The organism is Arthrobacter sp. NPDC057259 (assembly GCF_042668995.1).
Classification (GTDB): domain Bacteria; phylum Actinomycetota; class Actinomycetes; order Actinomycetales; family Micrococcaceae; genus Arthrobacter.
The window spans coordinates 1-54,776 of sequence record NZ_JBHUYA010000008.1; the positions used below are offsets into that span (position 1 = coordinate 1).

General features: G+C 69.0%; 57 protein-coding genes, 1 tRNA gene and 1 rRNA gene (1 of these 59 running past the window's edge). 45 read left to right on the top strand and 14 right to left on the bottom strand.

Annotated elements, in window-relative coordinates:
• Nucleotides 1–89 (top strand): 5S ribosomal RNA (rrf, locus tag ACFUCU_RS13255); the annotation flags it as partial.
• Nucleotides 90–292: 203 nt separating this feature from the next.
• Complete coding sequence (locus ACFUCU_RS13260) at nt 293–781, top strand: SRPBCC domain-containing protein (RefSeq protein WP_377973042.1); 489 nt, start codon at nt 293–295, stop codon at nt 779–781.
• Nucleotides 782–945: 164 nt separating this feature from the next.
• Here ACFUCU_RS13260 and ACFUCU_RS13265 read toward each other — a convergent pair whose 3' ends face one another.
• Both ACFUCU_RS13265 and ACFUCU_RS13270 read right to left on the bottom strand, forming a co-directional pair.
• Nucleotides 946–1,980: a LacI family DNA-binding transcriptional regulator gene (locus ACFUCU_RS13265; RefSeq protein WP_377973043.1), complete on the bottom strand. Its 1,035-nt coding sequence runs from the start codon at nt 1,978–1,980 to the stop codon at nt 946–948.
• A gap of 2 nt (nt 1,981–1,982) precedes the next feature.
• Nucleotides 1,983–3,719 carry an alpha-amylase family glycosyl hydrolase gene (locus tag ACFUCU_RS13270; RefSeq protein ID WP_377973044.1) on the bottom strand — a complete coding sequence of 579 codons (1,737 nt, stop codon included), beginning with the start codon at nt 3,717–3,719 and terminating at the stop codon, nt 1,983–1,985.
• A 334-nt stretch (nt 3,720–4,053) separates the two neighbouring features.
• Between ACFUCU_RS13270 and ACFUCU_RS13275 the strand changes: the two genes are divergently transcribed.
• The 5 genes from ACFUCU_RS13275 to ACFUCU_RS13295 all read left to right on the top strand — a co-directional run bounded on the left by ACFUCU_RS13275 (nt 4,054) and on the right by ACFUCU_RS13295 (nt 11,465).
• Nucleotides 4,054–5,358, top strand: a complete 1,305-nt coding sequence (locus ACFUCU_RS13275) for a maltose ABC transporter substrate-binding protein (protein ID WP_290258788.1) — start codon at nt 4,054–4,056, stop codon at nt 5,356–5,358.
• A 127-nt stretch (nt 5,359–5,485) separates the two neighbouring features.
• A complete protein-coding gene (locus ACFUCU_RS13280) occupies nt 5,486–7,147 on the top strand; it encodes an ABC transporter permease subunit (RefSeq protein ID WP_377973045.1) in 1,662 nt (553 codons plus the stop codon).
• Entirely contained in the window at nt 7,144–8,142 is a 999-nt protein-coding gene (locus ACFUCU_RS13285) for a sugar ABC transporter permease (protein WP_377973046.1), read from the top strand. Before ACFUCU_RS13280 ends, ACFUCU_RS13285 begins: the two co-directional genes overlap by 4 nt.
• A gap of 1 nt (nt 8,143) precedes the next feature.
• Nucleotides 8,144–10,048: a glycoside hydrolase family 13 protein gene (locus ACFUCU_RS13290; protein WP_377973047.1), complete on the top strand. Its 1,905-nt coding sequence runs from the start codon at nt 8,144–8,146 to the stop codon at nt 10,046–10,048.
• Between the two features lie 46 nt (nt 10,049–10,094).
• Entirely contained in the window at nt 10,095–11,465 is a 1,371-nt protein-coding gene (locus tag ACFUCU_RS13295; RefSeq protein ID WP_377973048.1) for an FAD-binding oxidoreductase, read from the top strand.
• A gap of 21 nt (nt 11,466–11,486) precedes the next feature.
• Here ACFUCU_RS13295 and ACFUCU_RS13300 read toward each other — a convergent pair whose 3' ends face one another.
• Both ACFUCU_RS13300 and ACFUCU_RS13305 read right to left on the bottom strand, forming a co-directional pair.
• A complete protein-coding gene (locus ACFUCU_RS13300) occupies nt 11,487–12,902 on the bottom strand; it encodes a DUF4032 domain-containing protein (RefSeq protein ID WP_290258805.1) in 1,416 nt (471 codons plus the stop codon).
• 120 nt (nt 12,903–13,022) lie between these two features.
• Nucleotides 13,023–14,105, bottom strand: a complete 1,083-nt coding sequence (locus ACFUCU_RS13305) for an ABC transporter ATP-binding protein (protein WP_290258783.1) — start codon at nt 14,103–14,105, stop codon at nt 13,023–13,025.
• A 247-nt stretch (nt 14,106–14,352) separates the two neighbouring features.
• On the opposite strand from ACFUCU_RS13305, the gene ACFUCU_RS13310 reads away from it, so the two are divergent.
• Nucleotides 14,353–14,763, top strand: coding sequence for a VOC family protein (locus ACFUCU_RS13310; protein ID WP_364138831.1), 411 nt, complete (start codon nt 14,353–14,355; stop codon nt 14,761–14,763).
• A 70-nt stretch (nt 14,764–14,833) separates the two neighbouring features.
• Here the strand turns inward: ACFUCU_RS13310 and otsB are convergent, their stop codons facing one another.
• Both otsB and ACFUCU_RS13320 read right to left on the bottom strand, forming a co-directional pair.
• A complete protein-coding gene (gene otsB / locus ACFUCU_RS13315; protein WP_364138829.1) occupies nt 14,834–15,637 on the bottom strand; it encodes a trehalose-phosphatase in 804 nt (267 codons plus the stop codon).
• Entirely contained in the window at nt 15,627–17,036 is a 1,410-nt protein-coding gene (locus tag ACFUCU_RS13320) for a trehalose-6-phosphate synthase (RefSeq protein ID WP_377973176.1), read from the bottom strand. Before ACFUCU_RS13320 ends, otsB begins: the two co-directional genes overlap by 11 nt.
• Before the next feature lie 306 nt (nt 17,037–17,342).
• Between ACFUCU_RS13320 and ACFUCU_RS13325 the strand changes: the two genes are divergently transcribed.
• Nucleotides 17,343–18,233, top strand: a complete 891-nt coding sequence (locus tag ACFUCU_RS13325; protein WP_377973049.1) for a DsbA family protein — start codon at nt 17,343–17,345, stop codon at nt 18,231–18,233.
• A gap of 154 nt (nt 18,234–18,387) precedes the next feature.
• Nucleotides 18,388–18,461, top strand: a tRNA-Thr gene (locus ACFUCU_RS13330).
• A gap of 69 nt (nt 18,462–18,530) precedes the next feature.
• Here ACFUCU_RS13330 and ACFUCU_RS13335 read toward each other — a convergent pair.
• The 3 genes from ACFUCU_RS13335 to ACFUCU_RS13345 are packed head-to-tail and all read right to left on the bottom strand — an operon-like array spanning nt 18,531 to nt 20,680.
• The gene (locus tag ACFUCU_RS13335; RefSeq protein ID WP_377973050.1) at nt 18,531–19,091 is read right to left on the bottom strand and encodes a hypothetical protein; all 561 of its coding nucleotides are present in this window, start codon (nt 19,089–19,091) and stop codon (nt 18,531–18,533) included.
• 9 nt (nt 19,092–19,100) lie between these two features.
• On the bottom strand, nt 19,101–19,859 hold the full coding sequence (locus tag ACFUCU_RS13340; RefSeq protein ID WP_377973051.1) for a FadR/GntR family transcriptional regulator: 759 nt from the start codon (nt 19,857–19,859) through the stop codon (nt 19,101–19,103).
• Nucleotides 19,856–20,680 (bottom strand): IclR family transcriptional regulator, encoded by an 825-nt coding sequence (locus tag ACFUCU_RS13345; RefSeq protein ID WP_290258777.1) that lies wholly within the window; start codon nt 20,678–20,680, stop codon nt 19,856–19,858. Before ACFUCU_RS13345 ends, ACFUCU_RS13340 begins: the two co-directional genes overlap by 4 nt.
• A 258-nt stretch (nt 20,681–20,938) precedes the next feature.
• On the opposite strand from ACFUCU_RS13345, the gene ACFUCU_RS13350 reads away from it, so the two are divergent.
• From ACFUCU_RS13350 to ACFUCU_RS13375, 6 genes are all read left to right on the top strand, one after another.
• Complete coding sequence (locus ACFUCU_RS13350) at nt 20,939–22,258, top strand: MFS transporter (RefSeq protein ID WP_377973052.1); 1,320 nt, start codon at nt 20,939–20,941, stop codon at nt 22,256–22,258.
• Nucleotides 22,255–23,553 (top strand): CaiB/BaiF CoA transferase family protein, encoded by a 1,299-nt coding sequence (locus ACFUCU_RS13355; RefSeq protein ID WP_377973053.1) that lies wholly within the window; start codon nt 22,255–22,257, stop codon nt 23,551–23,553. The genes ACFUCU_RS13350 and ACFUCU_RS13355 overlap by 4 nt, the downstream gene beginning before the upstream one ends.
• Nucleotides 23,550–24,335 carry an enoyl-CoA hydratase/isomerase family protein gene (locus tag ACFUCU_RS13360; protein ID WP_377973054.1) on the top strand — a complete coding sequence of 262 codons (786 nt, stop codon included), beginning with the start codon at nt 23,550–23,552 and terminating at the stop codon, nt 24,333–24,335. Before ACFUCU_RS13355 ends, ACFUCU_RS13360 begins: the two co-directional genes overlap by 4 nt.
• A gap of 107 nt (nt 24,336–24,442) precedes the next feature.
• Entirely contained in the window at nt 24,443–24,931 is a 489-nt protein-coding gene (locus ACFUCU_RS13365) for a GyrI-like domain-containing protein (RefSeq protein ID WP_377973055.1), read from the top strand.
• 168 nt (nt 24,932–25,099) lie between these two features.
• Nucleotides 25,100–25,402, top strand: a complete 303-nt coding sequence (locus ACFUCU_RS13370; protein WP_056741192.1) for a DUF4193 domain-containing protein — start codon at nt 25,100–25,102, stop codon at nt 25,400–25,402.
• A gap of 293 nt (nt 25,403–25,695) precedes the next feature.
• Nucleotides 25,696–26,217: a hypothetical protein gene (locus tag ACFUCU_RS13375; RefSeq protein ID WP_377973056.1), complete on the top strand. Its 522-nt coding sequence runs from the start codon at nt 25,696–25,698 to the stop codon at nt 26,215–26,217.
• 26 nt (nt 26,218–26,243) lie between these two features.
• Here the strand turns inward: ACFUCU_RS13375 and fliW are convergent, their stop codons facing one another.
• The 4 genes from fliW to ACFUCU_RS13395 are packed head-to-tail and all read right to left on the bottom strand — an operon-like array spanning nt 26,244 to nt 29,424.
• On the bottom strand, nt 26,244–26,633 hold the full coding sequence (gene fliW / locus ACFUCU_RS13380) for a flagellar assembly protein FliW (RefSeq protein ID WP_364138815.1): 390 nt from the start codon (nt 26,631–26,633) through the stop codon (nt 26,244–26,246).
• Nucleotides 26,630–27,517 (bottom strand): flagellar hook-associated protein FlgL, encoded by an 888-nt coding sequence (gene flgL / locus ACFUCU_RS13385; protein WP_377973057.1) that lies wholly within the window; start codon nt 27,515–27,517, stop codon nt 26,630–26,632. Before flgL ends, fliW begins: the two co-directional genes overlap by 4 nt.
• 4 nt (nt 27,518–27,521) lie before the next feature.
• On the bottom strand, nt 27,522–28,928 hold the full coding sequence (gene flgK / locus ACFUCU_RS13390; RefSeq protein WP_377973058.1) for a flagellar hook-associated protein FlgK: 1,407 nt from the start codon (nt 28,926–28,928) through the stop codon (nt 27,522–27,524).
• A 10-nt stretch (nt 28,929–28,938) separates the two neighbouring features.
• Nucleotides 28,939–29,424 carry a flagellar protein FlgN gene (locus ACFUCU_RS13395; protein ID WP_377973059.1) on the bottom strand — a complete coding sequence of 162 codons (486 nt, stop codon included), beginning with the start codon at nt 29,422–29,424 and terminating at the stop codon, nt 28,939–28,941.
• A gap of 293 nt (nt 29,425–29,717) precedes the next feature.
• Here ACFUCU_RS13395 and ACFUCU_RS13400 point away from each other — a divergent pair, with 293 nt between their 5' ends.
• The 29 genes from ACFUCU_RS13400 (at nt 29,718) to ACFUCU_RS13540 (ending at nt 54,685) form a co-directional block, all read left to right on the top strand.
• The gene (locus ACFUCU_RS13400) at nt 29,718–30,590 is read left to right on the top strand and encodes a flagellin (protein WP_377973060.1); all 873 of its coding nucleotides are present in this window, start codon (nt 29,718–29,720) and stop codon (nt 30,588–30,590) included.
• A gap of 180 nt (nt 30,591–30,770) precedes the next feature.
• Nucleotides 30,771–32,099 carry a flagellar filament capping protein FliD gene (gene fliD, locus ACFUCU_RS13405; protein ID WP_377973061.1) on the top strand — a complete coding sequence of 443 codons (1,329 nt, stop codon included), beginning with the start codon at nt 30,771–30,773 and terminating at the stop codon, nt 32,097–32,099.
• Entirely contained in the window at nt 32,099–32,605 is a 507-nt protein-coding gene (gene fliS, locus ACFUCU_RS13410; RefSeq protein WP_377973062.1) for a flagellar export chaperone FliS, read from the top strand. Before fliD ends, fliS begins: the two co-directional genes overlap by 1 nt.
• Nucleotides 32,598–32,987: a hypothetical protein gene (locus tag ACFUCU_RS13415; protein ID WP_377973063.1), complete on the top strand. Its 390-nt coding sequence runs from the start codon at nt 32,598–32,600 to the stop codon at nt 32,985–32,987. The genes fliS and ACFUCU_RS13415 overlap by 8 nt, the downstream gene beginning before the upstream one ends.
• Nucleotides 32,988–33,156: 169 nt before the next feature.
• Entirely contained in the window at nt 33,157–33,501 is a 345-nt protein-coding gene (gene flgB / locus ACFUCU_RS13420; RefSeq protein ID WP_290258761.1) for a flagellar basal body rod protein FlgB, read from the top strand.
• A complete protein-coding gene (locus tag ACFUCU_RS13425) occupies nt 33,498–33,890 on the top strand; it encodes a flagellar basal body rod C-terminal domain-containing protein (RefSeq protein WP_364138802.1) in 393 nt (130 codons plus the stop codon). The genes flgB and ACFUCU_RS13425 overlap by 4 nt, the downstream gene beginning before the upstream one ends.
• Complete coding sequence (fliE, locus tag ACFUCU_RS13430; RefSeq protein WP_290258759.1) at nt 33,890–34,195, top strand: flagellar hook-basal body complex protein FliE; 306 nt, start codon at nt 33,890–33,892, stop codon at nt 34,193–34,195. Before ACFUCU_RS13425 ends, fliE begins: the two co-directional genes overlap by 1 nt.
• Nucleotides 34,195–35,811, top strand: coding sequence for a flagellar basal-body MS-ring/collar protein FliF (gene fliF, locus ACFUCU_RS13435; RefSeq protein ID WP_377973064.1), 1,617 nt, complete (start codon nt 34,195–34,197; stop codon nt 35,809–35,811). The genes fliE and fliF overlap by 1 nt, the downstream gene beginning before the upstream one ends.
• Nucleotides 35,808–36,821, top strand: a complete 1,014-nt coding sequence (gene fliG / locus ACFUCU_RS13440) for a flagellar motor switch protein FliG (protein WP_290258756.1) — start codon at nt 35,808–35,810, stop codon at nt 36,819–36,821. The genes fliF and fliG overlap by 4 nt, the downstream gene beginning before the upstream one ends.
• Nucleotides 36,811–37,497 (top strand): FliH/SctL family protein, encoded by a 687-nt coding sequence (locus tag ACFUCU_RS13445; RefSeq protein WP_377973065.1) that lies wholly within the window; start codon nt 36,811–36,813, stop codon nt 37,495–37,497. The genes fliG and ACFUCU_RS13445 overlap by 11 nt, the downstream gene beginning before the upstream one ends.
• Complete coding sequence (locus ACFUCU_RS13450) at nt 37,494–38,822, top strand: FliI/YscN family ATPase (RefSeq protein WP_377973066.1); 1,329 nt, start codon at nt 37,494–37,496, stop codon at nt 38,820–38,822. The genes ACFUCU_RS13445 and ACFUCU_RS13450 overlap by 4 nt, the downstream gene beginning before the upstream one ends.
• A complete protein-coding gene (locus ACFUCU_RS13455; protein ID WP_290258752.1) occupies nt 38,819–39,253 on the top strand; it encodes a flagellar FliJ family protein in 435 nt (144 codons plus the stop codon). Before ACFUCU_RS13450 ends, ACFUCU_RS13455 begins: the two co-directional genes overlap by 4 nt.
• The gene (locus ACFUCU_RS13460; protein WP_377973067.1) at nt 39,250–39,942 is read left to right on the top strand and encodes a C40 family peptidase; all 693 of its coding nucleotides are present in this window, start codon (nt 39,250–39,252) and stop codon (nt 39,940–39,942) included. The genes ACFUCU_RS13455 and ACFUCU_RS13460 overlap by 4 nt, the downstream gene beginning before the upstream one ends.
• A 965-nt stretch (nt 39,943–40,907) precedes the next feature.
• On the top strand, nt 40,908–41,630 hold the full coding sequence (locus ACFUCU_RS13465) for a flagellar hook-length control protein FliK (RefSeq protein WP_377973068.1): 723 nt from the start codon (nt 40,908–40,910) through the stop codon (nt 41,628–41,630).
• An 18-nt stretch (nt 41,631–41,648) separates the two neighbouring features.
• The gene (locus tag ACFUCU_RS13470) at nt 41,649–42,107 is read left to right on the top strand and encodes a flagellar hook assembly protein FlgD (protein WP_290258749.1); all 459 of its coding nucleotides are present in this window, start codon (nt 41,649–41,651) and stop codon (nt 42,105–42,107) included.
• 30 nt (nt 42,108–42,137) lie between these two features.
• A complete protein-coding gene (locus tag ACFUCU_RS13475; protein WP_377973069.1) occupies nt 42,138–43,313 on the top strand; it encodes a flagellar hook protein FlgE in 1,176 nt (391 codons plus the stop codon).
• A 222-nt stretch (nt 43,314–43,535) separates the two neighbouring features.
• Nucleotides 43,536–43,823, top strand: coding sequence for a flagellar FlbD family protein (locus ACFUCU_RS13480; protein WP_290258747.1), 288 nt, complete (start codon nt 43,536–43,538; stop codon nt 43,821–43,823).
• Nucleotides 43,824–43,826: 3 nt separating this feature from the next.
• A complete protein-coding gene (locus tag ACFUCU_RS13485) occupies nt 43,827–44,648 on the top strand; it encodes a motility protein A (RefSeq protein ID WP_290258745.1) in 822 nt (273 codons plus the stop codon).
• Nucleotides 44,645–45,514, top strand: a complete 870-nt coding sequence (locus tag ACFUCU_RS13490; protein ID WP_364138792.1) for a flagellar motor protein MotB — start codon at nt 44,645–44,647, stop codon at nt 45,512–45,514. The genes ACFUCU_RS13485 and ACFUCU_RS13490 overlap by 4 nt, the downstream gene beginning before the upstream one ends.
• Before the next feature lie 73 nt (nt 45,515–45,587).
• Complete coding sequence (locus tag ACFUCU_RS13495) at nt 45,588–46,460, top strand: flagellar motor switch protein FliM (RefSeq protein ID WP_377973070.1); 873 nt, start codon at nt 45,588–45,590, stop codon at nt 46,458–46,460.
• The gene (gene fliN, locus ACFUCU_RS13500; protein ID WP_290258742.1) at nt 46,457–47,185 is read left to right on the top strand and encodes a flagellar motor switch protein FliN; all 729 of its coding nucleotides are present in this window, start codon (nt 46,457–46,459) and stop codon (nt 47,183–47,185) included. The genes ACFUCU_RS13495 and fliN overlap by 4 nt, the downstream gene beginning before the upstream one ends.
• Nucleotides 47,186–47,806, top strand: a complete 621-nt coding sequence (gene fliO / locus ACFUCU_RS13505) for a flagellar biosynthetic protein FliO (protein ID WP_377973071.1) — start codon at nt 47,186–47,188, stop codon at nt 47,804–47,806.
• The gene (gene fliP, locus ACFUCU_RS13510; RefSeq protein WP_377973072.1) at nt 47,803–48,672 is read left to right on the top strand and encodes a flagellar type III secretion system pore protein FliP; all 870 of its coding nucleotides are present in this window, start codon (nt 47,803–47,805) and stop codon (nt 48,670–48,672) included. Before fliO ends, fliP begins: the two co-directional genes overlap by 4 nt.
• The gene (gene fliQ, locus ACFUCU_RS13515) at nt 48,669–48,944 is read left to right on the top strand and encodes a flagellar biosynthesis protein FliQ (protein ID WP_290258740.1); all 276 of its coding nucleotides are present in this window, start codon (nt 48,669–48,671) and stop codon (nt 48,942–48,944) included. Before fliP ends, fliQ begins: the two co-directional genes overlap by 4 nt.
• A gap of 1 nt (nt 48,945) precedes the next feature.
• Nucleotides 48,946–49,704, top strand: coding sequence for a flagellar biosynthetic protein FliR (locus tag ACFUCU_RS13520; RefSeq protein WP_290258739.1), 759 nt, complete (start codon nt 48,946–48,948; stop codon nt 49,702–49,704).
• Nucleotides 49,704–50,786, top strand: coding sequence for an EscU/YscU/HrcU family type III secretion system export apparatus switch protein (locus ACFUCU_RS13525; protein ID WP_364138786.1), 1,083 nt, complete (start codon nt 49,704–49,706; stop codon nt 50,784–50,786). The genes ACFUCU_RS13520 and ACFUCU_RS13525 overlap by 1 nt, the downstream gene beginning before the upstream one ends.
• 40 nt (nt 50,787–50,826) lie before the next feature.
• Nucleotides 50,827–52,875 (top strand): flagellar biosynthesis protein FlhA, encoded by a 2,049-nt coding sequence (locus tag ACFUCU_RS13530; RefSeq protein WP_377973073.1) that lies wholly within the window; start codon nt 50,827–50,829, stop codon nt 52,873–52,875.
• Nucleotides 52,853–54,325 carry a hypothetical protein gene (locus ACFUCU_RS13535; protein WP_377973074.1) on the top strand — a complete coding sequence of 491 codons (1,473 nt, stop codon included), beginning with the start codon at nt 52,853–52,855 and terminating at the stop codon, nt 54,323–54,325. The genes ACFUCU_RS13530 and ACFUCU_RS13535 overlap by 23 nt, the downstream gene beginning before the upstream one ends.
• 9 nt (nt 54,326–54,334) lie before the next feature.
• The gene (locus tag ACFUCU_RS13540) at nt 54,335–54,685 is read left to right on the top strand and encodes a carbon storage regulator (protein WP_290258735.1); all 351 of its coding nucleotides are present in this window, start codon (nt 54,335–54,337) and stop codon (nt 54,683–54,685) included.
• Here the strand turns inward: ACFUCU_RS13540 and flgN are convergent.
• Nucleotides 54,682–54,776: the end of a flagellar export chaperone FlgN gene (gene flgN, locus ACFUCU_RS13545; RefSeq protein WP_290258734.1), read on the bottom strand. 427 nt of this gene lie beyond the right edge of the window; 95 of the gene's 522 nt are visible here — the last part of the coding sequence; its start codon lies beyond the right edge, outside the window; it ends in the stop codon at nt 54,682–54,684. The two genes, ACFUCU_RS13540 and flgN, sit on opposite strands and share 4 nt — an antisense overlap.

The window sequence follows — 54,776 nt, forward strand, 5'->3', positions numbered from 1 at the left end:
CCGGTCCCATTCCGAACCCGGAAGCTAAGACCCACAGCGCCGATGGTACTGCACCCGGGAGGGTGTGGGAGAGTAGGTCACCGCCGGACATAATTTAGCGGCTCAGGCCCCGACACTCAGTGTCGGGGCCTGAGCTCTTTAACGACCACAGCAGCAACGACGTAGGAGCCCCTCCCGTTGAGCCGGCTCTGGAGCCGGCAGCAACGGCGTAGGAGCCCCCCCGCTGAGCCGGCTCTGGAAGGGGGAGTATGCACGGGGTGGTGCATCGACTGCCCTAGTAGAGTTGATGCCCATGGATAACCTCTTCAGCCACGCAACGCCCGCCCCAGAGCCCGGGCCCTCCGAGGACCTCGACCCGCTGGTGTGCACCGTCGTCGTACCCGGCGCCGTCGCCAGGGCATTCGTGGGTTTCACTGAGCACACGCACCTGTGGTGGCCGCTCGAGGAGCACGGCGTCTACGGGGCAGGCTCGTACGTGGAATTCGAGGAAAGCCTGATCCTGGAGACCGCTGACGACGGTCGGACCTCCATCTGGGGTACCATCGACGACTGGCAGCCGCCGCTCTCCTTCCACGCCAGCTGGCACCCCGGAACCCAGGCGTTGTGGTCGACGGAGATCCGCGTGGCGTTCCGTGCAGTGGAGGGCGGTACCGAGCTCCGGCTGGTTCACAGCGGCTGGGAAGGTGCCGAACACCCTGCAGCCACCCGTGACGAGTACGAGGGCCTCTGGCCCATGATTCTGCAGCGCTATGTCCGCTTCATGGGCGGCGACCAGGGCTAGCCCCCCGGTCATGTACGCTCCTCCCCAGTTACTCGGCAGGGAAGTGCGGGATCGGGCCCCGGAAGGCCCGCGGTCAGCCCTCTACGGCTGAGCGAATGGTAGGGCTGCGGGAGTAACCGGGTAGGATCGTACGCCAAGCTGCGGTCTTGGTGCGGCTGAGACGATTAGTGCAGCGGAGACGCGTCCGCCGGGGGCACGGCGGTGCTGGAGCGGATGACGAACCGGGTGGGGTATTCCATGTCCGTGGCAGCAGGCTCCCCGTTGCCGCCTTCCAGCCCTTCCAGGAGGCGACGGACCGCGAGGGCGCCCTGGCCGCGGGCATCCTGATCAATGGTGGTGAGGCCGAAGACCTCGCCCAGCTCGTGGCCGTCGATGCCGATCACCGAAAGATCCTCAGGAACGCGGAGCCCGAAGTCGCGGGCCGCGAGAATGGTGCCGATCGCCATCTCATCCGAGGCGGCGAACACCGCCGTCGGACGCTCAGGCGAGCTCCCCAGCAGTTGCCGGGCGCTGGCGTAGGCGCCCTGGATGGTGAAGTCGGCGGAGACCAGCCACTCCGGCCGCACGGGAAGGCCGGCACCGTGCATCGCCGCCGTAAAACCTGCCTGGCGGGTGCCCGGCAGCCGGAAGTCTTTGTCGTAGGCGGCGTCTCCGGTCATATGCGCAATCCGGCTGTGCCCCAGCTGGATCAGGTGCCGGGCGGCAGCCTCCGCCAGGGCAGAGTCGTTGATCCGTATGGTGGGAGCCCCGGGGAGGGGGCCGCCGATGCCAACGATGGGGCGGTGGATGGCCAGCAGCTGCTGGATTTCGGCCTCGCTGAGCTCCAGGGACACCGCAATGACCGCGTCCACCCGCTTGCGCAGCAGGAAGTCGTTCAGGACGCTGTGCCGCCGCTCCTCGCCGTCGCTGACGTTGTACAGCGTGAGATCGTAGCCGGCGTCGAGCAGGGTGGCCGAGACGCCTTCCACTACCGCGGAGAAGAACCAGCGGTGCACGGACGGAACCACGACGCCGACGTTGTGGTTCCGCCCGGACGCCAGGCTGGAGGCATGGTAGGAGAGGACGAACCCGAGTTCCGCGGCCGCGGCCTGGGCCAGCGCGCGGCTGCGGGGAGAGACGTTGCCCTTGCCGCTCAAGGCGCGTGAAACGGTGGCGATGGAGAGGCCGGCCCGTTCCGCGACGTCCTTGATGCCGGGCATTTTCAGCTCTCCGTGTCCTCGATGTAGATTTCCAGCCAAACAGTTTCCCCTGAGCCTAACTGATGCTCCGGGACGTTCATGCCGGCAGCCGCGGAGCTGCGGAGCAGCACGGTTCCGGCGGGCAGGTCGAGCGGTTCGTGACCCACATTCATCAGCACCGCGACGGTGCCGTTCAGGTAGCCCAGCGAGCTGTCCGTGGACCAGTCCTCGAGCCAGGCCAGGGAGCCCTCGCCGAGGCGCAGCTGCCGGCGCAGTGCGAGCATGTTGCGGTAAAGGTTCAAATGCGACGACGGCGAAGCGGCCTGGGTGTCCCGGGCCAAGGCGCCGAAGCTTTCCGGCTGGGGCAGCCACGGGTCCGCGCCGGAGCCGAAGCCGTTGTTCGGTTCGCCGGCCCGCCACGGCAGCGGCACACGGCAACCGTCGCGGCCCAGCCGCTCGCCACCGGTCCGCCCGAAGGTGGGGTCCTGGCGCTGGTGGTCGGGGATGTCGATGCCGTCCGGCAGGCCGAGTTCCTCGCCCTGGTAGAGGTATGCCCCGCCGGGCAGGCCCAGCATGAACATCGTGGCGGCGGCGGCGCGGGCGCGGCCGAGCTCGGCGTTCGGCTGGGGATCGGCGGGACCGATGCCGTCGCCGTCGCGGGGTGCCGGGCCGTCGTAGCCGAAGCGGGTGGCGTGCCGGACGACGTCGTGGTTGGACAACACCCAGGTGGTCGGGGCGCCGACGGCGTCCAGGGCGTTCAGGGACTCGGTCACCACGCGGCGCATGCGGTGCGGGTCCAGGCCGGCGTGCAGGTACGGGAAGTTGAACGCCTGGTGCATCTCGTCGGGGCGGACCCAGTCGGCCAGCCGGGGGAGCGGGTCCACATTTGCCTCGGCGCAAAGGATCCGGTCCGGACCGTATTCGGCCAGGATCCGGCGCCAGGCGCGGTAGATGTCGTGCAGGGCCGGCTGGCCGAACATCGGCGCCTCGTGGCCGGGGAAGCCGTCGGAGCTGTTGCCGTCGGCGCGGCCGCCCCACGCCGGCAGGCCGGGGGCCTTGACCAGGGCGTGGGCGACGTCGACGCGGAAGCCTGAGACCCCACGGTCCAGCCAGAACCGCAGGACGCGTTCGAACTCGGCGTGGACGGCGTCGTTGTCCCAGTTGAAGTCGGGCTGGGAGGAATCGAAAAGGTGAAGGTACCACTGGCCGGCCGTGCCGTCGGGCTCCGTGATCCGGGTCCAGGCCGGACCGCCGAAGTGCGACTGCCAGTTGTTCGGGGGAAGCTCGCCGGACTCGCCGAGTCCGTCGCGGAAGATGAACATGTCCCGCTCCGGGCCGTCGGCCGGGGCGGCGAGGGCGGCCTGGAACGCGGCGTGCTGGTCCGAGCAGTGGTTGGGCACCAGGTCCACGATCATCCGCAGGCCCAAGCGCTTGGCCTCGGCCATCATGGCGTCGAAGTCGTCCAAGGTGCCGAAGAGCGGGTCCACGTCGCAGTAGTCGCTGACATCGTAGCCGGCGTCGCGCTGCGGGGAGCGGTAGAAGGGGGAGAGCCAGACGGCGTCGACATCCAGTTCGGCGAGCTGCGGCAGCTCTGCCGTGATCCCGGCGAGGTCACCCACGCCGTCGCCGTTCAGGTCGCGGAAGGACCGGGGGTAGACCTGGTAGATAACGGCGGACCGCCACCAGCCGGGCGTGTGGTCTGCGGCGTGCACCAGGGTCAACGGGCCGGCGAGGGAGGCTGGGACTGTATCAACTGACATGCCGGTAATCGTAAGGCCGAAGACACCGAAATGAAAACGCTTCCAGAAGTTTCGGTCACCCGCTTCTCCCGGCACCGGGGCCCCTCCGTCGGGGTAGCAATGCGAATTTGCTTGTAACGCCGGGCTAATCGGCGGCCTAAGGAGCCCTAAGGGCCAGCCGGAGGGGCCGGCGCCCGCGACACGCCCGGCAAATACCGACTTCCCAAACCACCTACCGGCGTGTAACTTGGAAGCGCTTGCAGCTGTGAGCCACATCACCGACGATGCCACCAGGCCCGACTCGATCCGATCGGGCCTCACGTGTGGATGCAGGATCTTTATGAAAGGGACACCAATGAAGGTGCAGAACACCCTCACCACCGGCACCAGCCGCCGGGTTTTCACGGCAGGTGCCGTCTCCGTCGTGGCCGCGCTGGCCCTCAGCGCCTGCGGCGGCGCGGCAGCCACCTCCCCGGCCTCGCCGTCCGCCACGGCCAAGCCGGACCTCAAGGCCTCCGGTGCCAGCACCATCACCATGTGGGTCGACGCCGAGCGCTCCCCGGCGCTGAAGGACATCACCGCCAAGTTCCAGGCCGACACCGGCATCGAGGTCAAACTGGTGGTCAAGGACTTCGCCGCCGTCCGTGACGACTTCATCACCCAGGTCCCCACCGGCAAGGGCCCGGACCTGATCGTCGGACCGCACGACTGGGTAGGCAAGTTCGTCCAGAACGGCGTGATCGCCCCCGTCGAACTCGGCGACAAGAAGGGCTCCTTCCAGGATTCCTCGATCAAGGCCATGACCTACAACGGCTCGGTTTACGGTGTCCCGTACGCGATCGAGAACATCGCACTGCTGCGCAACACGGCAATCGTCTCCGATTCCGCCAAGACCATGGACGAGGTCATCAGCAACGGCAAGAAGGCCGTCGCCGACGGCAAGGCCAAGTTCCCGTTCCTGGTGGGCATGGACCCCAAGCAGGGCGACCCGTACCACCTGTACCCGCTGCAGTCCTCGATGGGTTCGCAGGTCTTCGGCAAGGCTGCCGACGGCGGCTACGACCCCAAGCAGCTCCTCATCGGCGACGCTGCCGGCGTCGAGTTCGCCAAGAAGCTCGCCGCCTGGGGTGACGCCGGCGAAAAGATCATCAACTCCAACATCACCGGTGATATCGCCAAGGAGAAGTTCCTGGCCGGGGAGTCCCCGTACTACCTGACCGGCCCGTGGAACGTTCCGGACGTGCAGAAGAAGGGCATCAAGTTCGCTGTTGACCCGCTGCCGACCGCAGGCGACCAGCCGGCGCAGCCGTTCATCGGCGTCAACGGCTTCTTCATCAGCTCCAAGAGCGCCAACGCCCTGGCCACCAACGAGTTCGTCACCAACTACCTCACCTCCGAGGCAGCCCAGGACTCCATGTACAAGGCCGGCGGCCGCCCGCCGGCACTGAAGGCCTCCTTCGACAAGGCCGCCAGCGACCCGGTCGTCGCGGCCTTCGGCAAGATCGGCGCCACCGGCGTCCCGATGCCGGCCATCCCGGAAATGAGCGCCGTCTGGGCTGACTGGGGTGCAACCGAACTGTCCTTGATCAAGGGCCAGGGCGACCCGGCCGCCGATTGGGCCAAGATGGCTGCCAGCATCAAGACCAAGATCGGGGGCTAGCCCCCGCGCCGGATCCCGCCGCCGCGCTTAGGCGCGGCGGAGGGATCCGGACAGCTCCGGGCCAGGCGGCACCACACCGCCCGGCCCGTTCCTGCATCACCCTGCTTCTCCCAAGGACTGAAGAGCCATGCCAGATACAGAACTCCGCGAGGGCACCGACCCCTCCGCCGCACCGCCAGCCCCGGGCGCGGGAACCCGCACGGGCAAGCGAACGGGACGGCAGGCCGGGTCAGCCCGCCGCCGCACCTCCCCGGACGGGACCAAGGGCGTCATCGCCAAGATCGTCCTGCTGGGCCTGGTCGATGCGCTGGCCGTCTTCGTCCTGACCATGCTGTTCCTCAGTCACTCCTGGACCGTCCTGGTGGTCTCCGCCGTCGTGGTCCTGGCGATCAACTGGATCTACCTGCGCAAGGGCGGACTTCCGGCCAAATACCTGGCACCCGGCGTCCTGTTCCTGCTCATCTTCCAGGTCTTCGTGGTGGTCTTCAGCGGCTACATCGCCTTCACCAACTACGGCGACGGGCACAACAGCACCAAGGATGACGCGATCGCCGCCATCCAGCTCACCGCCCAGAAGCGCGTCCCGGACTCCCCGGCTTATAAGACCTCGGTCCTGGCCAAGGGCGATTCGTTCTACCTGCTCTTCACAGACCCGGCCGGCAAGGTCTCCCTCGGCAGCACGGACAAGCCCCTTGAGGACGCCGCCGGCGCGGTCAAGGACTCCACCGGCAAGGCCAAGTCCCTGGACGGCTACCAGACCCTGAACTTCCAGGAGATCGTCGCCAACCAGCAGAAGATCCTGGCCCTCACCGTCCCCGTCTCCGCCGACCCGGCCGACGGAACACTGCGCACCGCGGACGGCAGCAACGCCTATCAGTTCAAGCCCTCGCTGAAGTACGACGCCGGCGCGGACACCTTCACGGACACGGACAGCGGGGCCGTCTACCGCGACAACGGCAAGGGCGCCTTCGCCGCGGCCGACGGGCAGACGCTGTCCACCGGCTGGAAGATCGACGTCGGCTTCGAAAACTTCTCCCGCGCCTTCACCGACCCGAGCCTGCGCGGGCCGCTCTTGGGCGTCATTCTCTGGACCTTCACCTTCGCCATTGCCTCCGTGGCGCTGACCTTCGCCCTGGGCCTGTTCCTGGCCATCGCCTTCAACCGCGAGGACCTCAAGGGCAAGAAGGTCTACCGGATCCTGATGATCCTGCCCTATGCCTTCCCCGCCTTCCTCACCGGCCTGGTCTGGTCCGGCATCCTCAACCCGGAGTTCGGCTGGCTGAACCAGACCCTCCTGGGCGGCGCCCATATCGGCTGGCTGACGGATCCGGTGCTGGCCAAGATCAGCGTCCTGGTGGTCAACCTCTGGCTCGGCTACCCGTACATGTTCCTGGTCTGCACCGGCGCGTTGCAGTCCCTGCCCTCCGAACTGGACGAGGCTGCCCGGATGGACGGCGCCAGCGCCTGGCGGGTGTTCCGCTCGATCAAGCTGCCGCTGCTGCTGGTCTCGATCGCCCCGCTGCTGATCTCGTCCTTTGCGTTCAACTTCAACAACTTCAACGTCATCTTCATGCTCACCGGCGGCGGCCCGCGCTTCGCGGACACCACACGGGACATCGGCGCCACGGACATCCTGATCACCCTGGTCTACAAGGTGGCCTTCGGGCAGGGCACCGGCCGCGACTACGGACTGGCCAGCGCCCTTGCCATCATCATCTTCATCATCGTGGCCACCGTATCGGCCATCAGCTTCAAGCAGACCAAGGCACTCGAGGACGTGAACTCATGAACGGGCCAGCATCGCGCACCGCATCGTCGGCGACCCCGACGGACCAGGCCACCGGGACGACGGCGGAGCCGGCAACGGGGGAGGCAGCCCGCGCCACCGCCGCCGACGTCGAACGCCTCAAGTCCCTGCACCGCCGCCGCCCCTTCGGCGTCTGGTTCGCGGACAAGGGCTGGCGCCACCTGGTGGGCATCGCCGTCACCATCTTCGCGATCTTCCCGCTCCTTTACGTGCTCTCCGCCGCGCTGAACTCCACCGGCACCCTGGTGGGATCCAACGCCCTGTTCAGCAAGATCGACTTCGGCAATTTCACCGCCCTGTTCAACATCCCGTCCCGGCCCTTCGCCCGCTGGTTCCTGAACACCCTGGTGGTCGGCGGCATCACCTCCGCGGCCACCGTGTTCCTCGGCGCCATGGCGGCCTACGCTTTCTCCCGGATGCGTTTCACCGGCCGTCGGGTGGGGCTGCTGAGCCTGCTGCTGCTGCAGATGTTCCCGCAGCTGCTCGCCGTCGTCGCGATCTTCCTGCTCCTCAGCGGCATCTCCGAGGTCATCCCGGCCCTGGGGCTGGGCAGCCAGCTGGGCCTGATCATGGTCTACCTGGGCGGCGCCCTGGGCGTGAACACCTATCTGATGTACGGGTTCTTCAACACCGTGCCGCAGTCCCTGGACGAGGCGGCCAAGATCGACGGCGCCAGCCACACTCAGATCTTCTTCGGCATCATCATGCGCCTGGTCACCCCGATCCTGGCCGTCGTGGGTCTCCTGACCTACATCGCCATCTCCGGCGAGTTCGTCATCGCCTCCGTGGTGCTGACCGACCCGGACAGCCAGACCCTCGCCGTCGGCCTCTACTCCTTCGTCGCCCAGCAGCGCTCGGAGAACTGGGGCGTCTTCGCCGCCGGCGCCGTGATCTCGGCCCTGCCGGTCATGGCCCTGTTCCTCTACCTGCAGCGCTACATCGTCAGCGGCCTCACGGCCGGCTCGGTCAAGGGCTAGGGTGTCCGGCGCCGCTGCCGCCGGGCTCCTGCCGCACCACGACGGGTCCGCGCTCCACGCTCCGGACGGCGTGGAGCGCGGCGGCCCGGTTCGGCTGCGGCTCCGGATCCCCGTCGGGTGGGGCGAGGCGTCCCGGGTCTGGCTCCGCTCCCTGCACGACGGGGAACCACGCTACGATCCCTGCGACCTCCTCGGGCGCGCCGACGGGTGGGCGTGGTGGGAGGCGGCGACGACGGCCACCAACCCCGTCCTCCGCTACCGATTCCTGATCGAGGCCGGCGGCCGGAACTGGCAGCTGAACGCCCAGGGCCTCTTCGGCCGGGACGTCTCCGACTACGCCGACTTCCGGCTGGGCACCTACCCGGCAGGGCCGGACTGGCTGCGGACCGGGACCATGTACCAGGTCTTCCCGGACCGGTTCGCCCGTTCCGCGCAGGCGGACACGCACCCGGCACCGGACTGGGCCGTCCCCTCGGACTGGCACACCACTCCGGTGGAGGGCGCCTCGGCGGTGACGCCGTACCAGTTCTACGGCGGCGACTTGCCCGGCATCACCGAACGGCTGGACCACATCCAGGCGCTCGGGGCGGACATCATCTACCTCACCCCGTTCTTCCCGGCCCGCTCCAACCACCGCTACGACGCGGCCACCTTCGCCACCGTGGACCCGCTCCTCGGCGGGGACCAGGCGCTGGTGGACCTCGTGGAGGCGGCGCACGCCCGGGGCCTCAAGGTGATGGGCGACCTCACCGCCAACCACTCCGGCGACGCCCACGAATGGTTCCGGAACGCCCTGGCCGGCCCGGACGCGCCCGAGGCGGACTACTACTACTTCTCCCCGGACCACAGCAACTACGAGGCCTGGTACGGCGTGCCCTCGCTGCCGAAGCTCAACTGGTCCTCCGAGGCGCTGCGTGACGCGTTCGTCCGGGATGAGGACTCGCCGGTGGCGCGCTGGCTGCTGCCGCCGTTCAACCTGGACGGCTGGCGGATCGACGTCGGCAACATGACCGGACGGCTCGGCGCGACGGATCTCAACCAGGATGTGGCCCGGCTGATCGCGGACCGGGTCCGCGGCATTAACCCGGATGCGGCGCTGCTGGCCGAGTCGACCAACGACGCGGCCCCGGACTTCAGCGGCGAGCACTGGCACGGCGCCATGACCTACTCGAATTTCACCCGCCCGCTCTGGGCCTGGCTGGCCGGCGAGGCCCGGCACGTGAACTTCTTCGGCACGCCGCTGCCGGGCCCCGGCCGGATCGATGCCGCCGAGTTCCTCGCCACCCACCAGGACCTGGCGGCCGCGTTCAGCTGGGACGTCCGCCGGCAGAACATGAACGCGCTGAACAGTCACGACACCGCCCGCGCGGCCACCGCCATGGTCGACGGCGGCCAGCAGCTGGGCGCGGTGCTGATGTTCACCCTGCCCGGCGTGCCGGTGCTCTTCGCCGGCGACGAATTCGGGCTCACCGGGGACAACGGCGAGTTCTCCCGGACCCCCATGCCCTGGGACCGACCCGACCGGGTCCGGCACGACCTTCGCGGCCTGTACGCCGCTTTGTCCGGGCTGCGCCGGGACCAGCCCGCGCTCACCGCCGGCGGCATCCGCTGGCTCTACGCCGATGGCGACGTGCTGGCCTTCATCCGCGAAACCGCCGGGGCCACGGTGCTGGTGGCCGTCACCCGGGCCGCCGCCGACGCTGGATTCGACCGGGCACTTCTGACCGCCGCACAGTGGAAGGGCCTGGCCGGTGCCCCCGCGCTCGTCGTCGGGGAGTTGGTGTTCGATGATGCCGGCAGGTTAGCTCCCGGCGACGTGGCCCGTGACGCCCAGCCGCGGCTGCGCTCCGCCGGCCCGGCGGCGGGGATATGGGTGCTGCCTGGGGTTGCCGTCCCGGGCGCCTAGACTGGGTCCGACACAGGGCGGGTTCAACGGCGAACGGGAGCGGCACATGCGCGGCATTATTGGGGATCTGACGGCGGCCCTGGGGGCGGACAAGGTCGTGACGGAGGATCCTGCGCTCGCCGCCTATGCCGTGGACCAGGCCCCCGTGCTGGACTACCAGTTGCCGCAGGCCGTGGTCTTCGCCGCGTCGGTCGAGGACGTGCAGGCCGTGGTCCGGGCCTGCGCCGCCCGCCGGGTTCCGCTCGTGGCCCGCGGCGCCGGCACCGGCGTCTCCGGCGGAGCCCACGCCAGCGAGGGCTGCGTTGTCCTCAGCCTGGAGAAGATGAACCGCATCCTGGACCTGAACCCCGATGACGAGACCGCCGTCGTCGAACCCGGCGTCGTCAACGCGGACCTCAACGCGGCCGCCGCCGTCCACGGCCTCATGTACGCGCCGGACCCGGCCAGCTACCGCAGCTCCACGATCGGCGGCAACGTCGCCACCAACGCCGGGGGCCTGCGCTGCGCCAAGTACGGGGTAACGCGGGACTCGGTGCTGGCCCTCGACGTCGTCCTGGCGGACGGTACCCTGATCCACACCGGACACCAGACGTTCAAGGGTGTGGCCGGCTACGACCTCACGGGGCTGTTTGTGGGCTCCGAGGGGACCCTCGGGATCGTCGTGGGGATCACCGTCCGACTCAAATACCTCCCGCGCGAGGTGCACACCATCGCCGCGTTCTACCCGGACTTCCGCAGCGCCGCGGCCGGGGTGCTGGCCGTGGGCAAGGCCCGGGTACAGCCCGCCATCATGGAACTGCTGGACAGCGGCACCCTCGCCCAGCTCGACGCCATACACGGCTCGACCCTCTCGGCCCGGGGCGCCTCGCTGCTGCTGCTCCAGACGGACGGCTTCGGCGCCGCCGCCGAGGCCGCCGCCATCCGGCCGCTGCTGGCCGCCGGCGGCGCGGTGGTGACCACGGAGGCGGACGCGGAAGCCGAGGCCCTGGTGGAGCTACGCCGGCACAGCCGCGGCGCCGAGGTCGATGACGAATACCGGGTGGGCGAGGACGTCGCCGTCCCGCGCTCCCGCCTGGTGGATTACGTGGCCGAACTCGAGGCGATGGCGGCCCGGCACGAGGTCCAGCTCAAGGTGGTGGCGCACGCCGGAGACGGCAACCTGCACCCCACGTTCTGGGTGGACCGGGACGGCGACGGCGTGGACCCCGGCGCGATGGAACGGCTGGGCGCCGCCCTGGACGAGTCGGTGACCGTGGCCCTCGCGATGGGCGGCACCATCACCGGCGAGCACGGCGTGGGCCAGTACAAGCTGCGCTGGCTGGGCCTGGAGCAGAAGGAACCGGTCCGCGAGTTGCAGTACCGGATCAAGGAACTCTTCGACCCGGCCGGGATCCTGAACCCCGGCAAGGCCATTTAGCCCGGCTGTGCTGCAACCGGCCTAGTCGTCCGCGTCCGGGTACTCGTCTTCCTCCGTCTCGTCGCCGTCGTAGCGGGACTCCTCAGTCTCGACCTCCAGGATCTTGAGCAGCTCGGTGTCCGGGTTCAGCATGATCGCGGCCTCGTCGCGCCGGTGCCGCAGCTCGGAGTCGATGTAGGACTGCACGGCCTCGGCCAGCGGGATGTGCCGGTTTTCCTTCTCGGACATGTACCAGCGGTGCTCCAGGATCTCGTGCACGGCCTCCGCGGGTTCGAGTTTCCCGGACAGGTCGCGGGGGATGGCGCGGACGATCGGCTCGAAGATCTGGCTGACCCACAGGTGGGCGCTGTACTCCTCGTCCATGCCGGGGTTGTTGTCCGCGCGGAAGGAGTCCATGTCGTTCAGCAGCCGGCGGGCCTGGTTCTCCTGGGCGTCCAGGCCGGTGAGCCGCAGCAGCCGGCGCTGGTGGTGGCCGGCGTCGACCACCTTGGGCTGGAGCTGGATGGTGGAACCGTTCTGGGTGGTCTTGATCGCGTATTCCTCGACGTCGAAGCCGAGTTCGTTGAGCCGCCGGATGCGGGCGGCCACCCGCCAGCGCTCGCCGACCTCGAAGGATTCCTTCTCCGTCAGCTCGGTCCAGAGCCGGCGGTAGCTCTCCATGATCAGCTCGCTGGTGGCCACGGGGTCCACCTTCTCCTCGATCAGCCCGCCGTCGAGCAGGTCCATCAGTTCCCCGGCAATGTTGACCCGGGCGATTTCCAGGTCGTACTCGCGCTGGCCGGTGGACAGGTCCGGGTACAGCTCGCCGGTCTCGGCATCCACCAGGTAGGCGGCGAAGGCGCCGGCGTCGCGGCGGAACAGGGTGTTCGAGAGGGACACATCGCCCCAGTAGAAGCCGATCAGGTGCAGGCGGACCAGCAGCAGGGCCTGGGCGTCGATCAGGCGGGTGAGGGTGTCCTTGCGCAGCATCTGTGAGAACAGGGCGCGGTAGGGCATGGAGAACTTCAGGTGCCGGGTCACCAGCACGGGGTTCAGGGGTTTGCCGTCCGGGGTGGTGCGGCCGGTGATGACCGCCACCGGCTCCACGCAGGGGACATCCAGCCGGGCCAGCTTGCGGAGCATGTGGTACTCGTGCCGGGCGATGTGCTCGGAGGTTTCCTTGATGGCGATGACCGAGCCGCCCAGGTGCGCGAACCGGACGATGTGCCGGGAGATGCCGCGGGGGAGTGCGGCCAGGTATTCTGCGGGCCAGTCCTCGAGGGCGATGTGCCAGGGCAGGTCCAGCAGCTCCGGCTCGGTGGCGGCCGCGGTGATGCTCAGCGAGCTGGAGATCGCCTTGTCGTCATTGGCGCTCGCGGGCACGTACCGGGGCAGCTTGCCGATCTGGCCGTAGTCAGTGGGTTCGTCGTGCCACTGGGCACCGTTGTCCTCGCTCATGCGGTTCTCCTCGGTCATGGGGCAATTCTCCCGCACCCGCCGGCGGCGCGCCTAACCACGGGGCGGTTAACGGCCGACGGCGGCCCTCCCGCAGGAGGACCGCCGTCGGATAAGACTGCGTTAGTCGCCGAGGCGCTCGCCGGTCTTGGTGTCGAACAGGTGCACATGGCCGGACTGCGGGCGGACCCAGATGGTCTCCCCCTTCATCGGCGGGCGGCGGCCGTCGACGCGGGCCACGATGTCGTGGTCCTTGCCGTCGAGCGTGGTGTGGCCGTAGACGTAGGCGTCGGCGCCGAGTTCCTCGACGACGTCGACCTCAACCTGCAGGCCCTCGCCCTGGCTGGCGGTCTCCAGGTCCTCGGGTCGGCTGCCCAGCGTGACGGTGGAGCCGGAGGCGTCCTCGAGGACATCGCGCGGCACCGGGTAGACGGTTCCGCCGAACTGCACGCCGCCGTCGACGACGGGCAGTTCCAGCAGGTTCATGGCGGGGGAGCCGATGAAGCCGGCGACGAAGACGTTCTTCGGCTTGTCGTAGAGGTTGCGCGGGGTGTCCACCTGCATCAGCAGGCCGTCCTTGAGGACGGCGACGCGGTCGCCCATGGTCATGGCCTCGACCTGGTCGTGGGTGACGTAGACGGTGGTGACGCCCAGGCGGCGGGTCAGCGACGCGATCTGGGTGCGGGTCTGGACGCGGAGTTTGGCGTCGAGGTTGGAGAGCGGCTCGTCCATCAGGAAGACCTGCGGGTTACGGACGATCGCGCGGCCCATGGCGACGCGCTGGCGCTGACCGCCGGAGAGGGCCTTCGGCTTGCGGTCCAGGTACGGCTCGAGGTCCAGCAGCTTGGCGGCTTCGCGGACACGCTCGGCCCGCTCTTCCTTGCTGACGCCCGCGATCTTGAGGGCGAAGCCCATGTTGTCCGCGACGGTCATGTGCGGGTACAGGGCGTAGTTCTGGAACACCATAGCGATGTCGCGGTCCTTGGGCGGCATATCGGTGACGTCGCGGTCACCGATCAGGATGCGGCCGGAGTTGACGTCTTCCAGGCCTGCGAGCATGCGCAGGGAGGTGGACTTGCCGCAGCCCGAGGGGCCGACGAGAACCAGGAACTCGCCGTCGGCGATTTCGATGTTCAGCTTGTCGACCGCGGGCTTTTCGGTGCCCGGGTAGAGCCGCGTTGCGTTGTCAAAAGTAACTGTTGCCACAGTTTTCAATCCCTTCACCGGCAGGTACGTGCCGGACGATCCGTTGTGAATGGTCTTTTTATTCAGTTGTGAGTCTTGCGCCTGCTCCCCGGCCGAAGCCGAGGAGTAGCCAGCGACGCCGCACGGTAGCTGTGCGCCACATCACATACAGAGTATGTCAGATGGATCGCGAATGGGGGAAAAGGTTACGGATGTCACTGGTGATCCCTGCCACCCGTGGCCGTGCGGCGCTGTGTAGGCTGTGCGCATGACGGCCCTCCAGATCTACGTGAGTTTCCCCGGTACCGCGCGCGAGGCTCTCGGGTTCTACGCCGATGTCTTCGGCGGTGACCTGGCCTTGTTCACCTATGAGCAGTTCAACCGCACCGACGGGCCGGCTGATGCGATCGCCCACGGTGAGCTGAGGGGGGACGTGCGCCTGGCCGGCTCCGACGCGGCCGAGGGTGAAGCCACCGTCCGGTGCGAGGGGCTGATGCTCTCGCTGTTGGGGACGGCCGAGCCCGCGGTCCTGCACCGGTGGTTCGACCGGCTGGCCGACGGCGGACGCGTGGTGGACCCGCTGGGCCCGAAGCCCTGGGGTGCCTCCGACGGCCAGGTGGTGGACCGGCACGGACTGCACTGGCTGATCGGCTACGAACCCGAGTCATCCCCCAACTGACTGGCAGGTAAGGCCGTTATGGGCGCTCAAGACGGCCTGAGCTGCGAGTCAGTGGGGTTGGGTGGCGCGGTCAGCTGCCGACGGCGGCCTTCCGCTCGCGCAGCAGTGCCTCCAGCAGTTCGGACACGTGCGGCGGGGCTTCCACCCGGAACTCCGCCTGGGTGAAGTCCAGGCCCACCTTCACTCCCAGGTCGCCTGAGACCAGGCTGCGCAGGGCGTCCTCGTCCGTGGTGTCGTCGCCGGCGAAGACCACCGCCGACGCGCCCGTGGCCTGCCGAAGGAAGGACACCGCCTCGCCCTTGGAGGCGTGGACCACGGAGGTCTCCAGGACCCGGTTGCCGGTCTTCAGGTAAACCCCGGCGCGGTCCTTCAGGGCGGACTTCGCCGCGGCCACGGCGTCCTCGGCCACGTCGTCCGCGGCCAGCCGGGTGTGGAGCACGACGCCGGCCGGCTTCTCCTCGAGCAGGGTGCCGGGTGCCACGTGGACGATCTCCTCCAGGACGGCCCGCACGTCGGCCAGGAGCCGGCGCTGATCCTCGTCGAGCTGAAGCTCGGCCGAGCCCGGACCCATCCAGATCTCCGCGCCGTGGCTGCCGATCAGCAGGGTCTTCTCCGGCGGGGACGCGACCGAGCGCAGGCTGTCCAGCGCGCGGCCGGAGATCAGCGCCGTCGTGGTCCGCGGCAGTTCGGCCAGGGCGGCAAACGCCGCGGCCGAGCGGGGGAGGGCGCGGGAGTCCTCCGCGTGATCCACCAGCGGGGCCATGGTGCCGTCAAAGTCCATGGCCACCAGCAGCTCCTCGGTGCCGGCGATACGCCGCACCGCCTCGAGCAGTTCGGGGGACAGGGAGAGCTTGGCGTCGGGCTCAGGAGTCATCACGCACCACCTTTTCCTGCAGCGCGCGGAGGAAGTCCGCGGACCAGAGATCGACGTCGTTGGTCAGGATCTGCTTGCGCATGGCCCGCATCCGGCGGGCGGCCTCGGCGGGTTCCATGTTCACGGCCCGCATGATGGTGTCCTTGAGCCCGTCGATGTCGTGCGGGTTCATCAGCAGCGCCTGCTTGAGCTGGTCCGCGGCGCCGGCGAACTCGCTGAGCACCAGCGCGCCGTCGTTGTTCGTGCGGGCCGTGACGTACTCCTTGGCAACCAGGTTCATGCCGTCGCGGAGGGCGGTGACCAGCATGACGTCTGCGGCCAGGTACAGCGCCACCATCTCCTCGATGGGGTAGCTGTGGTGCAGGTAGCGGACGGCGGTGTTCTGCATGGTGTCATAGGTGCCATTGATGTGGCCGACCGTACCCTCGACCTCTTCGCGCAGCAGCCGGTACTGCTCTACACGCTCTCGGCTGGGGCTGGCCACCTGGATCAGGGACGCGTCCTCGACCGTGACCTTGCCGTCCTCGAGGAGTTCCTCATAGGCCTTGAGCCGGTGCCGGATCCCCTTGGTGTAGTCCAGCCGGTCCACGCCCAACAGGATGGTCTTGGGGTTGCCGAGGTCGCGGCGGATCTGCTTGGCCCGCTCGATGACCTCCGGTTTCTGTGCCAGTTCGCTGATCTGCTTGACGTCAATGGAGATCGGGAAGGCCTGGGCCCGGGCGATGTGGGTGGTCTGGCCGTCGGTGCCCTTGACGTGCACCTGCTGCTGCTTGACGCTGGCGCCGAGGAAGCGGCGGGCAGAGCGCATGAAGTTCCCGGCGTCGCTGCTGCGCTGGAAGCCGATCAGGTCCGCGCCCAGTAGGCCGTCGATGATCGCGCGGCGCCAGGGCAGCTGGGCGAAGATCTCCGGCGGGGGGAACGGGATGTGGTTGAAGAAGCCGATCTTCAGGTCCGGGCGTTCCTCGCGGAGCATCCGGGGGACCAGTTGCAGCTGGTAGTCCTGCACCCAGACAGTGGCGCCCTCCGCGGCGTGGCGGATGACGGCGTCGGCGAAACGCTTGTTGACCCGGCGGTAGGTGTCCCACCATGCGCGGTGGAACTCCGGCGGGGCGATCACGTCGTGGTACAGCGGCCAGAGGGTCGCGTTGGAGAAGCCCTCGTAGTACAGTTCGACGTCGCGGGTGCTCAGCTGTACCGGGATCAGGTCGATGCCGCCGTGGCTGAACGGTTCGAGGTGTTCGTCCGGGGCGCCGTGCCAGCCCACCCATGCGCCGTCGGTCTTGGTCATCATCGGCGCCAGCGCCGTGACCAGGCCGCCGGGGGAGCGGCGCCAGCCGTCCTCGCAGCCGGGCTCGTCGGGGGAGCAGCGGTCCACCGGCATGCGGTTGGACACCACCATGAAATCGAAACGGTCGACGTCGTCCGTCCCGCCCTGGTGCCCCGCGGCCTTGCCCTCGGTTCCCGCGTCGGTGCCATGCTCGTGGTGCTTCTCGGCGCGGTGCTCTGCGCTTTCGGTTGCTTGCATTCGTGCTCCCTGGGGTCGCTTGTGGCTTGTGTTCACCCTATCGGGGCGGAATCTTCCGGGCTATTCGTCCGTTGGGCACACGGGAAGAAACTTGAAAGCGCAGGCTCCCCAGCTTTCTCACCTAAAATGATGACCGTGCCACCCGCTGGCGCAGTCCAGGCCGATCGACACGAGGAACCAATGAGCCCCGCAAACGAACCCCGTCAGTCCAAAGCTGAGCGCACCGCCGCGGCCCGCGAGAAGGCCCGTGAGATCCGCGAGGCCCAGCTCAAGAAGGACAAGCGCAACAAACTGCTCATTGGCTGGGGCATTGTCGCCGCCGTCGTCGCCATCATCGTGGTGGTGGCCCTCGTGGTGACCTCCAACATCAAGAACAACGCTCCCGTGGCCGACTCCGGGCCCACGCCCGCCAACGGCAACGTCCACGGCGGCGTGACCCTGCTGGCTAACACGGACGTGGCGAAGAGCGACGCCGCCACCGTCAAGCTCTCCGACGTTCCCGCCGCCCCGGCCACCCCGCCGGCAGACCTGAAGGCCCCCGGTGCCGATGCCGAGGCCGGCAAGCCCGTCAAGGTTGTCCTCTACATCGACTTCATCTGCCCGGTCTGCAAGAACTTTGAGGCGCAGTACAACGACACCATGACCAAGCTGCGCAACGACGGCAAGATCACCGTCGAGTACCGTCCGCTGGGCTTCCTGGACACCCGCTCCACCACCAACTACTCCTCCCGCGCCGCCGCCGCCGCGGCCTGCGTGGTGAACGAGTCCCCGGAGAAGTACGCGGCCTTCGTGGACGCCCTGTTCGCCAAGCAGCCCGCCGAGGGCAGCGCCGGCCTCTCCGACAACGAGCTGAAGAAGCTGGCCACCGACACCGGTGCGCAGAACATCGACAAGTGCGTGGATGACAAGACCTACCGCCCGTACGTGAAGTACACGACCCAGGAAGCCGCGGCCATCGGGGTCACCGGCACGCCGACCGTCTTCGTCGAGGGCAAGCAGTGGGGCAAGGGCGACAGCGCCAACACCCCGTTCGATCAGTACCTGCAGGCAGCGGTGGACGCCAAGAAGTAACCACCACGTCCGCTGGTGCGGCCCGGCCCCGGAGTTCTCCGGGGCCGGGCCGCTTTTGTGTGGCGGCGCATTTTTTACCGCCGGGCATCGGTGGGCTACCCTTATCTAGCCGTTGTCCTCCTGCGCTTTCCGCCGGATACGACGACGGCGGATTGCCTCCTTAGCTCAGTTGGCCAGAGCACCGCTCTTGTAAAGCGGGGGTCGTCGGTTCGAATCCGACAGGGGGCCCAGTGATACCCCTCCGTTCCGGCGCTTGTGCCCGGGGTGGGGGGGGGTTATTTTTCGGGGGTTAACGTCTTAGGGCCCGGTGATCCGGACGCCGGCCACTGCGCCGGTCCACGGGCCGGTGGGATTTTTCCTGACCAGCGCGGCCCTGACGTAGCCCGGCAACAGACTCACCGTCCGGGACGTTGGCGCCGTGCAGTCAAAAGCGATATTGGTCGGGCCAGCGGGCGTTTCGTCCTGGGAGTTCACGATGTGTGCGGCGTCGGTCCCGATACAGGCGGCCGTGACCTGGTAGTCGCCCGCGGTCTTGACCCGCCCCGCCTTCTGGAAGCCGACTCCGTTGCCGTCCGCAGGACCGGAATCGGCGAGCAGCACGGGCCCCGTCGCCCCCGCGAGTAGCCTCTCCAGTTCGGCCTCGTTCCGCTGTTGCGCGGCCAGGATGTCGGGTGCGACGGCAGGAATGGTGCGGGTGGGCCTGGGGGTAACCGCCGACGTCGGTGTGGCAGGCGGCCGCCCGCCGTCGTCGTCCTCGTAGGTGCAGCCGGCCAGCGATCCGGCCGCCACGCACAGCAGCACGCCCCCGGTCAGCATGGCGTTGGCCCGGTTGGTCCTCGTTCCCCCACAACGTGACATGGGCCGAGTCTAACCCCTAGGTACCGGGGAGGGCTGCCGCGGCGAGACTTCCTGGGCCCGCTCGTAGAACCACTCGATGTGTTCGCGCAGCAGCCGGGCCGCGCGCTCGCCGTCCTGGTCCCGGACGGCGTCGTAGATCCCGTGGTGCTGGGCCCGCAGGACCGCGAGGACCTCCGGCCAGGCCTCCATTGCGTCCATGGCACCCTTGACGTAATCCACGATCGCGCCGCTGAGCGACTCCATCATGGTGGCGACCACCGTGTTGCCGGCCAGGGAGCTGAGCGCGACGTGGAACCGGGCGTCGAGTTCGTGGAAGGTGGGCCGGTCCAGCTCCGGATCGTCCATGGCCGCCAGGAGTTGGGCCGCCTGCTCCAGACCGGCATCGCCCTCGTCGCGGGGCCGGGTGGCGGCGGCCTGCGCCGACCAGGTCTCCAGCAGGACGCGCGTCTGCACGATGTCCTCCACCGGCAGCCGGTTGCTGGCCACATGCAGCCGCAGGGCCGAGGACAGGCCGGCCGACGGGTTCGAAATGACGATCGCCCCGGAGGTGGGACCGGACCCGACCGAGCTGCGCAGCACGCCCATCGCGTCCAGGATGCGGATGGCCTCCCGCACCGAGGCCCGGGAGATCCCGTAGTTTTCGGCGAGCGTGCGTTCGCCGGGCAGCCGGTCGCCGAGCTTGATCTTCCCGGAACGCAGGTCCGCCTCGATGTCCTGCAGCAGCGCGTCGTAGGTACGACGGCGGGGTGCGGCGTCGGCAGCGGTCACGGATGGTTCCCTTCGATGGCGGATGCTGGCGTGGGTGGCCGGTAGCCCAGGGCGGCGCTGGCTTCACGGGCGGCGCCGGCCACCATGGGGCCCAGCCGCGGGACGTCCGCCGCACTGACCCGCTGGGTCGGGAAGCCCACGCCCAGGACGGCCGCGAGCTGCCCGTCGTACCGGAAGACGGGGGCGCTGATGGACCCGACGTCGCTGTTCCGTTCGCCGAACGCGGCGAAGTAGCCCTGCTCGCGGGCCAGTTCCGCCTGCGCGTCAAGCTCTTTCCAGCTGACCGGCGTGATGTCGGTGAACCGGGTCAGTTCGGTGTCCTTGAGGGCCTCCCGCGCTCCCGGGTCGAAGGCCAGAAAGATCTTGCCGGGTGCGCCGGCGTGGATCGGCATCACCTGGCCCACCAGGAAGGGCCGCATCACCACGTGCCGGGTTTCGGCCACGGCCACCACGGTGCGGTACTGCCCGTCCCGCATGTAGACGCACGCCGTCTCACCACTGTCGTCGCGGAGTTGCTGGATGATCGGGTGCAGCAGCCGGACCACGTCCAGGCCCAGGGTGCCCGGCGCGGCCCACTGGACCAGCCGCAGGCCGATCCGGTAGCGGTCGCCGTCGCGGTCCAGGAATCCCTCGCGCACCATGTTCTGCACCAGCCGCTGGCAGGTGCTCGCCGGCAGGCCGGTGGCCCGGGCAATCTGCTGCAGCGTCGGTTCCGGCGCATCGATCGAGAAGCAATTCAGGATGTCGCTGACCTTGCCCAGCACAAGGATGGGGGTCGTCCGGTCACCCTGCTCTTTTGCCGCCGCGTTGCCAGCTGCCACCTGCCACCGTCTTTCTCTACGGGTGTCCATCATAGCCAGCGGGTCCCGGTGTCCTGACGGATTACGCGCCCCTCGATCGTCGGCTAAACCTCCGAGTTTCCATTGACAGCTTTAGCCTAAACCCGCAATATGGGTTGCGAAACCATATTGTGGGTTTTGCGCAAAGGGTGAAAAGGGCCAGGAGCCCGCGAGCACCCGGCAACGCCTCCATCCAAGCAAGGGCATTGGGCCCAGCCGCGTCATAACAACGGAGTGATGATGACAGTTCAGGCAGTAACCCGAGAGCAGGCCGCACGGCGGGCAACCGTTGCCAGCGTCGTGGGCACCACCATCGAGTGGTACGACTTCTTCCTCTACGGGACGGCGGCGGCGCTGGTCTTCCCGCAGCTCTTCTTCCCGGGACAGTCGGCCTTCGCCGGCGTCCTGGCCGCGTTCGGCACCCAGTTCGTCGGCTTCGTGGCCCGCCCCGTCGGCGCCGCCATCTTCGGCCACTACGGCGACCGGATCGGCCGCAAGACCACCCTCATGGTCACCCTCTTCCTGATGGCCTTCGGCACCGTGCTGATCGGCTTCCTCCCCACCTTCCAGGCCATCGGCGTCGCCGCCCCCATCCTGCTGACCCTGCTGCGCATCATCCAGGGCATCGGCGTCGGCGGCGAATGGGGCGGCTCCGTGCTGCTCAGCATGGAATGGGGCCACCAGCAGCGCCGCGGCTTCTCCGCCAGTTGGCCGCAGATCGGCGTGCCGCTGGGCCTGGTGCTCTCGACCGGCGTCGTCCGCATCACCTCCGGCATCACCGGCACCGAGGGCTTTGCGAGCTTCGGCTGGCGCATCCCGTTCATCATCAGCATCCTGCTGATCGGCGTCGGCCTCTTCGTCCGGATGCGCGTGATCGAGAGCCCCGAGTTCGAAGCCATCCGCAAGTCCAACAAGGTCGTCCGCAACCCGCTGATCGAGGTCATCAAGCGCCAGCCCAAGGAAATCCTGCTCTCGGCCCTGGTCCGCATGTCCGAGCAGGCACCGTTCTACCTCTTCATCACGTTCGTGATCACCTACGCCGTCAAGCACCTGCAGCTCAACAGCAACTCGATCCTGGACGACACCCTGATCGCCGCCGCGCTGGGCCTGGTGAGCGTGCCGTTGTTCGGCCGGCTCTCGGACCGCTTCGGCCGGCGCAGGGTCTACGGCGTGGGCATCGTGCTGACCGCGCTCTTCGCCTTTCCCTACTTCGCCCTGCTGGACACCCGGGAACCCTTCATTGTGGGCGTCGCGATCGTGGTCAGCCTGATCCTGCACGACATCCAGTACGGCCCGCAGGCTGCGCTGATAGCGGAGAGCTTCGACGCCGACATCCGCTACACCGGCGCCGGGCTGGGCTACCAGCTGGCCAGCGTGGTGGCGGGCGGCCCCGCGCCGTTGATCGCTGCGGCCCTCCTGGCCCAGTACGGGAACTCGACGGCGATCGCCCTGTACATCATTGCCTGCTGCGCCGTCGCGATGCTGGCCCTGATCTTCCTGCCCAAGGCCGGCCACCGCTTCCCGACCAGCGCCGCCACCAAGACGGAAGCCACCGTATGAGCCTGACAGACACCGCACTCCGCCAAGAGGCAACGAACGACGCCGGGGCGGCAGCCCCGCAGACGTCAGGCCCGCAGACAGGGGCCGGGCCGGAGACCACGGAAGCCGCCGGACCGCTGAAGGACCTGGTGGTCCTGGACCTGAGCCGGATTCTCTCCGGCCCGTTCGCCACCATGACCCTCGCGGACCTCGGCGCGGACGTCATCAAGATCGAGCAGCCCGGCGCCGGCGACGACACCCGCCAGTGGGGCCCTCCGTTTCAAGGCGAGGAGGCCGCGTACTTCCTCTCCGTGAACCGGAACAAGCGCAGCCTCGCCGTCGACCTCAAATCCCCCGAGGGACTCGAAGTGGTCCGGGAGCTCGCCCGCCGCGCCGACATCGTGGTGGAGAACTTCCGCCCCGGCACCGCCGCCCGCCTGGGCCTGGGCTACGAGGAGCTCTCCAAGGACAACCCCGGCCTGGTCTACGCCTCCATCAGCGGCTACGGCCAGACCGGCCCGGACGCGCTCCGGCCCGGCTACGACGCGATCGCCCAGGCCCGCAGCGGGATCATGAGCGTCACCGGGGAGACCGACGGCCCGCCCGTTCGGGTGGGCGTCAGCAGCGCGGACCTGGTCGCCGGGATGTGGGCCACCATCGGCGTCCTTGCCGCCCTGCATGAGAAGCAGCGCACCGGGCAGGGCCAGTGGGTGGACATCAGCCTGCTCGACGGGTCCGTCTCCTGGCTGACCTACGTCTCCAGCGGCTACTTCGCCAGCGGAGAGGTTCCGCGCCGCTACGGCTCGGCACACCCCACGATCGCCCCGTATCAGGCGTTCCCCTCTGCGGACGGCTTCGTCATGGTCGCCGTCGGTAACGACGGGCTGTGGCGGCGCTTCGCGGACGCCCTCGGCGACGCGGCGCTCGCCGGGGATCCGCGGTACGTGAGCAATCCGTCCCGCGTAGCCCACCGGGAGGAACTGATTCCCGCGATCGAGGCCATCATGCGGACCCGCACCACGGAGGACTGGGTGCGCACACTGGACGAGGCCGGTGTGCCGGTGGGACCGATCCAGACTGTGGACCAGGCACTCGCCGATCCCCAGGTGCTGGCCCGTGGGATGGTGGCCGAGCTGGACCACCCGACCGCCGGACCCATGAAGGTGGTGGGCTGCCCGGTGCGGTTGACCCGGACGCCCGCCTCGGTGCGGACCGCCCCGCCCGTCCTGGGCCAGGACACGGACCAGGTGCTGGCGTCGCTGGGCCTGGACGCGGACCGGATCCACGCCCTGCACAGCAGCGGCGCGGTGCAGTGACGGCCGCGGTGGGGCACGCCCCGGGAGTCCGGCTGGATATCGACGACGACGGCGTCGCCCACCTGGAGGTGGGCACCGGCGAACGCTTCAACGCCCTCGACTCGGACCAGTGGCGGGCGCTCGCGGCCGAGGCCCGGGTGCTCGCCGCGGACCCCGCCGTCCGTGCCGTGGTGATTCGGGGTGCCGGCGGGACCTTCTGCTCCGGCTCGGACCTGCGGGAGTGGCAGGACGCGAGCGGGGACCAGGTGACCGGCGCCTTCGGTGCCATAGAGGAGGCGCTGCAGGCCGTGGAGGCCATCCCGGTACCGACGGTGGCCCTGGTGCAGGGTGTCGCCACAGGCGCGGGCTGCCAGCTGGCGCTCGCCTGCGACCTGCAGGTCCTGGAGGAGACCGCGCGGATCGGTATGCCGATCGCCCGGCTGGGGATGCTCATTCCGCCCACCTTTGCCAACCGGATGTCCCTCCGGATCGGTCCGTCCAAAACCAAGGATCTGCTCTTCGGCGGCCGGATTCACTCCGCCGCTGAGGCCCACGCGATGGGACTCGTCAGCACCCTGGCGGACCCGGGCCGCGGTCCCGCGGTGGCGGCGGCGCTGACGGAACACTGGTCCGGCCTGTCGCTGGCCTCGCTGCGGGCGTCCAAGGCGGCGGTCAACCAGGGACTGGCCCCGGTGGAACAGCCGGCCAAGGCGTTGCCGCCGGGTCCGGCCGCGGATCCGGTGGAATTCCGTGCACGGGTCAACCGGTTCCTGCACCGCAACCGCCGTCCGGCCGCGTCCTAGGGGCGCGTCCTAGGGTCGCGGGGGAGTTACCCGGGGGACCGACCGGGGGCCAATCTGGGGTCCAACCGGCCCTTGACCGGAACCGGGGGCGCGGGGAGGGTGGCCGTATGAACGAACACCAGCCCCACGCCGCCCCGGAGATCACCGTCAGCGACCGGCAGGAGCAGCCCACCGCGGTCATCCACGAAACAGTGCCGATGGCGGACCTGCGGGACTTCTTCGACCGGGCATACCGTTCCGTCATGACCGCCGTCCAGCGACAGAACGTCCAGCTGGCGGGCCCGCCGTTCGCGCTGTACCGGGGGACGCCTACCGACGTCGTCGATGTCGAAGCCGGCTTTCCGCTCGCGGGCCCCTATCCGGGAGGGGGCGACGGTGCCGTCGTCGCCGGGACCCTTCCCGGCGGCCGGGCGCTGGAGGCCACGCACGTTGGCCCGTACGACACCCTCCCTCAGACCTACGGAGCCGTCATGGCAAAGATGCAAGCGGACGGGCTCACCCCGGGGGAGGCCATGTGGGAGTACTATCTCACCGACCCGGCCGCGGAGCCGAACCCCGCAACCTGGAAAACGCTGGTGGTCTGGCCGGTCGCCTGAGCCGTGCAACAGCACCATAAAAACTGACATCTTCCGCGCCATCACGGGGATTTTTTGCCCCGGATGTCGCCTTGCGCACACTATTCTTCAACTTCTGCGATGATGCCCTAAACTGCTTCACTGAGGTGCCTGAAATGGCGCTATGCAGCAACGAAAGTGAATCCCGTTATGGCTACCGATTACGACGCCCCACGCAAGACAGAAGAAGAATCTCCCGCTGAATCGCTGGAGGCCCTTCAGGCGTCCCGTGGCGGCGGCGCCCAGACTGCTGTTATCGATGTCGACGAGAACGACACCGCCGAGGGCATCGACCTTCCCGGAGCCGATCTTTCCGGCGAAGAACTGACCGTGATCGTCGTTCCCGAACAGTCCGACGAGTTCACCTGCTCCTCCTGCTTCCTGGTCCGTCACCGGTCCCAGGTCGCCAAGGAAAAGAACGGCCTGAAGTACTGCCGCGACTGCGAGGGCTAAACAGCCTTCCCGTCGGGCCGGCACCACGGCCCGTACCAGTTTTTACCGCCTGAGCGCCCGGCGCCGACTCCCTTGGGGAGCGGCGCCGGGCGCTTTTGTGTACTGCATTCCTATACTGGCGTTACCTGCGGTTGATGACGGGTCACGGTTGATGGACCGCCGGACCTTGGGCCCTCCCCGTCCGGCGACAGCGGGCCTACGCTGGAAGAATCCGGGAAAAGCATGAAATCCGGGTGGCCCGAGGGGTGGCAGTGATGACTCGAATCCGTTCACGGAAACCTGCAGGCTGGCTGATGGCCCTGCTGCTCGCGGCCGGGTTGCTGTTGGCGGCTCCCGGGGCCGCCGTCGCAGCGCCGTACTGCGGGCAGGTCTGGGGCTCGCTGGCCAAATCGGATCCGGCGATGGGCCGGGCTCCGGTGACGAACGTCCGGACCGGCCAGCATTACTGTTACGACCGGCTGGTGGTTGACCTCAGGGGGCCTGCAGGCGGGTACACCGTGCGGTACGTTCCGCAGGTGGCGCAGGAGGGTTCCGGGATGCCGGTACCGCTGCGCGGCCTGGCGTTCCTGCAGATCACGGTAAATTCACCGGCCTACGACGACGCCGGGCAGGCCACGTATTCGCCGGCCAACAAGAACGAACTGACTGATGTCACCGGATACCGGACGTTCCGCCAGGTCGCCTGGGCGGGCAGTTTCGAGGGGTACAGCACCCTGGGGCTCGGGGTGCGGGCCAGGTTGCCGTTCCGGGTGTTCACGCTGCCGGGTCCGGACGCCGGTTCACGGCTGGTGATCGACGTCGGACACTACTGGTAGGCGCTAAGCCGGGCCGGTTACAGCTTTTAGGCGGCGCCGAGGACTGCCCGGAGCGGATACTCCCTGCCGTCCAGCACCAGCTGGGTGCACTTGCGGGCGGTCTCGTTCAGCACGATCGGCGCCATCAGGTTCACGGTGGTGCCCTCGGGGGAGTGGTTGACCACCACGAGCAGGCGGGGCGACTCCCCGTCGGAGAGCTCAAGGGCCTCCAGCGCGGGGCGCGGCAGGCGGGGGCTGTAGTCGGGGACGAACACGGCGGCGTCCGCCAGGAAGAGCCGCACGGGCGCGGACTCCGATTCGAGGGCGAAGAGTCCGGGGGCGCTGTCGATGCTGCGGAGCGCGAAGTCGTGGACCGCTTCCAGCCCCGGCATGGGGGCCGTGAAGGTCACGGGGGTGCTGCTCAGGACGGAGTTCATCGCAGGAAGTCCATCAGTGTGGGCTGCAGGACCCGCGCCGTGGCGGCCAGGGCCACCTGGTAGTTGGTTTCCTGCAGCTTCAGGTCCATGATCACGCTGCCGAGGTCAGCTTTTTCAATCCCGGTCCGCTGGGCGTCCAAGGAAGCCTCCATTCCTGTGTTGACGGTGCCGGCGCGGTCCAGTTGCGCCTGGCGCGCTCCGACGTCGGCGCGTCCGTTGACGATTTTCTTGTAGGCGTCGTCGATCTCGCTCACGCGCGGCATGGTGTCGGCGCCGTTGCGCAGGTCCGTAGCCAGTTTATTGACGGTATCGAAGACCGAGCCGGTACCGCTGCCGAAGATCGTGCCGCCGTCGGCGTCCACCCGCACGGTCTGCGTCTCGCTGATGCGCCGTTCCACCGGGCTGGTCCCGGCGGCGACGAACGTCGGCGGCATTGCGCCATCGAAGGGCGTTGCCTTGTCTGAATTGCCCGCGAAGATGTTGCGGCCGAGGTGTTTGGAATTGGCAACGTTGATGAGGTCCTGGTTCAGCGAGTCCAGTTCATTGGCAATCGCGTCCTTGCCGGACTGCGGCAGCGTGCCGTTGCCGGCCTGGACGGTGAGGTCCTTGATCCGCTGCATCACGTTGGTGGCCTGCTGCAGGGCGGAGTCGGCCGCCGATAACCAGGTATTGCCGTCGTCGATGTTCCGGCCGTACTGGGCATTCGCGGCCTGCAACGCCCTTGTTTCCAGTGCCTGCGCGGTGGCGGCTGGGTCGTCCGAGGGGCGCGAGATTTTGTTGAGCGTGCTCGCCTTGTCCTGCAGGTCGGCCAGCTTGGACTGCTGCGTCTGCAGGGTCCGCTGCGCCGCCGCGGTCATGGTCAGGTTTGTAACGCGGTTAAGCATGGTTCTACCTTCCTACCAGGCCAGTGCGGTTGATCAGGACATCCAAGGCCTCGTCGACGGCGGTCATGACGCGTGCCGCCGCTTGGTAGGCGTGCTGGTTGGTGAGCAGGTTGACGTTTTCTTCGTCCAGGCTGACGGAGGTCTGGGATGCCCGGCCCGTCACCGCGGAGGCTTGGGTTGCGGCGGCGAGGTCCTCGCGTTGCTGGGCTCCCCGGGATTGCACCCCGATGCCGGTGACGATGCCGGACCAGAGCTTATCCGGGGACGTGGAGCCGGTGCCCAGCTGGGCCATGGCGTCGGCGACACTGGTGTCGAACGCGCCGGCGCCTGACTTGCCGAGGGCCACTGCAGAGGTGGAGATCGGTCCCTTGATACCGAGCGCGGCCGAGGGGCCGGTGACGGTGAAGAAGTCCGTGCCCGTGGTGCCGCTTCCCGTGGTGCCGGTCTGGTGGACAGCGTTGACGGCCGTGGCTAAAGCGCTAGCAAACCCGTTGTAGGAGGCGGCTGCCTCCGCGATTGCGCCTCCGTTGCCGCCGGCCGCCGGGGCAAGGACCGAAAGCGCTCCGGCGATTTCCCCACCATCGGTTGAGGCGACGCCATCAGGGTTTTTCCAGAGCAGCTGCACGGGCGCGCCGAGGGCGTCCGTGGACTGCCCGGACAACGCCAGGGCACGGACGGAGGTGCCCATCACCAGCGCGTTGCCGCCGATGTGGACATCCACGGTGCCGTCCGGCTGCTCCCGGACAGTGCCGCCGGCCAGGCGGGCGATGGTCTCAGTGAGCTTTGCGCGGGCGTCGATCAGTTCGTTGGCTGTGCCGCCGGCGGCGACCGTGGAGCGGATGGTCGCGTTGTAGGCCGCGACTTGGCTGGCGGCAGCATTGACGGCGTCCACGGCGTCGGAGGCCTTGGCGCGGACGCTGCTCCACTGAGCCTTCAGGGCCTGGTACCCGGTCGAAATTTTGTCAGTGAGGGAGTTGGAGGCAGTCAGCAGCAGACCCTTGGGCCCGTCGTCGTCCGGCTGTCTGGCGGCTCCCTGCCAGGCGGCCCAAAAGCCCTGCAGGGCTGTGGAGATGCCATTGTCTCCGGGCTCTTGGAGCACGCCTTCAATTCCCTGGAGCGCGGCGGAGCGTGTGCTGGCGTAACCGGCTTGTGCACTGGCGGAGCGGACGCTGGCGTCCAGGCTGGTGTTGCCGAGCCTGGCGATGGAGTCGACGGAGACCCCCTGGCCCACCTCCGGGCGCCCCGAGCCGTTCAGGCCCTGGGCGGGCGCGGCGATGGCGGACTGCTCGACCCGCTGCCGGGTGTAACCATCGGTCGCGGCGTTGGCGATGTTCTGGCCGGCCACCGTCATGGCCTGCTGTGCGGCGGTCAGCCCGCGATAGGCGGTATTCAGGGCGCCGAAGGTACTCATGGGTGCTTCCTTAGAATCGCTGGTCGAAGATGCGTGAGCCGGCGGAGTCCCCGGTCTTCCCCTGGGCGTCGTAGGTGCCAGCCGCGGCCGGTCGCAGATCCGCCAGGGACTCCTGGGTGGATCGGACCGCAGAGCGCAGGTACTGCTCGTTGGCGTCCCGGAGTTCCTTGATGAGGGCCGTCTGTCGGGTGAGCGCGGTCAGGTGGGCCGTCAGCACTTCTGCCCAGGCGCCCTCCGGCGCTGCCGCTGCCAGCTCGCTGAGCGTCGCGTCCGTGGGAAGGCCCCACGTTTCGGCGACGACTGCTGCCTCGATGGTCCGGGCCAGGCTCGCCTCGGACAGGTGTCCGAGTACCTGCTCGACTTCCTTCGTGCCGTGCGGCAGCCAGCGTGATTTGCCGGACGTCAGGAGCAGTTGCTCCTCTTCGAGCTTAAAAGTCAGTACGTCCAGGAGTTCACGCTCCCGCCAAAGCAAGGCAGAAAGTTCGTGGATGGCCATGATCCGGACGGCTCCCTCAGTGGTGTCGATGATGCGCGGGTTAAGCGGTACCTACTGCGGCGGTGTGCGACGTGCGGACGGTGCGGACCGCAGCAGGGTTCGTACAAACTATCGGCAGGGTTTCCGCAGGTGTTAGCAGGAATAAGGCTGATAACTGCTGGGGCGACGTCGGCGGATGTCGCCAAAAAGAATTTTCGATTTCTCCTTACCAGCTTCCCCTCCGGGGCGATAACTACTCCTGAAGGCCCACGGATGGGCCGTCGCTTACAGTCCCAACTCACGGAGGAAATACCATGGGCTTCGTTATCAACAACAACCTCGCGGCGAACAACTCGTACCGCAACCTCAATTCCACCCAGAACGATCTCTCCAAGTCCCTGGAGAAGCTGTCCACCGGCCTGCGCATCAACCGTGCAGCGGATGACGCAGCCGGCCTGTCTATCTCCGAAGGCCTGAAGGCCCAGGTCACCGGTTCGGCCCAGGCCGCCCGGAACGCCCAGGACGGCATCTCGGTCATCCAGACCGCTGAAGGCGCCCTGACCGAAGTTCACTCCATCCTGCAGCGCATGCGCGACCTCGCAGTCCAGGGTGCGAACGACACCAACAATGCCGATTCCCGGACTGCCATCAAGACGGAAGCGGATCAGCTCGGCTCCGAACTTTCTCGCATTTCGGAGTCGACCAACTTCGGTGGGATCAACCTGTTCCAGGCGGGCACCGTCGCGGGACCTGCGACCTTGAAGATTCAGGTCGGTGCCGAGGGCGACGCCACGTCTCAGATCTCCGTCAAGAACGCCGACCTCAAGACCGCACTGGCCGATGTTGTCACGCTGACGGGCGGAACCGTCGGCACTGCTGCAGCCGGCTTCACCGTGACCGATGCAACCACGGCGCAGACCACCATCGAGAACATCGATAAGGCGATCAAGAACATCTCGACCTCTCGCGCGGACCTGGGTGCCTCGCAGAACCGTCTGGAGCACACGATCAAGTCGCTGAACGTCGCCGGCGAGAACCTGCAGGCCGCTCAGTCCCGCATCGCCGACGTCGACATGGCTCAGGAAATGGTCAAGTTCACCAAGGCGAACATTCTCTCCCAGGCAGGCACCGCCATGCTGGCCCAGGCCAACCAGTCCAGCCAGGGCGTTCTTTCCCTCCTGCGCTAGGCCTGATCCGGCAGGTATCTAGTTCCTAGAGGCCAGCCACCTTGGTCGGACGAAGAGACACCCCCCGATCACCGCGAAAGGGCCGGATGATGGCACAACCATCGTCCGGCCCTTACGTGCAACACCAATACTCCAAAAGCAAGCGATTAAGACGAACTTCTTCAGCAAGGAGAGGCAGCGATGGGAATTTCCCTCGACGGACTGGCCAGTGGGCTGGACACCACCGCCCTGATCAGCTCCATCATGCAGACCGAGGCGCTGCCGCAGACCCTGCTCAAGAACAAGTCCTACGACGTCCAAAACATGGTGTCGGCACTTCAGGGGCTGAACAGCAAGGTCGCAGCCCTGGCGACCCAAGCCACAGCAGTGGCCAAGCCAGCTGCCTTGGACCTCTATAGCGCAACCACGACCAGCCCCAACGTCACGGCGACGACGTCGAGCGGCGCGAAGCCCGGTTCCCTTGACTTCCAGGTCACCCAGCTTGCCCAGACCCAGGTCACGGTGACCCCCGCAGTTAACGGCGTGACGGGCTGGCCCTACACGACCCTGACGATCAACACCGGCGGCGCGAACTACACCGTCACTCCGGCATCCAACAGCCTGGATGACGTTGTCAGCGCGGTGAACGCCTCCGGCTCGGGCGTCACCGCCAGCAAGGTCGACGTTGGCGGCGGAAATTTCCGTCTCCAGTTCACCGCCGCCAAGTCCGGAACGGCCGGCGCCTTCACCATTACAGACCCGGGCACCACCTACACGGACGTCAAGACCGCACAGGACGCGCAGGTGACCCTCTGGCCGGGCTCGGCCGTCGCGCAGACAGTGACCTCCTCGACGAACACCTTCACCAACCTGCTCCCCGGAGTGACCATCACGGCCAAGGACGTCACCGCCGGAACCGCGACGCTGACGGTCGCCAGCGACAACGCAGGCATCACCAAGATGGCCTCGGACCTGGTGGACGGTGTCAACGGAATTTTTGCCTATGTGGCCAGCCGGACCGCCGTCAGCACCAGCACCACGACCACCGGTACGACGACCTCCGCCGGAATTTTCTCCGGCGACAGCACGGTTCGCTCCGTGAATCAGGACATTTTGTCGGCCGCTTCGTTGCCTGTCGGCACGCCGCCGACATCGCCGTCGGACATGGGCATCAGCATCACCAAGACCGGCACGATGGAATTCGACGCCACCAAGTTCGGTGCGGCCTTGGCCGCCGACCCGGCAGGCACGAAGGCCAAGGTGCAGGAAATCGCCGGGCGGATCGCGGCGGCTGCGACGGCTGGCTCGGATCCCTACACCGGTTCCCTGACCACCACCATCAAGGGCCATCAGTCCGAGGTCAGTGACTTGGCGAGCCAGATCAGCGACTGGGACACCCGGCTCGCGGACCGCCAAGCGACGCTCAAGAGCACCTACTCGGCCCTTGAGGTGGCCATGAGTAACATGAAGGCTCAACAGTCCTGGCTGTCCTCGCAGCTGGCAGGCCTCTCCACCGGAAGTTCCAAGTAATGACAAGCAACCCCCTCGGCGGCTTCGGTGCCGGCTACGGCACCAGCCAGCGCAACCAGTACCTGGAGGACTCGGTACTGTCTGCACCACCGGCCCGACTGCTGACCATGCTCTACGACCGTTTGCTGCTGGACCTTGGCCGCGCCGAGAGGGCGCAGCAGGCCGCCAACTGGCAGGTCGCCTCCGAAAACCTGCTCCATGGCCAGTCCATCATCGCGGAATTGATTTCCTCCCTGAAGACCGACTCCTGGGACGGCGCGGATGGGCTGCTGGGGCTCTACAACTACGCCTTCACGGCCCTGGTCAACGCCAACATCCAGCGCAACGCGGTGCTGACCCGGGAGGCGATCGACCTTCTGGAACCCTTGCGCCAGGCCTGGCACGAGGCCGCCGCGGCGATTCCAGCCGCGCAGCCCGCGCAGGCCGCTGCGCCGTCGTCGTTCGCCGCCGCCGGTTCATGGGCTGCCTCATCAGGCTCCGGAAGCGGGAGCCTCGGCTTTGGCTGAACAAGCTTCCTTGGGGGAGGGCAATCGCACCGGGCAGCCGGATGATCCCGCAGCTGCCGCATGGCTCCTGGTGCTGGACGTCCTGGAAATGGCCGTGAATGCCGCGGAGAGAACCTTGAATGATCCGCTCGGGCCGCTCTCGGCGCCGCTGCACCAGCAGGAGTCAGCGCTGCCCGTGCAACGCTGGAGCCCGCCGGTGCTCAGCGGACCCCTGCCTCCCGAGGCCCGGCGCCGCGCCATGGCCCTCTCCGCAGCGCAGGAGCGTGTCGCAAAACGCCTGGAGGCGGCCAAACAGGACGTTTCCCGCCAGCTCCACGCGCTCAGCACCGTCCCGAGCCTGAGCTCCCCGTCACGGGCCGTGTACCTCGACGTCCAGGGCTGATTCCGGGAACAGTACCGGTCGCCGGCGTTCGGCAAAACCCTCCCGAAAAAGTTGTTTCAAATTTCCCTAACGCGGCCCTGAGCTGTGCCGATAACCACAGTAAGAGCACGGATCGCTCGTTTCCCGGCCACGGATCGGCCAAGCCCCACCCTTTCCCAGGCAGGACTCTGTGCTCGAATCCGTGACTTCCGCCGCCCTGGCCAGCGCCCTCAACGGGCTGTCCCAGCGCCAGCGTGCGATCGCGAACAACATCGCGAACGTCAACACGCCTAACTACCACGCCCAGCGCGTCAGCTTCGAGGATGCCCTGGCCCAGTCCGTGCAGTCCGGCGACGGCCGTGTGCAGGCCACGACGGCGTCCTCCCTGGAACCCACCCAGCTCAACGGCAACAACGTGAACCTGGATACCGAGACCCTTTCCAACATCGACACCGTGCTCCGTTTCCAGTTCGCCTCGCGGGCGATCGGCTACGAGTTCAGCGGCGTCCGTTCGGCAATGAGGACCAGCTCATGACCTTTGACGCCATCGGCATCGCCGGCTCCGCCCTCACGGTCCACCGCAAGTGGCTCGACGCCGTCTCGGACAACCTCGCGAACATGAACAACGTCTCCGCCACCTCCGGCAACGCCTTCCAGCAGAAGTATGTGGAGGCGGCCGAAAACACCGGCGGCGAGGGTGTCTACGTCAAGAGCACACCCCTGGGCAGCGGCGCCGGCCGGATCGTCTACCAGCCGGACCACCCGCTGGCCGATGCCAACGGCAACGTCAAATACCCGGACATCGACATGGCCGAACAGATGGGTTCCCTGATTGTTGCCCAGCGCGGCTACCAGGCCAACGCCCAGGTCGTTGACCGCGCCCGTGAGACCTACATGGCTGCACTTGAGATTGGACGATCCTGATGCCTGTTTCCCCCATCGCCCCGGTCCAGGGCGTCATGCCCACGGACTACGTGGGCGGCGCCTCGGCCGTGTCCGGTACCGACGGTTCCGGCTTCGCGGCGTCCCTCACCGGCGCCGTCGATAACCTCCAGCAACTCCAGTCGACGTCGAACCAGCTGGCCGTCTCCGCCGTCACCGGCAACCTCAACGACATCCAGGACGCCACCATCGCCGCTACCCGCGCCCAGGTCACCCTGGAACTGGTTGCGTCCCTGCGCAACAAGGGCGTTGACGCGTTCAACGAGATCATGAGGATGCAGGCCTGATGCCTCCGCAGATCACCATCTTCTTCCAGCGCTTCGGCAACGGACTCAAAAGCTTCACCACCGGCCAGCGCACCCTGGCCGTCATCGGTGCCGCCCTCCTGGTGGTAGGCATCGTGGCGCTCTCTGCCTGGTTGTCCAAGCCCACCCTGACGCCGCTGTTCTCCGGGCTGAAGAGCGCCGACGCCAGCGCGATCGTCGACCAGCTGAAAAAGGACGGCGTCCCCTACGAGCTCAGCGACGGCGGCGCCACCGTCCTGGTGCCGCAGGAAAAGGTCTACGACGAGCGGCTGAAGGCAGCCTCCGCCGGCCTGCCCACCGCAGCCGCCACCGGCTACTCGCTGCTGGACAAGATGGGCGTCACGTCCTCGGAGTTCCAGCAGTCGGTCACCTACAAGCGCGCCCTTGAAGGCGAACTCGCCAGCACCATCGGCGCCATGGAGGGCGTGAAGACCGCCGCCGTCCGGCTGGCCATCCCCGAGAAGACCGTCTTCGTCTCCAAGACCCCGGACACCACCGCCTCCGTCTTCATTGAGACCGCCCCCGGCGTGACCCTCTCCAGCGACAAGGTCCAGGCAATCGTCCACCTGACCTCGGCCGCGATTGAAAACCTCAAGCCCTCCAACGTCTCGGTCGTGGACTCCCAGGGCAACGTCCTGTCCACGGTCGGCGGCACGACGGCGGGTAGCTCCTCCAAGCAGGCCACGGACTACCAGCAGCGCACCGGCGACGCCGTCCGCGCCGTCCTGGACCGCGTGGTAGGCCCGGGGAACTCCACCGTGGCCGTCGCCGCCGACGTCACCGGAGAATCCGCCCAGCAGAAGAGCGAGACCTTCTCCAACACCGCCGGCGCACTGCCGCTGAGCGAGTCGTCCAAGACCGAGAAGTACACCGGAACCGGGGGAGGCGCCGCCGGCGTCCTGGGCCCGGACAACATCTCTGTGCCCGGCGGCAGCAGCGGCAACGGCAACTTCGACTCCACCACGGAGACCAAGAACAACGCTGTCAACAAGGTCACCGAGGACCGGACCATCCCGCCGGGAGCCATCAAGCGCCAGACCATCTCCGTGGCCGTCAGCCAGTCCGCCGCCGGCGGACTGAACATCGGCTCCCTCACGGCCCTGGTCACCTCCGCTGCCGGCGTCGACAAGAACCGCGGCGACGTCGTCACCGTCGAGGTCATCCCGTTCAGCACAGCGGCCGCCGACCAGGCCAACGCCTCCCTGGATGCAGCCAAGGCCGAGATCGAGGCGCAGAAGCAGCAGGCGTTCTTCGGCACCCTCGTCACCGCCGGCAGCATCCTGCTGGGCCTCTTGATCCTGGCCCTGATCATCACGATCATCCTGCGCCGCCGCCAGAAGCGGGAACCGGTGGACCTGGGCGAACGCCTGGACCTGCTCCCTCCGGTCCCCACCGTCACCGCGCTCGATCCCGCACCGGCCACCTCCGCCATCCCGCTGATCGCGCGGCCGCTGGAGCCCTTGCCGCTGCCCGCACCGGCCCCGGAGGTCCTCGAGGCCGAGCGCCGGATGCAGGAAATCGACGCGATGGTGGCCAACAACCCGGAGAAGGCGGCCGATTACCTGCGCGGCCTGATGGATGACAGGCAGCCGGCATGAAAACCGGTGAGGCCCTGACCGGCACGCAGCGCGCCGCCGTCGTCCTGATGCAGATGAGCCCCACCAATGCAGCCCTGGTGATGGCGCAGCTGACCGACATGGAGGCCGAGGAGATCGCCGCGGAGATCGTCCGGCTCCGCAAGGTGGACCCGGAGACCGCCGAGAAGATCATGAAGGACTTCCACGAGGCAGCCCTCAGCAGCCCGCGCTCCGCCCGCGGCGGCCGGGAACTGGCCGAGGGCCTGCTGGAGGCCTCCTTCGGTTCGGAAAAGGCCGCCGGCCTGATCAACCGCCTGACGGTGAACATGGCAGGGAAGTCCTTCGAGTTCCTCGAGGACATCGAGCCGGTGCAGATCCTGGCCCTGATCGACGGCGAACTGCCGCAGACCATCGCCCTGGTCCTGGCGCACCTGAGCCCCCGCAAGGCCTCCGCGGTGATGTCCGGGTTGCCCGGTTCGCTGCGCGCCGACGTCGCCCTCAGCATCGCCACCATGGGCTCCGGCGCACCCGAGGCCATCGGCATCGTCGCCGACACCCTGAAGCTCCGCGGCGGCGCGGCCGTCTCGCAGCAGGCCTCCAAGGTGGTGGGTGGCATCCAGCCGCTGCTGGAGATCATCAACCGGACCGACGCCGGCACCGAGCGCTCGGTCCTGGACGGCCTCGACCTGCTGGACCCGGACCTGGCCGTGGAGATCCGCGCGCAGATGGTCACCTTCGACGACATCATCAAGCTGGAACGCCGGGACGTGCAGCTGGTGCTCCGCGGCCTGGACGCCTCCGTCCTGGCCGTGGCCATGAAGGGTGCCACCGAGCAGGTTCTGGAAACCATCACCACCAACGTCTCCGGCCGCAACCTGGAAATCCTCGAATCCGAGATGGCCGCGCTCGGCCCGCTCCGCGCGTCGCAGATCGAGGAGGCGCGCGCAGCCGTCGTCCGCGCCATCCGGGAGCTCGTCGACGAGGGCCAGATCGTCATCCACCGCGGGGACGAAGAGGACTATGTTTACTGACGGGCGGAGCGCCGCGGGCGCGACGACGGCGGGCGCCGCGGGGGAGGCCCCTGCCCGGATCGTCTTCCCTTCGCTGCGCTCTACCGGCCCCGCCAACGAACAGGCCGGCTACACCGAGGGCCACGCCGCCGGGTACGCCGCCGGCGTCCGCGCGGCCGCCAAGGAGCAGCGCCGCTGGCGCGACCGGATGGCCGCCGAACAGGCAGCCTCACTGGCCGCCGGGCAGCAGGATTTGGACCGCGCCGTCCGCGCCCTGGCCGTCGCGCGCACTGACTTCGCCCACCGCAACGTCCAGGCCCTGCACGAGGCCGAAGAGGTGCTGGCGCGCACCGCCCTGGAACTGGCCGAGGCCATCCTCGGCTATGAACTCGCCGAGGGCACCCGGACGGCCCGCGCCGCGCTGGCCCGTGCCCTCTCCGGGTCCGACGCCGCCACCGTCCTAGCCATCCGGCTGCACCCGGCCGACATCGAGGTCTTGCGCCGCGAGGGGCAGGACGAACCCGGCGGGCTGCCGCTCGTGGCGGACCCGTCCCTTCAGCGCGGCGACGCCAAGGTCGAATACCTGCAGGGCTGGCTCGACGCCAGCCTCGGCACCGCCCTGGCCCGGGCCAAGGCGGCCCTGCTCGACGACCACCAATACCCCCCCGCCCCTCCCGCCCCGGGAGGCCGGCCATGAAAACCCTGTGGCGGCCCCGCGCCGCGGACTTCGAAGCCGCCCTCGCCGCTGCCGCCCCGCAGCGCGTCGGCATCGTCACCTCTGTCGTGGGCCTGGGCCTGGAGGTCTCCGGCCTGGACTGTGCGCTCGGTGACCTGCTCACGGTGGGCGAAAACCCCGGGCTCGACGCCGAGGTGGTCGCCGCGCTGGACGGCTCCGTGCGCTGCATGCCGCTCGGAAGGCTCGCCGGCATCGCCGCCGGGGACCCGGTCCGTGCCAAGGGCGGCAATGTCCTGGTGCCTACCGGCCCGGGGCTCTTCGGCCGCGTCCTCGACGGCCTGGGCCGGCCGATCGATGACAAGGGTCCGCTGCTCAGCGGCCCCCGCGTGCCGATCGACAACGAGGCGCCCAACGCCATGAAACGCGCCCGGATCGACACCCCGCTGCAGACCGGGGTGCGGGTCCTGGATACCATGACCACCCTGGGCAAGGGCCAGCGCATGGGCCTCTTCGCCGGCTCCGGCGTCGGCAAGTCCTCCCTGCTCTCCATGATCGCCCGGGGCACCGACGCGCAGGTGTCCGTAATCGCCCTGGTGGGGGAGCGCGGCCGTGAAGTCCGGGAATTCCTCGAGGACGACCTTGGCCCCGAGGGCCTGGCCCGCTCCGTCGTCGTAGTCGCCACCTCCGACGAGCCGGCTCTGATGCGCATGCGCGCCGCGTTCACCGCCACCCGGATCGCCGAGTCCTTCCGCGATGCGGGGCAGGACGTGGTGCTGATGATGGACTCGCTCACCCGCGTGGCCATGGCCCAGCGCGAGATCGGGCTCTCCGCCGGCGAACCGCCTGCCACCCGCGGCTACCCGCCGTCGACCTTCTCCATCCTGGCGCGCCTGCTGGAGCGCGCCGGCACCGCCGAGACCGGGTCCGTGACCGGGATCTACACGGTTCTGGTGGACGGCGATGACCATAATGAACCGATCGCCGACGCGGCCCGCTCCATCCTGGACGGGCACGTGGTCCTGGACCGCAAGCTCGCCGTGACCGGCCACTTCCCGTCTGTGGACGTGCTCGGGTCCGTCTCCCGCGTCGCATCCAAGGTCAACGCCCGGCCCCACCTGACGGCCGCCGCAGCGCTGCGCAAGGTCATGGCGGCCCGCAAGTCCGCGCAGGACCTGATCGACGTCGGCGCCTACCAGTCAGGCACCAACCCGCTCGTGGACGCGGCCCTGGCCAACGAAGACGCCGTTGCCGCGTTCCTGCAGCAGCCGATGGAAGAGTCCACCCCCCACCCCGAGTCCTGGCGTCAGCTGGGCCACCTCACGTCGATCCTGGGAGCCGCAGCATGAGCCGGCAATTCTCTCTGGCCGGGTTGTTGCGCCTGCGCCAAATCCAGCAGGACCAGGCCGCCTCGGGCCTGGCCCGCGCCCGGTCACGGTCCACCTCGGCGCGCGCCCGGGAAGCCTCGGCCCGCCGCCAGCTGGCGGACACGGACCCGGACATCGTCAGCTCGGCGTCGATGCGCGCCGTCGCGGCGGCCCGCTCGGCATCGCACAGCATGCTCGCGGACCTGCAGACCCTGAGCCGCGTGGCCGAAGCCGACGAGACGGCAGCACGCGAGGAGTTCATCGCCGCGCGCACCCGCTCGGTGGGCCTGGAGAAGCTGGCCGCCCGGCACCACGCCGAGGTCGCCTCCGAGGAGCTTCGCGCCGAGCAGTCCGCCCTGGATGAGATTTCCTCCACCATCTGGCACCGGGACGAACAGCAGGTGCGCTCATGAGCATGGCGGAGGCCCTGGGCCGGATGCAGGGCATCCAATCGATGATCGCGGAACTGACCCGTCCCGCGCAGACCGCGCAGAGCACCGCCGCGGCACAGAAAGCCTCGGCTGTGTCGACGCTGGCGTCCGGCACCGGAACCGCGAACTCCGCCGCGTTCACCGACGCGCTGACGGCGGCCCTCGGCGGCACCGGCGGCACCACGCAGACCGACCTGTCCTCCCTGACGGGGGCAGCCCCGGGGCTTGGCCTGGGCGCCCTCACCGGGCTCGCCCTCCCGACCACCCCCGCAGCAGCGCCGGTCGCACCGGGCAGCGCCACCGGCACCGACGTCGTCGCCATGGCCAAGAAGTACATCGGCGTGCCGTACGTCTGGGGCGGGACCAACCCGGCAACGGGCATGGACTGCTCCGGCTTCACCCAGCGGGTCTTCAAGGACCTGGGCGTCGACATTCCCCGCGTCGTCAGCGACCAGATGAAGGTGGGTACCCCGGTGGCGTCCCTGGCGCAGGCCAAGCCGGGCGACCTGCTGATCAGCTTCGGCGGTAACCACATCTCCATCTATCTCGGCAACGGCAAGGCGATCGACGCGCCCGTCCCCGGGAAGACCATCCAGATCCGTGACGCCTGGGAGCAGCAGTCCAACCTGACCGCGATCCGCCGGATTGTCCCGGCCGGGGCGGGCTCGTGAAGGGCCCGGCCACGTCGGACCTTGCCTCCGCCCTCACGAAGACGGCGGCCGCGGCGCGCGGCGCGCAGTCGGGTTCCCGCGCCGCCGCGGGCACGGGGGAACGCTTCGGCAGCGCCCTGAACGACGCCGTCGGGGCCGCCACGCGCAGGTCCCTGCCGGAAGCCCCACACGACGCCGGGGCCCGGGCAGGGCGCCCGGCGCCGGCTGTCGCCGGACCACGCTCCGGGCACGACCGCGGCCCGGACGGGCACGCCGCCGGCCACGCGACCGGCAAGACTGCGCGCCGCGGCGGCGCTTCCACTCCGAGCGATGAGGCCGCCGGCGCTGGGGGTAGCGCTTCCGCCCCTGCGGCGGCAGCGCAGCCCGCTGCTCCACAGGCTGCTTCTCCACAGGCCGGGGCCCCGCAGACCGGTCCGACGTCTTCCGATGCGGCTCAGGCCGCTGCGGCCACACCTGATCTGACCGGAGCGGCGACTGCCGCCGGCATCCCGACCGTTGATCCCGGTGCCGCGCAGCCCGCCGTCGCAACCGGCGGGGAAACGCCAGCCACCTCGCCTGCCCCGACAGCCGTAGCCGCCGACGCGCTCCGCCTGCCGGGGGCGCTCGCGCGCACCCTTGGCCAGGCCGCAGCACCGGCAGGACGCCCCACCGCAACCGGAGGGCAGGCAGCCGAACCCATCGCTGGGCTTGCCGCTACAGCGTCTGGTGCGGCCTCCGCGGCTCCGGCGTTCGCATCGGCCGCGACCGCCGCCGTGGAGGCAGTGGGCCGTCCCGGCTCCGCAGCCTCGGGCAACGCACAGGAGAGCCCTGCCGCCCGAACCGCTGCCACGGATCCCGCTGCCGGGGCCGCCACCCCAGTGAGTGGAACGGCCAGCCTCGCCCAGGGGCCGGCCCGCACCGGCGTCGTGAGCACCGCAGGAGCAGCCGCAGCTGCGCCCGCCGGGGCCCCGGCAGGCGCCGCATCCGTGACAGTGCCGGCCGCCTTCGCCACGGCAGTGCCGGCGGACCGCCCGATTCCTGCGGCAACTGCTGCTGCCGGTGCGCCAGCCGCACCCGATGCCTCCGGAACCCCGGCTGCCGCGACTCCCGCCGTCGACATCTCAGCCGCCGCGGCTTTCGCGGGAGCAGCCACTGCCCCTTCCGCGCCGTCCGCCGTTTCGGCGCCGGCCGCGGCCGCCGCCCCGCCGGCAGCGCCGCAGCCGCCGCTCCTGCCCCAACTGGCGAAGCCGCTCTTCACCCTCGCCGCGGCCGCGCCCGGGCAGCACATCATGACTCTGAAGGTTTCCCCCGAAGACCTGGGGCCGCTCACCGTCCGCGCCCACATCGACGCGGCCGGCGTGAGAATCGAACTGTTCGCACCGGCGGAGGCCGGCCGCGAGGCGGTGCGTAATCTCCTGCCGGAACTGCGGAAGGAACTCGCGGGCGCCGGCTTCGGTGCCAGCCTGAACCTCTCGAACCAGAGCGGCCCGCCGGCAGGGGGTCAGGACGGCGCCCAGCAAAACCGGCCCGACGCCTGGCTGGGCGGGGGACAGGACCCCGGCCGCAGCGGATATGGGTCCGGTGGAGGCCAGGACACCCCGGGCGCCCGCCGGCCGGGCCACCGGTGGGACGACCTGGCGGACGAATCCTCGCTCCGCACCGCCCGGATCCTGAATGGCCCCCAGACCACCCTCGACATTCTCGCCTGACACGAAGGAACGCGACCCATGACGATCCAGCCGATCACCCCGCAGTCCGTTACCCCTCAGCCGGTCACCCCGCAGGCTGTCGGGGGAACCTCCACACCGGCGTCCTCCGTGCGCTCACCCGTCCAGACCATGGACGCCAATGTCTTCATGACGCTGCTGGTGGCCCAGATGAAAAACCAGAACCCCAGCGCCCCGATGGACACCAACCAGATGATGAGCCAGACCATCCAGCTCTCCATGATGGAAAAGACCACCGAGATGACCACCAACAGCAAGGAAGCGTTCTCGCTGCAGATGCGCTCCGCCGCCGCACAGCTGGTGGGTCACAACGTCGATTACACCCTGAGCGACGGCACCACCGGGACCGGCCTCGCCGGCTCCGTGTCATTCGCAGGCAGCGTGCCGACCGTCAAGGTCGGCACCCTCTCCATTCCGCTCGATTCGATTTCCGGCATTACGGCGCCCGCCGCCTCCTAATCAGCTCTTCCCCATAGAAAGGCAGTTCCCATGCTCCGCTCGCTGTACTCCGGAATCTCCGGCCTCCGTGCCCACCAGACCATGCTCGACGTCACCGGTAACAACATTGCCAACGTCAACACGGCGGGCTTCAAGTCCTCCACCACCCAGTTCCAGGACACCCTCTCCCAGATGACGCAGGGCGCGTCCGCCCCGCAGGGCCAGACCGGCGGCAGCAACCCGGCGCAGATCGGCCTCGGCGTCCGGGTGGCCGGCGTCAGCACCAACTTCTCCCAGGGCTCCTCGCAGAGCACCGGCCGCGCCACAGACATGATGATCTCCGGCGACGGCTTCTTCATCACCAACAAGGGCGGACAGCAGCTCTTCACCCGCGCCGGGTCCATGACCTTCGACGCCAACAGCCAGCTGGTCAGCCCCGACGGCGGCATCCTGCAGGGCTGGACCGCTAACGGCGGCACCGTGGACCCGGCCGGTCCGATCGGCAACATCACGCTGAACCCGAACACCATGGTGGCCACGGCCACGAAGAAGGTCACGCTGGACGGCAACCTGCCCAGCGACGCCGCAGTCGGCAGCCCCGACCTGCAGCGAGTCGTCAAGGTCTACGACGCTACCGGCGCCGCCCGCGACGTAACCCTCACTTTCAGCAAGACCGCAACGGGATGGAACGCCTCCGGGACTGATGCGAACGGCGCGACCGGCAGCATCACGCTCAACCAGAACACCGATGGCACCCTGACGCCCAGCGGCCCCTTCCAGCTCGGTGCAGTCTCCATTGATCTGTCCAAGGTCTCCGGCTACGCCTCGATGAACTCCCTCACCGTCGCAGGGCAGGACGGCTCCGCGGTCGGCAAACTCGAATCCTTCACCCTTGGCAACGACGGATCCCTCATCGGGTCCTTCAGCAACGGCACCAAGCAGGTGCTCGCCAAGATCGCGCTGGCCAAGTTCACCAACCCGGCCGGCCTGGAGAAGGCGGGCGGTTCCTCCTACGTCGCCACCGCCAACTCCGGCAACGTCCAGCTCGGCGCGGCGGGGGACCCCGGCATCGGCACCCTGGCCGGCGGCTCCCTGGAAATGTCTAACGTGGACCTCTCCCAGGAGTTCACCAACCTGATCGTCGCCCAGCGCGGCTTCCAGGCCAACGCCCGCATTATCACCACCTCGGACGAGGTCCTGCAGGAGCTCACCCAGCTCAAGCGCTAGCACCGCCGTCGTCGTTGCCCTATCACTTACCGCGGCCAAACCGGCCGGATAACAGCGGTAGGTGATAGGGCAACGCGGGCTGCCGGCTGGATAAGTGCCCGGGGGAGCGGGGTCCGGGAACGCCCCTGCCTAACGAACGGGGCCCGCCGGCCGACAGTGAAGGGAGAACACCCGTCCCGCCTGTCCGCCCCGGCCAGGCCGTCCCCAAAGCAGAATCGGCCCATGATCGTCGTCACACGCCTCAACGGAACGCGCTTCGCGGTCAACCCGGACCTGATTGAACGGATCCACGAGAGCCCGGATACCCATCTGGTCACGCTCGACGGCGCCGCCTACGTGGTGCTGGAAAGCCTGGCCGAAGTGGTCGAACTGATCGCCGACTACCGCGCCTACGTGTTGAGCAAGGCCCGGGACTTTCCCGCGGTGACCGGCTATCCGCTGAGCCTGGTCCCGGACGCGGAGACGGACGACGACGCCGGCTCGCCGGACCCCGAAGCACCGAGGAAGTAACCCATGGATCCCGCAACAATCATCGGAATACTCCTCGCCTTCGGTGCCGTGATCAGCATGGTGTTCATCGAAGGCGGCAACATCACGTCGCTGCTGCTGCCCGGGCCCATGGTCCTGGTGTTCGGCGCCACCCTGGCCGTCGGCCTGGCCGGCAACACGCTCAAGGACGTCATCCAGGCCTTCAAAGCCGTGCCGGCAATGTTCATGGGCAAGACCGCCAAACCGCAGGAAAGCATCGACCAGATGGTCCGCTTCGCGGAGAAGGCCCGCGCGGAGGGCCTGCTCTCCCTCGAGGAGGAGGCCGCCAGCCTCAAGGACCCGTTCCTCGCCCGCGCCCTCCAGAACATCGCCGACGGCACCGACGCCGAAGACCTCCGCGTGCAGATGGAGGACGAGATCGACACGAAGACCCGCAGCGACCACGCGTCCTCGAAGTTCTTCGCCAGCCTGGGCGGCTACGCCCCGACCGTGGGCATCGTCGGCACCGTCGTCTCCCTGACCCACGTCCTCGAGAACCTCTCCAAGCCGGACGAACTCGGCCACATGATCGCCGCGGCCTTTGTCGCCACCCTGTGGGGCCTGCTCTCCGCGAACTTCATCTGGCTGCCCTTCAGCTCCCGCCTGGCCCGGCTCTCCGAACTGGAAATCGAACGCATGACCCTGGTGATGGAGGGCATGCTCGCCGTCCAGGCCGGTGCCCAGCCCCTGCTGCTGGCCGAACGGCTCCGCTCCATGGTGCCCGAACACCAGCTCAAGAGCGCCGGCTCCGGCAAGAAGGCCCCCAGCGGCGACGGGCTGGCCGCCAGCCTGGACGACGCGGCGTGAGTTCCCGCCGTCGCGGGCGCAAGAAGCCCGAGGCACACCACGTCGACGAACGCTGGATGGCCTCCTACATGGACATGGTCACCGTCCTGATGTGCCTCTTCATCGTGCTCTACGCCATGTCCACGGTGGACGCGAACAAGTTCGAAAAGCTCCGCAACTCCCTGGCCACCGGCTTCGGCACGGTCGCTACCCAGACGGTGGACACCGCGGAGGGCACGGTGGTGCCGCCCGACTTCGTCGACAAGAACCTCGAGGCCTTCGCCGCCGCCTCCAGCCCGGCGTCGGCCCCGGCCTCCACGCCGCCCTCCATTCCCGCGACCGCGCCGGCGGACCAGGCCCAGCAATTGGAGGAAGCCAAGAAGGAAGTGGACCGGCTGCGGGCCCTGCAGGAGAAGATGAAGGCCGGACTCTCCGCCGCCGGACTGACCGAGAACGTCGAGTTTCAGATCGATCAGCGCGGGCTGACCGTGAAGCTGATCGGTTCGCAGGCCTTCTTCGCCCCGGACCGGCCCGAGCTGACCGACCGTGCCACCCAGGTCCTCAAAATCATCTCGCCCATCCTCGCCCCGGCCGGGCTGGAGATCATGGTGGAGGGCCACGCCGCCAACGGCATCACCGCCTACCCCTCCACCTGGGAACTATCCTCCGCCCGCGCCGTCAACGTGTTGCGCTTCATGGTGGACCGCGGCAGCATCCCGCCCGAGCGGATCGGCGCCGTCGCGTTCGGGTCGGCACGCCAGGTCAACGACGACTCCACGCCGGAGCTGATGGAACGCAACCGCCGCGTGGACATCGTGGTCATCTCGAACGAGCCGGAGACCGTCCGGGCACTTATCCCCGAGGCACTGAAACTCACCGAGAAATAGGCGCCGCCGCAGCCTTACCGGCCCGGTTCCCTTGCCGATAGTGGCATCCGTGAGTGTTATGGATGAACGGGAAGTGGCACGGGAGCGGACCGTCAGCGTCTATGACTTCCGGCGTCCCGCGACGCTGGCGCGTGAGCACAGCAGGGTCCTGGAGCTCGCCTTCGAGACTTTCGCCCGGCAGTGGGGCACCCAGTTGACCGCCAAGGTGCGCGTCAAGTCGGTGGTCCGGCTCGAGGACGTGCGGATGCAGAGCTACGACGAGTACGCCGCGTCCCTGCCGGCGGTGACCGCCATGGTGCTCTGCGCCGTCGACACCCAGGACTCCAAACTGGTGGTCCAGTTCCCCGCCCCCGCGGCCCTGGGCTGGATCAACCGGATGCTGGGCGCCTCCAATGACACGGCCATGCCGGACCGGAAGTTCACCCAGATCGAGCAGGCACTGGTCAAGGGGCTGATGGATGAAGCCCTCGAGGACCTCGGCTACTCGCTGGGGCCGCTGCTGAGCGAAGCCATCAAGGTGGACACCGTCCAGTACAACTCCCAGTTCGCCCAGGCCGCCGCGCCGAGCGAGCTGATGATCGTCGCCGCGTTCATCATCAACGTCGGCAACATCAGCGCCCCCGCCACCCTGGCCGTCCCGGCGGCGCTGCTGCTGGGCCGGTTGAAGAAGGTCAACCCCACGGACAACCGCGGCGACGCCGCCGCCAGGGTCAGCTCCCAGCTGGAGCGGGTCCCGGTGGAACTTTCCGTCCGGCTCGCCACCTCCTACGTCACCCCCAGCCAGGTGCTGGGCCTCGCCGTCGGCGACGTGCTGACCCTCCCGCACCTGGAAAACCGGCCCTTTGACCTGACCCTGGACGGCACGCGGCTGGCAACGGCCGCTCCCGCCCGCAACGGGTCCCGGGCCGCTGCAGTCATTGTCACCATCGAGGAGAACCACCAATGAGCATGACCCTGACCAAGCACGAATCGTCGGCGGAACGGCTCGTCGAGGAGCTGCCCAGCCCGGTGGCCCTCAAGGTAACGGCCCTCGTCCCGGCGCGGGCCGCCGCGGCGTACGCCCGGCAGGCCGTCACCGCTACCTTCGTCGGATCCGTCACCGCGGACCTGGCCCTGATGCTCAGCGACCGCACCTTCCTGGACGAGGCCGCGGGCGGGATGGCCGGCGGCCGCGGCGGCGTCGTCTCCGTCACCGACGTTCTCCGCCCCGCGATGGAGGCCGCCAGCTCGGTCTTCGGCGCCGGGGTGCTCTCCGACCTGCGCGAATCGGATGCCTCCGGCCTGCTCACGGACCCGGACACGGCCGTGTTTGAACTCTCCGACGGCACCAACCCGGCCGCCTGGTTCGCCGTACGCCTGCGCGAGCACGGCGGCGGGCAGGACCGCGGCGGCGACCTCTTCGGCGGCGGCGACACCGTGGCCGGCCGCCTGGGCCGCATCAATAACATCGAAATGGCCCTGACCGTGGAGATCGGCCGCACCCGGATGTCCGTCCGGGACGTGCTCTCCCTCGAGCCGGGCAAGATCATCGAACTTGACCGCTCGGCCGGCGCCCCCGCCGACGTCCTGCTCAACGGCCGCCTGATCGCCCACGGGGAGGTCGTGGTCCTGGACCAGGACTACGCCGTGCGCATCACCCGGATCCTCGACGTGGCCGAGGGACTTAGCTGAATGGACTCGCTGATCCTTGGGCTGCGGGTAGTCGTAGCCCTGGGCGCGGTGCTGGGCCTGATCTGGGTGCTCCAGCGCCGCCTGGGCAAGGGCCCGGGACGACGCCGGGCTGACGCCACCCTGAGCGTGGTGAGCCGCCAGAGCGTGGGCCAGCGCGCCTCCGTAGTGGTGGTCGACGCCGGCGGGCAGCGCTTCCTGCTGGGCGTCACCGACCATGCCGTCAACGTCCTGCACACCGGGGAGATCCCGGAGGAACCGGTGGAGGCGACCGACGCCGAACCGCGCCGCGGTGCCGCCGGCGCCTTCGCCCAGATCCTCGCCGCCACGGGTGCCAATGGTGCCACCGGTCCCGCGGCTGTGCCTGCCGTAACCGTGCCTGCTGCTCCCGGGGCAACCGACGCAGCCGCCGCAACCGTCGCCGCGGACGCTCCCGTCCCCGGCGTCCCCGCCGCGGAGCTCCCGCTCTCCCGCCGAAGCTCCATGCACCGCGACGGCCACCCCCGCACCGCCGCCGGCCGCCCCACCCCGGGCACCACCCACCCGCCGCTGCACGGGTCGATCCTCTCCGGATCGACCTGGAAGCAGGCCGCCGCCGCGCTCAGGAGCGGACGCCGCAATTGATCCGCCCGCTCACGTCCTCCACGCTCCAGCCCGCACCCGCCGCCGTCGACCGCTTCCAGAAAATCCTGGCCCTCGGTCTGGCCGCCGTGCTCCTGGCCATCCTCATCCTGTGGCTCAACGCCGCCGCCGGCCACGCCGCGCCGGTGCCGCCGACGCCCCCGGCAACCCCCTCCGCGCCAGCGAGCCCTGACACCGGCAGCGTCAACATCGAGATCAACGGCATGGACGGGAAGCCCTCCAGCGCCGTCCTGACCCTGATCGGCATCACGCTGCTCTCCGTGGCGCCAGCGCTGCTGCTGATGATGACCTCGTTCACCAAGATCTTTGTAGTGCTGGCGATGACCCGGAACGCGCTCTCGCTGCCATCGATCCCGCCGAACCAGGTCCTGGCCGGGCTCGCCTTGTTCCTCTCAATCTTCGTCATGTGGCCGGTCATTAACGAGATGAACACCACCGGCGTGCAGCCCTACCTGAACGGCACCATCGACTTCAACGGCGCGCTCAACGCCGGTTCCGTGCCGCTGCAGCACTTCATGCTGGCGCACACCCGCGAGGAGGACATCGCGCTAATGACCCGGGCCGCGGGGATGGAGAACCCCGCCAATCCGGACGCGGTGCCGCTGCAGACCCTCATCCCGGCGTTCATGATCTCCGAGCTGCGCGCGGCCTTCATCATCGGCTTCGTCATCTTCATCCCGTTCCTGGTGATCGACCTGGTGGTCTCCGCCGCCCTGATGTCCATGGGCATGATGATGTTGCCGCCGGTCATGATCTCGCTGCCGTTCAAGATCCTGCTGTTCGTCCTGGTGGACGGGTGGGGCCTGATCATCACCTCGCTGATCCAGAGCTACGCGGGATCCGGATGAACGCCAACGCCGTCCTGGACATCTGCCTCCAGGCCATGATCGTCGCCGCCAAGCTCTCCGCCCCGGTGCTGGTCACCGCGCTCGTGGTGGGCCTCGCCATCTCGCTGCTGCAGTCCATCACCCAGCTGCAGGAAGCCACGCTGTCCTTCGTGCCCAAGCTCGCCGCCGTCGCCGTGGCCCTGCTGGTCTGCGGCCACTGGATGATCACCGAGATGGTCTCCTTCACCAACGACCTCTTCGCCAAGATCCCCGGACTGCTCGGGGGCATGTGAGGTGGGCATCCCGATCGACCAGACCTGGCTGGAAGTCCTGCTCCTGGCGAGTGTCCGGATGACCGCGTTCCTGGTGGTGGCACCGCCGTTCGCGCACGCGGCCTTCCCCGCGCGGATCAAGGCGATGCTGGGCGTGGGCCTCGGCCTGGCCGTCACCAGCCGCGTCTCCGGCGGCTACACCGCCAAGGACACCGCGGGGTTCTTCACCGCCGTGGTCCTGGAGCTGGCCACCGGTCTGGTCCTGGGCTTCCTGGTGCTGCTGGTCTTCGCCGCCGTGCAGTCCGCCGGCAGCCTGATCGACCTCTTCAGCGGCTTCCAGATGGCCCAGGCGTTCGACCCGCAGATGATGGTCAACGGCGCGCAGTTCACCCGCCTGCTGCAGATGGCTGCCCTGGCCCTGCTCTTCGCCTCCGACGGCTACCAGCTGGTCATCGCCGGACTCACCGGCAGCTTCACGGCGCTGCCCCTGGCCGGCGGCCTCGACCTCGCCCAGCCCGTCCAGGCCATGACCTCCGCCGTGACCGGGATGTTCCTGGCCGCGGTGCAGATTGCCGGGCCCCTGCTGGTGGTGCTGTTCCTCGCCGACGTCGGACTGGGCCTCCTGACCCGTGTGGCGCCGGCGCTGAACGCGTTCTCGCTGGGCTTCCCGCTGAAGATCATGCTCACCCTCTCGCTGGCCGCCTTCCTGTTCCTGGCGCTGCCGCGGATCGTGTCCACCCTGGCCGGCCAGGCCGCCAAGACGGTGCTGGGGGTGGGCTGATGGCTGATTCACAGGAAAAAACCGAGCAAGCCACCGACAAACGGATGCGGGAGGTCCGGTCCAAGGGCCAGCTCTCCCGCTCACAGGACCTCACCGCCTGGCTGGCCGTCGGCGCGGCCGCCGTGATGATCCCCGCCACCATCCAGAGCGGCGCCAACTCCGCCGTGGACCAGCTCTTCAGCGTCCGGTCCGTCATGGCGGACCCGGACCCGGCGAAGGCCCTCAAGGCCCTCACCGACGGACTCGGCTCCGTCACGGGCATCATCACCCCGATGCTGGTGGTGGTGTTCCTTGCGGTGCTGATCGGTTCCGCCCTGCAGGGCGGCATCCACGTCAAGAAGTTCAAGGTCGACTTCGAAAACTTCAACCTGCTCAACGGGCTCAAGCGCAGCTTCGGCACCCAGGCACTCTGGGGCGGGGCGAAGGCACTGCTCAAGGTCGCCGTCGTCGGCCTGGTGCTCTACTCCGTGGTGCAGGGACTGATTCCGGTCCTGCTGACCGCCGGCGGCCTCCCGGTCTCCGGCGTGGTCGCGGCGGCCGGTGGCGGCGTCGCCTCGCTGGTGCAGTTCGCGGTCTTCGCTGGCATCGGCCTCGCGGCGGTGGACTTCTTCGTGGTCATGCGCCGGAACCGCAAGAAGACCCGGATGTCCAAGAAGGAAGTCCAGGACGAGAACAAGAGCAGCGAGGGAGACCCGCTGATCCGCTCCCAGCGCCGGGCACGGCAGCTGGCGATGAGCCGGAACCGCATGATCGCCGCGATCAGCGACGCCGACGTCGTCCTCGTCAACCCCACGCACGTCGCCGTCGCGCTCAAGTACGAGCCGGGCAAGTCCGCCCCGCGCGTGGTGGCCAAGGGCGCCGGCCACGTCGCGGCCCGCATCCGCCAGGAAGCGGAGGACAAGCGGGTGCCGATGGTGCAGGACATCCCGCTGGCCCGGGCGCTGCACGGCGCCTGCGAACTGGGCCAGGAGATCCCGGTCGATTTCTACCACGCCGTCGCTGGCGTCCTGGCCTTCGTCATGTCGCTCAAGGCCCGTGGCTCCGCCGCCGGGCTGCACCGGATGGCGGGAGCCACACTATGAACCCTCGTTGCTGCGCACGCCCCAGTGAAAGGACCGCGTCATGAACAACAGGCTCGCCCGGCTGGCGGTGCCCATCGGCATCGTGGGCATCGTGCTCCTGCTGGTGGTCCCGGTCCCGGCACCGCTGCTCGACTTCCTGATCGTCTGCAACATCCTGCTGGCGCTGCTGGTGCTGCTGACCAGCATGTTCGTGAAGAAGCCGCTGGACTTCTCCGTCTTCCCCTCGCTGCTGCTGGTGGCCACCCTGTTCCGGCTGGGCCTGAACGTGGCCTCCACCCGCCTGGTCCTGGGCAATGGCTACGCCGGCCAGGTCATCGAGGCCTTCGGCAAGGTCACCGTGGGCGGCTCCATGATCATCGGCGCCGTCGTCTTCCTGATCCTGGTGGTCATCCAGTTCGTCGTCGTCACCAAGGGCGCCGAGCGCGTCGCCGAGGTGGGGGCCCGCTTCACCCTCGACGCGATGCCCGGCAAGCAGATGGCCATCGACGCCGACCTCAACGGCGGCCTCATCACGGACACCCAGGCCCGCGCCCGCCGCGCCGAGGTCTCCGCCGAGGCCGACTTCTACGGCGCCATGGACGGTGCCTCCAAGTTCGTCAAGGGCGATGCGATCGCCGGCATCATCATTATCATCATCAACTTCGTTGGCGGCATCGCCATCGGCATGCTCCAGCGCGGCCAGCAGATCGGCGACGCGCTGGGCACCTACGGTCTCCTGACCATGGGCGACGGCCTGGTCACCCAGATCCCGGCGCTGCTGATGGCAGTCTCCACCGGCATGATCGTGACCCGGTCCAACGCCGAGGCGGACATGGGCCGGACCGCGTCCACCCAGCTGCTGCAGTCCCCGAACGCCCTGATGATCGCCGGCGTGGCCGCGATGGCCATGGCGCTGATCCCCGGCATGCCGCCGCTGCCGTTCATCCTGGTGGGCGCCGGCCTGGTGCTGGCCTCGCGCCGCACCGTCGCCGCGCAGCGGCAGGCCGCCCGGGCCAGCGAGGCAGAGGCCGCCGCGCTGAGCGCCCCCGAACAGGACCCGAACGAGAAGCTGCTCGAGGAGATGCGGATCCACCCCGTGGAGATCCTGCTGGCCCCGGACCTGGTGGACATGGTCTCCGGCGCCTCCGACGACCTGCTCGCCAGGGTCCGGTCCCTCCGGCACAAGATCGCCATGGACCTGGGCCTGGTCATCCCGCCCGTGCGGACCCGCGACAGCGTGGACCTGCCACCGGCCACCTACGCCATCCGCATCGCCGGCGTGGAGGCCGGGAGGGGCAGTGCTCCGGCCGGGCAGATGCTGGCCCTCGGCGACTCCCTGGAATCCCTGCCGGGGGTGGCGATGATCGAACCGGTCTTCGGTCTGGCCGGCAAGTGGATCCCCGCCGAGATGCGGCACAACGCGGAAATGACCGGCGCCACCGTGATCGACCGCGTCTCCGTCCTGGTCACCCACCTGTCCTCGATCGTCACGGCCAACGCCGCCCGGCTGCTGTCCCGCGAAGACGTCCGGGTCCTCACCGAGGGCGTGCGGAAGCAGAGCCCGTCCGCCGTCGAGGAACTCACCCCCGCGCTGCTCTCCCTCGCCGAGCTGCAGCGGGTCCTGCAGGGCCTGCTGGACGAGCAGGTCCCAATCAACGACCTCGCCCGGATCTACGAGGCGCTCACGCTACGCGCCAAGGTCTCCACCGATCCGGAGTCCCTCGTCGAGGCGGCCCGCCAGTCCCTGGGCCCCGCGCTCACCGCCCGCTTCATGGACGGCCCGGTGCTCAACGTGATCATGATCGACCCGCTGCTGGAGCAGTCCATGCTCGAGGACATGCGCCCCGCCGAAGGCGGCAGCCAGATCGTCATGGGCCAGGACCGCCTCGACGCCGTGCTCCGCTCGGTCCAGAACGCCATGGACTCCGCGGCGGCTGCCAACCGGCAGCCCGTGCTGGTCTGCGCCCCCGCCCTCCGCCCGGCCATCCACCGGCTGATGGGCGCCCAGCCCGGGTCCCTCCCGGTGCTCTCCTACCGGGAGGTCACCTCCGCCAACGTCCGGATCGAGACCGTAGGAGTCGTGCGCCATGCCGAACCGCTATCGGCTTAAGGGAGCCTCGCTCGAGGAGATCCAGGCCAAGGCCCGGGCCCAGTACGGTCCCGCGGCGCGGATCGTCTCGGCCGAACGCGTCATCAGCCCGGGCATCGCGGGCATGTTCGCGGCCAACCGCTACGAGGCGGTGGTCGAGCTGCAGCCGCGCCACGACGTTGTCACGGGTGAGGTGGTGCCCGACGCCGACGTGCTGAACGCCGACGGCGACGGCGCGCCGGCCTCCACCGTCGACAGTGTCCCGGCGGCCCCGGCCCCGGCGTCCGATCCGTCCTCGGCGCCTGACTCGTCCTCGCCGTCGGTGCCGGCCGCTCCGTCCGTGCCGGGCGCCCCGGCCGCTGCACCTCAACCGGCGTCGACGGCGCCGAGCGCGTCCCCGGCAGCCCCGGCTGCCGAGGAGCCCGGCCGCAAGTCCCGCCGCAAGGCCGCCAAGGCGGCCAAGTCCGGCCGGGCAGCGAAGACTGAGCCCGCCGCTTCCGCCACGCCGGCGCCGCCGGCGGGCGCCGCCGGGGGAGCCGCCCCGGGGCCCGCCGCTTCTGCTACCGCCCCCGGCGAGCAGGCCCGGGTATCCGCCCCCGGCCATGCCCTGCAGGGCGGCGCCATCGCGGCCCTGCTGGCCGAGGCAGATGCCGCCGAGATGACCATGCACAGGCCGGCACAGCCGGCACTGTCCACGGAGACGCCCGGCTTCGCCGAATTGCTGAATCAGCTCGGCTCCGGGCTGCAACCGCCGTCGGCCGCCGCCGCTCCGGCACCCGCGCGGGCGCCGCAGCCCGCCGGCGCGCCGTCCGGCGCACCCGCGGGAACCGCACCCGGCGCCGCGGCAGCCGGTGCCCGCACCGCCGCCGTGAGCCTGCTCGGGCCCGCCGAACCGGCCGAAAGCGCTCGCCGCACCGAGGAACGGTCCGAGGCGCCTGCGGCTCCCAAACGCATCCCGGCTCCGGTTCCACTGCGCGGCACCGGAGACCTGGTGGTTCTGGTGGGCCTGGGCGACGACCCGCTCGACACGGCCCTGGACATGTCCATCGCCGCGGGCGGCGCGGACGTGCGCACCGCGGGCGAGCTCAGCGCCTACGGCCACCTGCACCTGGACGGGCGCCAAAGCGCGACGGCGGCCCGCGCCCACGCCGTGGAAACCGAACAAACGGTCATTGCGGCCTTCGGCCTCGGCAAGGGCCGGCACGCGCTGGCGCGGCTCCAGGCCCTCGCGGCCCTTTCCCCGGACCAGGTCTGGGTGGTGGTGGATGCCGGCCGGAAAACCGCGGACACCGCCCGCTGGATCAACCTGGTCCGGTCGCGGCTGGAGATCGACGCCATGGCCGTCGTTGGCGCCGCCTACACTTCCTCGCCGGAGACCGTCGAGGCACTGAACATCCCGGTGGGATGGATCGACGGGAAGCCGGCCGGTCACCCGCTTCCATGGGCCGCCGCAGACGGCAGCGAAGGGTAGATTGAGAGCATGCTGGTACTCACACGCAAGCCGGGCGAACAGATCATGATCGGCGACGGCATCGTCATCACTGTTCTGGAGGGCCGCGGCGACGGCGTCCGGATCGGCATCGAGGCACCCCGCGGTGTCCCGATCCAGCGCCGTGAGGTCATCGAGGCGATCGCCGCGGCGAACCTCGCGGCCGCCCAAGCGGGAGCCGACGACGGGTCCGGCACCGAGGACGCGCTGCGCGGCCTGCTCGCGCCGGCTCCCGCGGCCACCACGGCGGTTCCGTCCGCACCGGTCCCCGCCGCACCGGTACAGCCCAACCCCACCACACCGGCACCCGACGCCGAACCCGTTGCCGGAGCCAACGGCTAGAGCGAGTTCGCGTCGTCCCCGAGGTACTGGGCCATCAGCGGCTGTGCGGCGCGCCGGGTGATGGTCAGGGCACGTTCGATGTTGGCGGCCA

Coding starts and splice junctions, on each gene's coding strand:
- ACFUCU_RS13455 (WP_290258752.1), top strand. CDS start 38,819: ATGAGCCGGCAATTCTCTCTGGCCGGGTTGTTGCGCCTGCGCCAAATC.
- ACFUCU_RS13335 (WP_377973050.1), bottom strand. CDS start 19,091: ATGTCACGTTGTGGGGGAACGAGGACCAACCGGGCCAACGCCATGCTG.
- ACFUCU_RS13260 (WP_377973042.1), top strand. CDS start 293: ATGGATAACCTCTTCAGCCACGCAACGCCCGCCCCAGAGCCCGGGCCC.
- ACFUCU_RS13265 (WP_377973043.1), bottom strand. CDS start 1,980: ATGCCCGGCATCAAGGACGTCGCGGAACGGGCCGGCCTCTCCATCGCC.
- ACFUCU_RS13350 (WP_377973052.1), top strand. CDS start 20,939: ATGACAGTTCAGGCAGTAACCCGAGAGCAGGCCGCACGGCGGGCAACC.
- ACFUCU_RS13425 (WP_364138802.1), top strand. CDS start 33,498: ATGACCTTTGACGCCATCGGCATCGCCGGCTCCGCCCTCACGGTCCAC.
- flgK (WP_377973058.1), bottom strand. CDS start 28,928: ATGAGTACCTTCGGCGCCCTGAATACCGCCTATCGCGGGCTGACCGCC.
- fliF (WP_377973064.1), top strand. CDS start 34,195: ATGCCTCCGCAGATCACCATCTTCTTCCAGCGCTTCGGCAACGGACTC.
- ACFUCU_RS13300 (WP_290258805.1), bottom strand. CDS start 12,902: ATGAGCGAGGACAACGGTGCCCAGTGGCACGACGAACCCACTGACTAC.
- otsB (WP_364138829.1), bottom strand. CDS start 15,637: ATGACTCCTGAGCCCGACGCCAAGCTCTCCCTGTCCCCCGAACTGCTC.
- ACFUCU_RS13395 (WP_377973059.1), bottom strand. CDS start 29,424: ATGGCCATCCACGAACTTTCTGCCTTGCTTTGGCGGGAGCGTGAACTC.
- ACFUCU_RS13525 (WP_364138786.1), top strand. CDS start 49,704: ATGGCTGATTCACAGGAAAAAACCGAGCAAGCCACCGACAAACGGATG.
- ACFUCU_RS13280 (WP_377973045.1), top strand. CDS start 5,486: ATGCCAGATACAGAACTCCGCGAGGGCACCGACCCCTCCGCCGCACCG.
- fliS (WP_377973062.1), top strand. CDS start 32,099: ATGACAAGCAACCCCCTCGGCGGCTTCGGTGCCGGCTACGGCACCAGC.
- ACFUCU_RS13325 (WP_377973049.1), top strand. CDS start 17,343: ATGAGCCCCGCAAACGAACCCCGTCAGTCCAAAGCTGAGCGCACCGCC.
- ACFUCU_RS13445 (WP_377973065.1), top strand. CDS start 36,811: ATGTTTACTGACGGGCGGAGCGCCGCGGGCGCGACGACGGCGGGCGCC.
- fliD (WP_377973061.1), top strand. CDS start 30,771: ATGGGAATTTCCCTCGACGGACTGGCCAGTGGGCTGGACACCACCGCC.
- fliQ (WP_290258740.1), top strand. CDS start 48,669: ATGAACGCCAACGCCGTCCTGGACATCTGCCTCCAGGCCATGATCGTC.
- ACFUCU_RS13310 (WP_364138831.1), top strand. CDS start 14,353: ATGACGGCCCTCCAGATCTACGTGAGTTTCCCCGGTACCGCGCGCGAG.
- ACFUCU_RS13275 (WP_290258788.1), top strand. CDS start 4,054: ATGAAGGTGCAGAACACCCTCACCACCGGCACCAGCCGCCGGGTTTTC.
- ACFUCU_RS13450 (WP_377973066.1), top strand. CDS start 37,494: ATGAAAACCCTGTGGCGGCCCCGCGCCGCGGACTTCGAAGCCGCCCTC.
- ACFUCU_RS13370 (WP_056741192.1), top strand. CDS start 25,100: ATGGCTACCGATTACGACGCCCCACGCAAGACAGAAGAAGAATCTCCC.
- ACFUCU_RS13535 (WP_377973074.1), top strand. CDS start 52,853: ATGCCGAACCGCTATCGGCTTAAGGGAGCCTCGCTCGAGGAGATCCAG.
- fliW (WP_364138815.1), bottom strand. CDS start 26,633: ATGAACTCCGTCCTGAGCAGCACCCCCGTGACCTTCACGGCCCCCATG.
- fliO (WP_377973071.1), top strand. CDS start 47,186: ATGGACTCGCTGATCCTTGGGCTGCGGGTAGTCGTAGCCCTGGGCGCG.
- ACFUCU_RS13485 (WP_290258745.1), top strand. CDS start 43,827: ATGGATCCCGCAACAATCATCGGAATACTCCTCGCCTTCGGTGCCGTG.
- fliN (WP_290258742.1), top strand. CDS start 46,457: ATGAGCATGACCCTGACCAAGCACGAATCGTCGGCGGAACGGCTCGTC.
- ACFUCU_RS13270 (WP_377973044.1), bottom strand. CDS start 3,719: ATGTCAGTTGATACAGTCCCAGCCTCCCTCGCCGGCCCGTTGACCCTG.
- ACFUCU_RS13365 (WP_377973055.1), top strand. CDS start 24,443: ATGAACGAACACCAGCCCCACGCCGCCCCGGAGATCACCGTCAGCGAC.
- ACFUCU_RS13400 (WP_377973060.1), top strand. CDS start 29,718: ATGGGCTTCGTTATCAACAACAACCTCGCGGCGAACAACTCGTACCGC.
- ACFUCU_RS13540 (WP_290258735.1), top strand. CDS start 54,335: ATGCTGGTACTCACACGCAAGCCGGGCGAACAGATCATGATCGGCGAC.
- ACFUCU_RS13460 (WP_377973067.1), top strand. CDS start 39,250: ATGAGCATGGCGGAGGCCCTGGGCCGGATGCAGGGCATCCAATCGATG.
- ACFUCU_RS13475 (WP_377973069.1), top strand. CDS start 42,138: ATGCTCCGCTCGCTGTACTCCGGAATCTCCGGCCTCCGTGCCCACCAG.
- ACFUCU_RS13355 (WP_377973053.1), top strand. CDS start 22,255: ATGAGCCTGACAGACACCGCACTCCGCCAAGAGGCAACGAACGACGCC.
- ACFUCU_RS13320 (WP_377973176.1), bottom strand. CDS start 17,036: ATGGTGGTGTCCAACCGCATGCCGGTGGACCGCTGCTCCCCCGACGAG.
- flgL (WP_377973057.1), bottom strand. CDS start 27,517: ATGCTTAACCGCGTTACAAACCTGACCATGACCGCGGCGGCGCAGCGG.
- fliE (WP_290258759.1), top strand. CDS start 33,890: ATGCCTGTTTCCCCCATCGCCCCGGTCCAGGGCGTCATGCCCACGGAC.
- ACFUCU_RS13530 (WP_377973073.1), top strand. CDS start 50,827: ATGAACAACAGGCTCGCCCGGCTGGCGGTGCCCATCGGCATCGTGGGC.
- fliG (WP_290258756.1), top strand. CDS start 35,808: ATGAAAACCGGTGAGGCCCTGACCGGCACGCAGCGCGCCGCCGTCGTC.
- ACFUCU_RS13285 (WP_377973046.1), top strand. CDS start 7,144: ATGAACGGGCCAGCATCGCGCACCGCATCGTCGGCGACCCCGACGGAC.
- ACFUCU_RS13295 (WP_377973048.1), top strand. CDS start 10,095: ATGCGCGGCATTATTGGGGATCTGACGGCGGCCCTGGGGGCGGACAAG.
- ACFUCU_RS13480 (WP_290258747.1), top strand. CDS start 43,536: ATGATCGTCGTCACACGCCTCAACGGAACGCGCTTCGCGGTCAACCCG.
- ACFUCU_RS13470 (WP_290258749.1), top strand. CDS start 41,649: ATGACGATCCAGCCGATCACCCCGCAGTCCGTTACCCCTCAGCCGGTC.
- ACFUCU_RS13375 (WP_377973056.1), top strand. CDS start 25,696: ATGGCCCTGCTGCTCGCGGCCGGGTTGCTGTTGGCGGCTCCCGGGGCC.